Below are 57,671 nucleotides of genomic sequence, written 5' to 3' on the forward strand. Positions count from 1 at the left end.
AACGGACTTGCCTCGTCTCGACAGTCGTTCTATTGGACTGAATGTTAGCGTTCCGATCTTCTCCGGGTTCCGTACCTCATCGGAAGTTGCTCAGGCTCGTGACAACTATGTCGCCAGTAGCCAGCAAATGGTACAGACAAGACGCAATATTGAACGTGAAGTACGTAACTCTTATTACGAAGTTACAGCATCTATCGCCAGCATCAATGCATTTCAACAGTCTGTTGTTTCTGCTGAAAGTGCTTTAAAAGCGACTGAAGCAGGCTTCGAAGTCGGCACTCGTACCATAGTTGACGTATTGGACAGCACGCGTAACTTGTACAACGCAAAACGCAATTTGTCAGAAGCTCGCTACGGGTACATCCGCCAAATTCTTCGTTTGGAACAAGCGGCTGGTCAATTACAGGAACAAGACCTGTTAGCGATAAACAGCAGCCTTTCTGAAAACGTCGAAGGTACCGCGGCAGACTAACTGCGCCGACCAGGGCGCCGCTGCTTGCCGGCGGCGCCTTATTTTAAAAATTTTATGTTACTATCCGCGATAAATAACGAATAATAAGCGGCGTCTGTTGTGATCGAACCTCCCAAATTTAAATTCTACTTCCTTCACCCAAAGTTCTGGCTGACTTGGCTCGGCGTGTTCATACTATACAGCGTATCCTGGCTACCTTACCGATTACAGCTGACTTTGGGCCGCGGACTGGGCTTACTCTTTAAAAAAGTCATGCCTCGACGGGTTGGTATTGCGCGAACCAACTTAAAACTTTGTTTTCCTGAGTACAGCGACGAGAAAATTGAAGCTTTACTTACCGAGAACATGAAAAATACAGGAATCGCTTACTTTGAAGTTGGCATAGCCTGGTGGTGGCCCAATTGGCGAATAAAACGTAAATTACACGTTCACGGAGAAGAGAACCTCCGTCAGGCACAAGAAGATGGTAGTGGTATTCTATTGCTGCTGTTTCACTTTCTCAGCCTTGAAGTTCACGCGCGCCTGCACGGGCTCGTAGAACCCGCTGTTGGCCTATACCGACCGCATAACAATGCCGTTATGGAGTTTCTACAGACCCGGGGCCGCGGACGGTCAAATAAATACATGATTCAGCGACGTGATGTTAAAGCCATGATGGCTGCACTGACTCAAGGAGATATCGCAGGCTATCTACCCGACCAGGATTATGGCCGTCGTCGTGTCGAGTTCGTTAAATTTTTCCAGGTTCCAGATACTTCCACCACTCTGGGCACCATGCTATTTGCGCGGAACCCTAACTGCAAAGTGCTGGTCAGTCGTTGCGTCAGACGGGATGACGGTAGCGGATACGATCTCTATTATGAGCCACCACTTGAGAGCTTCCCAAGTGGCGACGACAAAACAGATGCAGAGCTGGTTAACCGTCTAGTTGAAGACGCCATACGCAAAGCGCCTGAACAATATCTATGGGTTCATCGCCGGTTCAAGACCCGACCCGATCCCGATATGCCCAGTTATTATCAGTGAGCACCCAGTAGATTGTCCCAGCAACTGGATACGGCCTGGCGCTCTGTATCCAGGTTATGCTCTTCCAGTAACTGTTCGCCTTGCAAAGCCAAAGCATGACTTTCGCAACGAAAAATCTGAAAGGCATTAATTAAATTTTGCGCATCAACATCGGATAAAAGATGGAGCTGCTGGGCTTCTGTTAAAAGCCTCACATTATCGCTGTATTTGCAAAGTTTAGGGTACTGGTGAGCATAACGCAGAACCAAGTATTGAGTCATAAACTCAATGTCTGCTATACCGCCAGTGTCTTGCTTTAAATCAAACATACGGCTGTTACTTTGCGTCAGATGCTCCCGCATTTTCTCACGCATATTAACGATACTCTGACGCAACTCTTGCTCATCTCTCGGTTGTGACAAGACACTCTGACGAATGTCCATCACCGTGTCTCGCAGTGCAGGTACACCAAACACGGGCCGTGCGCGAACAAGTGCCTGCAACTCCCAGGTCCAGGCATCTTCCTTCAAATAGCGGGCAAAAGAGCTCACTTGAGTCACCAGCAAACCGGCCTGTCCTGAGGGCCGCAAGCGTAAATCCACATCGTATAATATGCCAGCAACGGTGCGGGTCGTGAACAAATGCAGAATTCTCTGTGCCAGTCGCAAGTAAAATTGCTGAACCTCGATTGGCCGTTGCCCATCTGTCTGCCCCTGATACTCAGCATCAGTCACGAAAACTAAATCGAGATCAGAGCCATAACCAAGCTCCTGCCCACCCAACTTACCATAGCCCAGCACAGCGAAACCGGTGTTATCAATGCTGGTTCCAGCAGGCTTCCCATGTTTTTGAGTCAGATGATGCCAGGCAAGGCCAGCTACCTCAGCAATAATCGCTTCAGCAAGCGCGCTTAAATGATCACTGACATTCATCAACTCCAGCACACCACTGATATCCGCCGCTGCAATTTTTAACTGCAACGCCTGTTTGGCTTGCCGTAACGCATCCATCTGCGTTTCTAAGTCCTGCTCCGGTATACGTATCAAATATTCCCGAAGGACAGAGGCGTAGTCTTTTGACTCAGGCAAGCTGTAAAGCTGCTGAGGGTCAATTAACTCATCCAGAAGTATTGGGTGCAGTGCCAGTTGTTCGGATATCCATGGGCTTGCCATACATAACTTACAAAGTTGCTCACGTGCCCCGGGGTTTTCTGCCAACAGTTCAATATAAGCAGTACGGCTCATCACCGCTTTTATAATAGATAACAACCGTTCCAGCAGACGCTCCGGATGCTGATGTTGAATTGCATGGCGCAGCATCATTGGCATTAACCGAGCTAGTGCAGAGCGTCCCCGTGGGCCAGAGCTGCGACGCCGGCTTTCCTGACGGAAGTTTTTTATCTGCGTCCATAAAGCCTGAGATTCGTTGACGCCTTCACTTTCCAGAATTTCAATCGCCGCATCGTCGTCCAGCATGTCTTGCCATAAGACCTGCAAGCCTTGCTCATCTTCATCATCTTCCGACTCAGCCCCAACCACCTGTTGAAATTCGGCGTGAATGCGAGCCATACATTGATCAATCTTTTCTTGCAGATCTTGCCAGTCCGGTTCATCTAACATGGTGCATAAGCGCGCACGCCCCAGTTCATCTGACGGCAGTTGCTGAGTTTGTTGATCGTCGATTTGTTGCAGACGATGCTCAATAACACGCAAGTATTCGTAGTCTTTCAGCAACTGACTGGCTTGCGCCGGCTCAATCAAGTCCAACTCAATCAGTTCATGCATTGCCTTATAAACCGAGCGGGTCTGTAGAGATTTTTCCTGCCCGCCGCGAATAAGCTGGTGTGCCTGAACAATAAACTCAACCTCCCTGATACCGCCAGCACCCAGCTTTATGTTATTTTTAACACCTTGCCGCCGAGTTTCTTGTGTAATGAGTAGTTTCATCTTACGCAAGGCTTCAATCGCACCAAAATCAATGTAGCGGCGATAAACAAAAGGGCGAATCAACTGCTGAAAAGCCTGTTGGTATTGTTCGTCAGCCCCTATCATTCGGGCTTTAACCATGGCATAGCGCTCCCAGTCACGTCCTTGCTCCTGATAATAATGCTCCAGCGCATTCATACTGGTTACTAACGGTCCAGACTGTCCAAAAGGCCTTAAACGCATATCGACTCGAAATACCTGACCTTCAGCAGTGGTTTCATCGAGTAAAGCAATGAAAGACTGCGCCAGACGCTTGTAAAAAACGTCATGCTCCAGATTACGGCCCGGCCCTTGCGTTTTGCCTTGTTCCGGGAAGACAAATATGAGATCAATATCAGAAGAAAAGTTAAGTTCTTTACCGCCTAGCTTACCCATGCCGATAACCAGCAACGGCATCACTTCCCCTTCAGCATCAAGCGGCTTACCATGACGCCTGATAAAGCGTTCAAATAACCATTGGAGACTTTTGCTTAGTGCCGCATCAGCAAATTCACTGTAATGAGCCAAAGACTCCTTTAGCGAAACCTGCTTCAATATATCTGCTGCGGCCAGCTTTGCCATCCAGCAGTGACGCAATTGCCGCAGACGTTTTTTCGCGTCATCCTCACTATCGAGTTCAACCAGAGCTTTCGCAACGCAGATGCCATATTTATCCACTGCAGGTAGTTTCACGGTGATTGTATTGCCGACAAAGAAGTCACTGACCAAATATTCCGGGTAGCTTTCCGCAACCCGACCAATGAAAGGACTAACAGCAATTAAGGCCCGCAGTTGCTGTTCTTGTTCACTGGTCAGGGCTATGTCATCGGCAGCCTCTTGATAGCGTTGCCATGCAGCATCGCTCTCATCTAGTAATTTAGCCTTAGGAGTTAGCATAACCACCTTAATTAAACCAGTAGGGTTCCCGCTTTAGTGCAGCCTTACGTGAGTATTCCAGTGCTTTTAACAAGGATTCGCGCTGTACTTTTTGCCATTCCATCAATTTCTCATCAATTTCATCATCACGCTCACGAATACGTTCATGCAAGATATGTAATGCGGTAATTTCTCGAATCCCCCTGGCTAAGTCTTGCCAAGGCAGACGAAAGCTTTCCCTTAAGTCAGCATCAAACAAATGCCCGAAGCAAGTGCCCATCAGTAAGCTGTTTTGCAAAGGCGTCAACAATTTCAAATAGCCTTCTTCATTCAATCGCTCATGCTCAGAAAAAGCCGTTTGCACCAATTGCCAGTCACTTTTCAAAAGCTGACTACTCCAGGGCAACACCGGCTGCTCCAGTTCCTCTGTCATTTCTTCTCTTAAAAGAAACTCGGACAGTCCCAGCACCGTTTTTTGATAAGCGGCCGAATGAACCAGCTCTGTCACCTCGTTCAGTCTGATCACATCCTCCTGACTATCAACGAGTGAATCGTAAAGTTTGCTGTAGCGCTTAAGCGCGCGGTGATAGGCGCCATCTTCAGCCGTCAACTCATCCAGCCCTTCAAAACGTTTTAGCCACTGAAGCTTTGAGGTTATTTGCGAACTGCTTGTCAGCAACCGACGTTCGCCGACGCCATTTTCAATGAGCTGCTCCAGCACAACACGTACCATCTGGATGCCATCCGCCATTCCCTGCACCGCCCGCACACTAGGTTGAAAATCAAGGCAAGCTTCGTTGTGCTGCCAATGACGTAAACCCGACTCCAGTGATTGGTAAAGCGCCTGACCGACACTATACTCTGACCGTAACGGCACATAGTGCATTTGAGTAAAGGGTTCGAGAAGACTCTTCCCCGCCAGCAAGTACCCTCTAGCCGCTTTACTTAAAGAGCCGACTCTTGCCCCCGCTTTTTTGACCAGTTCATTTGCCAGACGATAAGCTTCCGATAAAGAGCCACCCTGCAACTCCAGTTCAATTTCAGCGATTGGTTCGCGTTGCTCACCGGCTTCGATGTGACCTTCATCAAACACCATTTCAATAACACCTTCACCACTAGGAAGCCGCCAGCGGGTGCGAGTAAAGTCTGTCACAAACAAAGTATCTAAATCACGCTGAATGTCGTAAACCGGAAAATCATCCGGCCATATTTCATTCTCAAATAAGGTTAAATCGGGTTTATCATTCTCAATCTCGATATTATACTCTGGCCTTTGATGCATGCCGCCCATAACTCGGCCGGCCAGTTTGATCGTTTGTTCTTTATGATCTTTATCAGTACGAATCCGTAATCCAATATCGAACTGACGTAAACGTAAATCGGACGTATCGAAGTAAGCGTTTTTGAGTTCAAACTGCTCTTTTCCGGGTTTTGCCTGGTTCGCATCTGCCAACGACTGGCAGACATCGAGCGCTTTGTCTCGCTGTTCTGGAGCAATCAATAATTTGAGCTCAACTTCTTGTGACATAAATCGATTCCGATGCGTTTAATAAGTTAGATTAAAGGTACTGGCTTGGCGGCTAGCGGTCAACAAACACGGGCATTTAGTTCACTTGACACTACCAGTGAAAAGTTGCACCGTGAGATCAGACCACAAAGGGTCTTTACCGGCGCGAGAATAAGCTTATACTTGCGCTGATTCCCAACGTTGGGGAAGCACGCCGAGCTTCGGCCTGGCTATACAGGAGATGCTATGTTCAAAGCGAGTGAGGTGCTATCCAAACAGCATCAGGCTGAGGATTTAAAGTCCTTACAGCAGGCAATTACTGACAATTATATTGTTGATGAAGATCAGTATATGCGTGAGTTACTGCCTCTGGTTCCTGCCGATGACGATACGGTTAGCGCAGTAACCGAGCGCGCAGCTAAGTTAGTTGAGCAAGTCAGGGAACAGGCAGATAACGGCGTCGTTGACTCGTTTCTGCAACAATACAGTCTGGATACCAAAGAAGGTATCATTTTAATGTGTCTTGCTGAGGCGCTCTTGCGAATACCCGATGGTTATACCGCAGACGCATTAATTCAGGACAAACTTTCCGGCGGTGACTGGCAAAAACATATGGGCCAGAGCGCATCATGGTTAGTCAACTCAGGCACCTGGGGACTGGCACTAACAAACAGTGTGACCAATCCAACCGGTAAAGCAATGGAAACACCACGCGGTGCTTTCCGTCGTCTTGTCCGCAAACTCGGAAAACCGATTATTCGCAAAGCGACCTATACCGCGATGCAAATTATGGGTAAGCAGTTTGTACTGGGACGTACCATTGAGGAAGCCTTAAAGGAAAGTCGCGACAACCGCGACAAAGGCTACACTCACGCTTACGACATGCTTGGTGAAGCCGCATTAACTATGAAAGATGCGAACTACTACAAGCAGCAGTACGTCAACTCAATCAAGACGATCACCAAAGAAGAATTTAATAATCCCGACGCGCCACGACCCACCATCTCAATTAAATTGTCGGCGCTACATCCTCGTTATGAATCAGCGAATCACGAGCGGGTGCTGACTGAGCTGGCAACCACACTGACCGACTTGGTCAAATTGGCAAAAGAAGCGGATGTCGGCGTAACCATTGATGCAGAAGAAGCCGATCGCCATGAATTATCGCTTGAGCTGTTTGAGAAGGTTTATCGCAGTGGCGTTTGTAAGGGGTGGCCGCGTTTTGGTCTGGTGGTTCAAGCTTATTCTAAGCGAGCACTCCCCACGCTATGCTGGATCACAGCATTAGCAAAAGAGTGTGGCGACGAAATCCCGGTGCGACTTGTTAAAGGCGCCTATTGGGATAACGAAATTAAGTGGACTCAAGAAAATGGGCTGCTTGGCTACCCGGTGTTTACTCGCAAGTCTCACAGTGACATTTCCTATCTAGCTTGCTCACGCTATTTATTAAGCGACGATACAGACGGTGCCATTTATCCGCAATTCGCTACTCATAACGCGCAAACCTTTATGGCCATTCAACAGATGAATGAGACCCATCAGCGCCGCATTGAGTATCAGCGTTTGCACGGCATGGGTGACAGCTTGTATGACACTATCATGGATCAAAACCCGGGCATGGTCGTACGAATTTACGCACCCGTAGGCCCGCATAAAGATTTGCTGCCGTATTTGGTTCGCCGGTTATTGGAAAATGGTGCTAACTCGTCATTTGTCCATAAGCTATTAGATTCCGACACGCCGGTCGATGAACTGGTCGAGCACCCAATGAAGACCGCGTCAGGTTTCGAGAAATACGCAAGCAGCAAAATTCCACTTCCCCCGCAAATGTATGGGGATCGCACAAATTCGTTAGGATTGAATATGAATATTCACTCACAAGCAGATGATTTTATTGCAGCGGTTCAACAGTACCGTGACAAACAATGGCAAGGCGGTCCCATCGTCGATGGGAAAACCGTTGAAACCGATCACCATGTCAGTATTACCAGCCCTCAGGAAACCTCTAAGAAGGCTGGCCTCATTTACTGGGGTGATAAGAAACTTTCTGAGCAAGCGCTGCAAAGCGCTAACGCCGCCTATAAATCCTGGCGCGACGTACCAACGGAAGAGCGCGCACAGTGCTTGGAAAAATTCGCTGACCTAATGGAAGCTAACCGCAACGAGCTGATCGCATTATGTTCGGTAGAAGCGGGCAAAGGGTTACAGGATGGCATCGATGAAGTCCGTGAAGCGGTTGACTTCTGTCGTTATTACGCCAACCAGGCTCGCGAACTCATGGGTAAGCCGATTCAGTTACCAGGGCCAACGGGTGAAGACAATGACTTATTCGTTGAAGGTCGTGGTACCTTTATCTGTATCAGCCCGTGGAACTTCCCGTTGGCAATCTTCGTAGGCCAGGTCGCCGCTGCGTTGGTTACCGGTAACTCAGTTATTGCCAAACCGGCAGAACAAACCGGACTGATTGCCTACCGCGCAGTGCAATTGGCTCTGGAAGCTGGTATTCCGGGCAACGTATTACACTTTATGCCGGGTAGTGGTGCTGAAGTCGGTAGTTATCTGACCAGCCAAGAAGATATTGCCGGCGTTTGCTTTACCGGTTCAACTTACACTGCTCAGGCAATTAACCGTGCATTAGCCGCACGCACCGGTCCAATCGTGCCTCTGGTTGCAGAAACCGGTGGGCAAAACGCCATGATGGTTGACTCTACCGCGCTGCCGGAACAAGTGGTCACCGATGTCGTTGCCAGTGCTTTCCAGAGCGCGGGACAACGGTGCTCAGCGCTTCGCGTGCTGTTTGTGCAGGATGACGTCGCCGATCGCATTATCGACCTACTGCGCGGCGCTATGGAAGAGCTCAAGGTTGGCGACCCATTACTGCATGAAACCGACGTCGGACCGGTTATCGACGGTATTGCAAAAACCAATCTGGAGCAGCACATATCTGATATCCAGCAAGCCGGCCGCCTGATCGCTCGTGCACCACTGCCAGATTACGCTATGGGCGGTACCTTTGTCGCACCAACAGCCATTGAAATTGACAGTATCAGCCAGTTGGTGAAAGAAAACTTCGGGCCGATACTTCACGTTATTCGCTTTAAAACCAGTGAAATTGATGACGTTATAGAAAGCATCAACAACACAGGCTTTGGTTTAACTTTCGGTATTCACAGCCGTAACGAAACCTTTGCTCATGACGTGGCAAGCCGTATTGATGTGGGTAACGTGTACATTAACCGTAACCAGATAGGTGCAATTGTTGGCGTACAACCATTTGGTGGTCGCGGCATGTCAGGCACCGGACCGAAAGCTGGTGGTCCACACTACCTGACTCGTTTTATTACCGAGAAAACACGTAGTGATAACATTACGGCGGTTGGTGGTAACGCCACCTTGCTGTCTTTAGACGATTAAAGCCGCAGTAAGAGATAAAAAGCCAGCGATTTTAGCTGGCTTTTTATTTTACTCATCGTAACTTTTCAACTCTATCTGATAATCATCCAGTCGCTGCTTTAGGCTATCATTTAAAATAACAATAATTTCCTGCCGGTGCCCCTTTTCATCAACAAAGTTCAAACCAGCTAAATCTTCTTCATATTGCTGTAGTGTCGGCGGACTCTTTAAGTGATAAGTTTTGGGAGGCAAAATCAGGCGCTTTTCCGTCAACTCAAGGTCACGATAAAACGTAGCCGGTTGCAATGGCCTGAATTTCACTACAATAGCCATAACAGTCGCCATGGTCAGCAGTGCGCCTGTGATGATAATCCACAGTGGAACGGCATCGCCAATATAGATTGCCATCCATATAGCCAAAAAGAAGCCGCCCCAGGCTTGAGGGCGGCGACTGTCACGATAGAACGTCAGTGTTGTGTCTTGTGATTTTTCGTTTTTAGAAGTCATCGTCACTATGTAAATAAAGGCTTTCGCTGCCGTCTTTTATCGCTAATGCCAGACCATGAATACGTGGCAAAATACGTGCAAAATAGAAGCGAGCCGTTTTTGCTTTAGTTGCTAAGTATGGTTTCTCTTTTACCAGAGGTTCAGCCGCTATTGCCATCTTCAACCACAAGTAAGCGTAAGAAACATAACCCACCAAATGCAGATACTCAACCGCTACGCTGTTAACCAGGTTCTCGTCACCAGCGGCTTTTTGTAGTACTTCTTCGCTGACACCATTCAGTATATTCAGCGCCTGTTGCAGCTGCTCACGCTGCGTAATCCAATTTCCACCGGTTGCGGTTTCGTCTAAAAAGGTCTGAACCTCTTCATTAAACGGCTGCAATAGTTTGCCTTGTGAACCAAACACTTTACGACCCAATAAATCCAGTGCCTGAATACCGTTTGTACCTTCATAAATTTGCGCTATACGAGTGTCACGAACCAACTGTTCCTGGCCCCACTCCCGCACGTAACCATGGCCACCAAAAACTTGTTGCCCGTGAATGGTAGACTCCAGCCCGGTGTCAGTCAAAAAGGCTTTAGCGACAGGTGTCAATAACGCAACCATCGCGTCTGCTTTTTCTCGAACCGGCTCATCTTCCGCGTATTTCGAACGGTCGAGTTGCTGACCCACCCAAGTTGAGAACGCGCGGCCGCCTTCAGTCAGCGACTTCATGGTCAGCAACATACGGCGCACATCACCATGCACTAAAATAGAGTCGGCTTCAGCTTTGTCGTTACGAGTTGCCTTAGCACCACGTCCCTGAATGCGATCTTTAGCGTATTCCAGAGCGTTCTGGTACGACCGTTCTGCAGCACCAAGTCCCTGGATACCAACGCCTAAGCGTTCATAGTTCATCATGGTGAACATAGCCGGCAGACCGCGATGCGGTTCACCGACCAACCAGCCTTTTGCACCGTCAAAGTTCATGACACAGGTGGCTGACCCATGAATACCCATCTTGTGTTCTATTGAGCCACAGCTAACAGCGTTACGCTCGGTCAGGTTGCCTTGTTCATCAGACAAAAACTTAGGCACCACAAACAACGAAATGCCTTTTGTACCTGCCGGAGCATCAGGTAATTTGGCCAACACTAAATGAACAATATTCTCCGCTAAATCGTGTTCGCCACCGGTGATGAATATCTTAGTACCGCTGATAGAAAAACTGCCGTCCTCAGCTGGTATCGCTTTACTGCGAATAATACCTAGATCTGTTCCGGCATGAGATTCTGTCAGGCACATAGTGCCGGTCCACTCACCTGATACCATGCGCGGTAGATAATGATTCTTTAGTTCGTCACTACCATGCGAGTTAATCGCCATAATAGCGCCGGAGGTTAACCCCGGGTAGAGCGAGAAAGCGATATCGGCGCTACAAAGCATTTCTTCGTATTGAGCAGACAAAGACTTAGGTAAACCCATGCCGCCAAAGTCCGGGTTAGCTGTTACGCCAACCCAGCCGCCTTCAGCCAACTGGCGAAAGTTTTCTTTGTAGCCTTTAGGGGTTGTTACTACTCCATCTGCAAATTTAACGCCTTCCTCGTCGGCTTCACGGGCCAGCGGCGCTACTAAGTTTTCAGCAACCTTGGCACCTTCATCCAAAATAGCACCGGCAGTTTCGACATCCATCATGTCAGCAAGCTCTGGGGTTTTCTGCCAGTCGTCAGCAACACGGAATACATCGTGCAGGACAAAATCCATATCGTCGCGGGGAGCTCTGTAGTCAGCCATATCATTACCTCTTGTATGAATCACACGGACATTCAAACAAATAATTCAAACGCCTGTTTAAACTTTATCGCACAAGAGTATGAATCCCTTTGCGGGATGTCAATAATTTCTAAGGTTGCCAGTCTTCTAAAGCGGCTTGTGAGAATGCTTGTGAATCCATCACCAACACCACTTTCTGCGGCTCTATTCTCAGAATAGTCAATTGATTCAGCGCATCGCCCTCGTATAGTCGCTGGCCATTGAGTTCAATCCATCGCTGGGACGCACTGGAACGATACATATGGCTATCGTAGCTAAAGGCAGGCACCTGTCGCTGAAATGAACGCGAAAGCTCACCTAATGGCGGAATAACGCTGGTATCGGCCTCATCATTATTGTTACTGCCGGTATCATTTACTGCGGCTTCAAAACGCTGTAACAAGTCGGGAGAGACGGCAGACAAGTCAAGAGCTTCGCGCTGTGGTTCTGTTTGTTCCGGTTGAGCCGCGTCCGTGGAAGTTGGCTCTGGCAAGTCTGAGCTCTTAGCAACCTCTACTGTTTCTTCTTGCGGTTCAGCATCCCAGCTTATCGCTTCAACGGTTTCGGTTTCCCCCCAACTAAAGCGCTCCGCCGCAACAGTTTCAGGCTCTGGTTCTTTCGCGAGCCACTGAGCGGCTCCTGCCCCCAGCACTCCTCCTACAACAATGATTGCGGGCCATATTAGCCACGCCCAACCTCGGGTACGGTTATCGGTGGCCATTAAAGAAGCGTCTAATATTGACCGTTGCTTTAATAGCGGCGACTGCTGTTGCTTTAATGCTTTTAATAAGGAGGACATGACTAACTCTCTTTACTCGCTCTTTTATTCAATCTGGGCCCAAAATCTGAAGCTCTTGAGGCCAGCCATGCCATCGTTGCTTCATCCAACTTGCCGGTCACACGAAGTCCCTGGCTCTTTTGCAACGCTTTAAACTGCTCCTCAGATGACTTTTTTTGCCATTCTGAACTTACATGTTCGCGCACTTGTTCACGTACCCACTGTTCTTTTTCATCTGGACTGTCGGTCTGTGGTGTCTGGTACAAAATTAAAAAGGCACCATTCCAGCCGTTGGTGTCTATTGCCGTACCATCGGTAACCAGATCCGCCATTTTATCGCGCTTATAAAGTAACGCCGGATAGTTGATACTGCGCAACTGTTGTAAGCTTTGACTCAACTCCAGACAAGCAAGATCATATTGCTTTACCCACTTGCAAAAGTCGGTGTCTAGCGGAGGCTCCGGTAAACCCCATACACTGGCCAGCTCTTGCGCTGCCTTATACTGCATGGTGGTTGTCGTGTCCGGCTCAGGGGCCGTTTCTCTGACCAGGCTATAGCTTCCTATAGCACTGGCCACTAATAAGATAAATGCACCGGCCCAACGCCAGAAGGGTGACGGGTGCTTAACACCGCTTCTTCTGTCGGCCGGACCATTGAGCTCGGCATGTGCTTGTTGTAGGTGTCTAGGTAAAACTTCTGCACTTGATTCCGTATAGGCCGACAGCAGTGCCCGGTCGCAATACAGGTTTAATAAACGGGGAATCCCCTGAGTCAGTTGATGTGCTTTACGCGCCGCAGCTGCACTGAAAAGTGGCCGATTCGCTCCTGCCACCTGAAGTCGATATGCGATATAACGTTGAGTATCGGCTTCTGTCAGCGGCAAAATATGATACCTGGCGGTAATGCGCTGTGCCAGCTGACGCAATTCCTGCCTGCGCAATAAATCCTGAAGCTCTGGCTGACCAATTAAAATCACTCGCAATAACTTTCGGTCATGAGTTTCTAAATTGGTGAGTAACCTTAGCTGTTCAAGAACCTGCGGGCGCAGATGCTGAGCCTCGTCAATAAGCACCACACACTGGCGGCCATCATCATTGGCTTTCAGAAAGAACTGGCTGAGTTTATCAGTCAAGGTTTTACGAGTAGCGGATCGTTTTTGATAACGGATACCAAATTCATCGCACAAACTGGCAAGCAGTTCGTCCTCATTCAGCATCGGATTCAAAATAAAGGCGGTTTCAGTCGACTCTGGTAATTGTTCCAGCAGCGCCCGCGACACCGTGGTTTTTCCCGTGCCCACTTCACCGGTCAGTAAAATAAAACCACCGCTGCCCTGTAGCCCTTGCGTGAGGTGCGCTAACGCTTCCTGGTGCCGTTCACTCAGGTAAAGGTAGTTTGGGTCCGGGGCAATAGAAAAAGGCTCTGCCTGAAGACCAAAATAGTTTTGATACATATCGGTCCGCTACTGTGCTGATGTTATTATTTGTCCAACAGTGTAACGACTTGCTTGCACATCGACCAGTGATTCGACATGATCATGCCAAACAAAGTTGAGGTGAACAGTGGAAGTCTATTTAGTCGGTGGCGCGGTACGCGACAAACTCCTTAAATTACCCGTGCATGAACGCGACTGGGTGGTCGTTGGCGCCCGATCTGAAGAGCTGCTGGACCAAGGTTTTCAGCAAGTAGGGAAAGACTTCCCGGTGTTTTTGCATCCGGACACGCATGAAGAATATGCGTTAGCCCGTAAAGAGCGAAAGTCAGGCAGAGGTCACACAGAGTTTACCGTTTATGCCTCGCCAGAGGTTACTCTTGAGCAGGACCTTGCTCGTCGTGACTTAACCATTAATGCCATTGCAGAAAGCGAAAACGGAACACTTATTGATCCTTACAAAGGTGTACAGGATCTTGAAGCCCGTAAACTGCGACATGTGTCAGAAGCTTTTACAGAGGATCCTCTAAGAGTTCTGAGAGTAGCAAGGTTTGCTGCTCGCTTTGCTCATTTCGGATTTACTGTCGCTTCAGAAACACAGCAGCTACTACAACAGATGTCAGATAGCGAAGAGCTCAGTCACTTAGTTCCCGAGAGAGTCTGGAAAGAATGGGAAAAAGCGCTGTTAAGCGAAACACCAACCGCGTTCCTGGAATTGCTCAAGAGCATTGACGCACTACCACAGGTTTTACCGGGTATCACGGCAACTGATCGCCAATTGCAAAGGCTACATAGAACCTCAGCTTTTTCTGGTGAAGCAGCACTGCGCTTTGCCTGTTTATTTGTAGAGCAAAAGACACCCGATGATATCAAGCAGTTTTGTCGCCGGTTGGCTATTCCAAACCACTATCGCGATGCCGCAACCCTTGCCAGGAATAATGAACACTTCATAACTCAGGCTAAGCTCCCTGAGGCAGAGTCGCTTTCGGCCACTTTAAAACAAATTGATTACTGGCGGCGTCCGGAAAAGCTCGAGCAGTTACTTCAGTTAAGAGCAGCCGAATTTAGTCAGTCAGAACAAAAGACAACTATTGATAAGCAGCACCAAAAACTGCGCTTAGCTGGCGAGAAAGCGTCAGCGCTTAGTTCTCAGGCTTTGCAGAAGCAGGGGTTCACCGGTAAAGCACTGGGCAATGCACTGCGTGAACAGCGCGAGAAAATACTTGCAGAGGCGCTGGTTTAACCCTCCAGCCAGCCAGTATTTTCAATAGGCTTTAAACGCTGCGGCGCCTGCTTGTTGGACGCCTGATGCTGTTCCCACAGTTGCTGATAACTGACTTCCAAAACAGGATGCAAAAGCCCGCTAGCAATTTCAGCTAGCGGCCAGAGGACAAATGCATTTTCGAGGATCTCAGCACGTGGTAATTGCGGCTGTTGCGCTCGTATGACATCGTCATACAGCAACACATCAATATCCAGCGTCCGAGGACTGTACTTGGCACTCTCAGGCACTCGTCCGTTTTGTTGCTCAATGCGCTTACACTCGGCTAAAACCTCGGTAACAGAGCGACTTGTTTCCACCTCTACCACCAGATTGTAAAAATCGCTGCCGGAAAAACCGACCGATTCACTGCGGAAAATTCGCGAACGTTGACGCCAGTCAAAGCTTTTGGCAATTGCTTCTAAGCCGGCACGAATGTGTTTTTCACGATCCGTATTAGAGCCTATTCCGAGAAAAACTTGCGCCACAACTTATCCTCTTAACCGAACGGACTGTCAAACACGCTTCGACGAACCGTAACCGCAACGTTTTTTGCATTAGGCACTGCTCCGGGCTTAGCTACGCGCACTTCAACATTCTGAACACCAAATTCATTCAGAATTAAGGTAGCCACCCCTTCAGCAACCGTTTCAATTAACTGTCGCGGTTTTTCTGCAACCCATGCCGAAACCCGTTCACTCACCAGAGCGTAGTCTAAAGCGTCGTCAATATCATCGGTGGTCGCTGCACGTTGGTTGTCCCAGCTCATTTGAATGTCCAGCACCAACTGCTGTTTTTTTTCTTTTTCCCAGTCGTAAACGCCAATAATGGTTTCTATGGTTAAACCCTCAATACTGACGACATCGATATCTGCTTGTTCCATTTGTGTTAACCCGTGGTAATTGCCCAAAAAACCGCTTATTCTAGGGACATTGACTTTTAATCGCAGTCTACCTTAACCAACGAGGGATTCGTACCCCATGACAGCGCTTACTTTACTGATGATACTTTCAGCCTACCTTCTGGGCTCTATCAGTAGCGCTGTGGTTATCTGCCGGCTTTGGGGGTTACCTGACCCCCGCAACGAAGGCTCTGGCAATCCGGGAACAACCAATGTTTACCGGGTGGGCGGAAAAATCCCCGCATTAATGACTCTATGGTTTGATGTTTTAAAAGGTATGGTGCCGGTGTGGGGCTCTTATTTTTTAGGCATTGAGCCATTTTTCCTCGGGCTAATTGCTGTCGCAGCCTGTCTTGGTCACATTTTCCCGCTTTACTTCCATTTTCGTGGCGGCAAAGCTGTAGCGACCGCCTTAGGTGCGATGTTTCCGGTTGCCTGGGAAATGGCCTTACTACTTATTGCGACCTGGTTACTGGTTTTTCGTATTAGCCGGGTATCCTCTTTGGCGGCTCTGGTGACGGTTTGTCTTGCACCGTTTTATGCTTATTGGATAAAACCTCAATACACGGTGCCGGTTATTATGATTTCGCTATTGATACTCTGGCGTCACCAGGCCAATATTCTGCGCTTGTCCTCGGGCGAAGAAAAAGCCTTTAAACGGCGTCGTTAATATTCACCATCGGTTTCAAATCCGTCATCGGCCATCTTGGGTAGGTTTTCACTGCCAGTGGCTCTCGCTCCCCCGCTTGTAAACGCAGAGCGCCTGCTAAGGCAATCATAGCACCATTATCCGTGCAGAATTCTGTACGGGGATAAAACACCTGACCGTTTTGCTTTTGTAATAAAGCTTCAAGTTTGGCGCGTAGATGTTTATTGGCACTGACTCCGCCGGCAACAACCAGGCGCTTGTAACCGGTTTCCTTTAACGCGCGGCGACATTTGATCACGAGCGTATCAACGACTGCATCTTCAAATGCCCGTGCTATGTCGGCCAAAGTTTGTTGATCACTCTCATTTGCTGCCAGCGTATTGGCTGCAAAGGTCTTAAGCCCACTGAATGAAAAATTAAGACCCGGTCTGTCTGTCATTGGTCTGGGGAACGTAAACCGGTCACCGTTACCCTGTTCTGCCAGCGCGGCCAGTCGTGGTCCTCCCGGATAATCCAGCCCCATCAACTTAGCGGTTTTATCAAAAGCCTCGCCCGCGGCGTCATCCACTGACTCACCAAGTAAGTGATAGTCGCCTATGCCTTTTACTTGTACCAGTTGAGTGTGACCGCCGGAAACCAGCAAGGCCACAAAAGGAAATTCTGGTTGGTTTTCTTCCAACATAGGCGCCAGCAAGTGGCCCTCCATATGGTGAACCCCAACGGCCGGTAAGTTCCAGCCAAAGGCCAGGCTACGACCGATGCAGGCTCCCACCAACAAAGCACCAACTAACCCCGGCCCCATGGTGTAAGCAACACCATCGAGCCGATGATGTGTTATCCCGGCTTCTTTCAACGCCGCTTTTATGAGAGGTAATGTTTTACGCACGTGGTCACGCGATGCCAACTCAGGCACTACCCCACCGTAGTCGGCATGCAGTTTTACCTGCGAGTACAACTGGTGTGCTAATAAACCTTTTTCGGTGTCATACACCGCAACGCCAGTTTCGTCACAAGACGTTTCAATACCCAATACCCGCATAATGCTAACCAATTCTGCTATTTACCGACAATTGAAGCTATTTTACCTGATTTTTATTCCCATGACTCGCCTTACGACCAAAGTTATGCCACTTTATGAAAACATAAAAACAACAAGGGCTATAGCATGAGACAACTCATTGCATTTCTGTTTATTCTGACCTTATCGGCATGTCAGACATCGCCTTCCGGGCACCCTGGATTCTCCTGGCAGGACGCTTCTGTTACTGAACTTCAACAAGCCATGATAGATGGCGAACTCAGCGCCGAACAACTGACACAGTACTACCTTCAACGTATCCGTACGCATAATCGTCAAGGCGCTAAATTGCACGCAGTAAACCGTGTTAACGAAAAGGCTCTGGCAGATGCCAGGCGACTTGATGTTGAGCGCCAGCAGGGCAAAATTCGCGGGCCACTACACGGCATTCCTGTTCTGCTAAAAGACAATATTGATACCGCAGACGGCATGGCGAATACTGGAGGATCATTATTATTTGCGGAAAACTACCCGGAAAATGATGCGTTTTTGGTGAAACAATTACGTGACGCCGGTGCCATTATTCTCGGCAAAGCCAACTTAAGCGAATGGGCTAACTTTCGTTCAACTCGTTCAAGCTCCGGCTGGAGCGCTATCGGTGGACAAGCCGTCAACCCTTATGACCAAACCCGCTCAACTTGCGGCTCCAGTGCAGGCTCAGCAACGGCTGTCGCTGCCGACTTAGTGACACTTTCTGTCGGTACCGAAACCGATGGTTCGTTAACCTGCCCGGCTGCAGTAAACGGTGTGGTGACAATCAAGCCCACCGTCGGGCTTGTCAGTCGTGACGGAATCATTCCTATCTCTCACAGCCAGGATACCGCCGGCCCAATGGCTCGCAGTGTAACCGGAGCGACTTTATTATTGGATGCCATGCAAGCTTATGATTCAGAAGACCCGGCAGGCTACCGCACTGAAACAACCTTCGCTTCTCATCTAAAAGCCGATGGGCTGGAGGGAAAACGTATTGGCGTGGTGCGCAACTTAATGGGTTACAACGAATTACTGGACGAACAGTTTGAGCAGCAAATCAGTATTCTGGAAGCTCAGGGGGCGGAAGTGGTTGATGTTCAGATGTCCACCTATGGAGAGTACGGCGGCGACGAATTCACGGTACTTTTGTACGAGTTTAAGCAGGATATGGCCGCCTATCTAAAAAGCGCAAATCTGCCCTATGACAACTTAGGGGACATGATAGCAGCCAATAAAGAATTAGCCGATAAGGAGTTATCATTGTTCGGTCAGGAGCTGTTTGAAATGGCCAATGCCCAGAATGATGAAGCAGCGTACCAACTGGCGCTAGCTAATAGCAAAAAGCTGGCTGGCGAAGAGGGTATTGATGCCATGCTGAGCAAAAATAATGTTGATGTGCTAATAGCTCCGACAATCAGCCCCGCCTGGAAAATCGACCATGTGAACGGCGACAACTTCTCAGGCTCTGCCAGCTCCCCTGCCGCTGTAGCGGGATACCCGCACATTTCAGTGCCTATGGGTCACATTCAAATAGGTGATGAGCCCACGTTACCTGTTGGGATCAGTTTTTTCGGTACGGCCCGTTCAGAAGCCATTCTCATAGAGGCGGCTTTCGCTTATGAGCAGGCAACCCAACACCGCAAGCCACCTACTCTGGTTGTAACTGACTAAGAGAGAGACGACGACTATCGAGCGGCCGGCCATCAACATCTCTGAGTGTTAATACCAGTTCCGGCTGCTCTTTCCATATCACCTCAATTTGGCCATAACGGCTTTCAGTAAAAGCTTCACCGTCGCGGTAAATGGATTGGTAGGCCGTGTCACCATCAAAGTTAATGGTCCCCGGGGTCACTTGCCAGAGTGGATAAGACAGGAATTCATCAGACTTTGCAAACTCACCAAAGAACCGGTCGCCGCTAGCCAGCAATAAACCGGAAGGTTTCAGCTTTGCGAGCAGTTCCTTTAAGCGTTTTTGTTCTCGTTGATAAAGCGCCCAGCTATCATAACCGTTAGCAGGAGCCAGCACCGGTGTCGCACTCATAATAATACGAACCTCAGCTGGCTTTTGTAACTGTTCAGCAAGCCATTGCCATTGTTCTTCTCCCAGTAAGGCACCGGTATTATTGGACTGATAAGGTCCTAAGTCAGCATTAAAACGACGAGTTTGACGCTCCATCCATCCCACCGTACTGAGTGGGTCTCTATTCCAGCGGCCATCTAACACAATAACTTGTACTCGCTGTGGCTTACTTCCAAAAATAACACTCTTGGCAATGCCATGCTTCTGAAAAAGTCGTTCCGAGGTTGCGGGCTCGCGCCAAAAGGTCAAAAAGTGGTTCCGGACTGCATAGCGATTCGGGTTATTCTTGCCACTGTTGCCGTCCAGGCTGTAGTCGTTGCGATTCCACACAGACATTACTGCAGAATTGCGGCGTAAAACCCTCGGCCCCCGGTAACGGTTAAAAACCTCGTAGGCTTCCAGTAAGTCATCCATATCATCGGCATTGACATCAACCGAGTCTCCCAGAAAGACAAAAACCTCCGGCTGAGCATGGTTAACGGCATCCCAGACTTCCTGCCGGCTGGTATGGTCCATGCAACAGCCAAAGGCCACTCGTGTTGATTGCTGCGCCGACACACTGAACGCAACGGTCAGCATTAAAAACAGCCAAACACTCCTTATTTGCATCAGAAATCCTCTTTATTCACCGCGCAGTGGCGTGCTTCATCTACCTCTATATCGCCACGAGCTACCAATTTCTTGAGTGCTTGATCTAATGTCTGCATTCCGCGCTCCGCCCCGGTCTGAATAGAGGAGTACATTTGCGCCACTTTATCTTCACGGATCAAATTCTTGATAGCGGGCGACGACAACATGATTTCATGCGCCGCCACACGCCCACCGCCAACACGTTTTAGCAGACTTTGCGAGATAACAGCACGCAAAGATTCCGACAGCATAGAGCGGATCATCGGTTTATCATCACCCGGAAATACATCGATGATACGGTCAATGGTTTTAGGTGCAGACGTTGTATGCAAAGTACCTAAAACCAGGTGTCCTGTTTCAGCTGCTGTCATGGCTAAACGAATGGTTTCTAAATCGCGCATTTCACCGACCAGAATCACGTCCGGGTCTTCGCGCAGTGCTGAACGAAGTGCCGCACTAAAACTACGCGTATCCCGGTGTACTTCGCGTTGGCTGACCAAACTTTTTTGGTTATCGTGAACAAATTCGATGGGGTCTTCGATGGTCAAAATATGCAACGACCGGGTTTGGTTTAAATAATTCACCATGGCGGCCAAGGTGGTTGATTTACCGGACCCGGTCGGCCCGGTCACCAACACCAAACCTCGGTTCGCACTGACTATATCTTTAAATATCTCCGGAGCATCCAGTTGCTCTAAGGTAGTGACTTCTGCAGGTATCATGCGAAAAGCCGCTGCGATGCCCTTACGTTGTGTGAACACATTCGCTCTGAAGCGCGCAACTCCCTCAAGTTCAAAAGAAAAGTCACACTCAAGCTTGTCTTCAAATTCCTGCCACTGACTTTTGCTCATCACCTCAAACAGCATCTCTTTTAACTCATCCGGCTGGTGCTCGGGTTGATTTAATGGCCGAATGTCCCCATCCACTCTAATCATAGGAACACTGCCGGAAGACAGATGTAAGTCCGAGGCATTTTGTTTCAGACTAAAGGCCAGTAATTCGTTAACATTCATATTTCTTATTCCTGAATCAGTGAGATGACGGTGGCAATGACAACTAAGGTATCAGAAAAGATAACAAATAATCTTGCGGAAATACGTCAGCAATTGCAGATTTTAGCCGAAGAATCGCAACATGGGCAGTCGGTCAAATTGCTTGCCGTGAGTAAAAAGCATCCCCCGGAAGCAATAAAAGCCGCCGTGGATGCCGGACAAATGCATTTCGGCGAAAACTACGTTCAGGAAGCGGTTGATAAAATCACCCAACTAAAAGAACAGGTACCCGACCCGGTCCAGTGGCACTTTATTGGCCCGGTTCAGTCCAATAAGACAAAAGATATTGCTCAGCACTTTGACTGGGTACAAAGCGTGGAGCGCGAGAAAATAGCCCGCCGCCTGAATGAACAGCGCCCAGACAGTCTCGAGCAACTCAACATTTTACTCCAGGTGAATATTGACGACGATGACAACAAGTCGGGTCTGGCGCCAGAGCAAGTTGAGGAATTAGCTGAGTATGTGATGAGCTGCTCAAAACTTAAATTACGCGGTTTAATGACCATACTCAAAGCAGGAACGACGGAAGAACAACGCAAGCAAAGCTTTCAGCATATGTTTCGCCTTTATGAGCAACTGCAACAAACCTATGGTGGGCAAGTTGATACCTTATCCATGGGGATGTCAGCTGATATGCGACAAGCAGTGCTTGAGGGTGCTAACATGGTACGTATTGGAACAGCAATTTTTGGAGAACGGGAGTCCTAATGAACGACATTCGCAATATTGCCTTTATCGGCGCAGGTAACATGACACAAAGCATTGTCGGTGGCATGTGCAAAAGCGGTTACCCCGCTGACAAAGTCTGGGTCAGTAACCCCAGCGATGCTAAATTAGAGAAAATGAAATCCGAGCTGGGTGTCAATACCAGCAATGACAACCTCGAAGTGGTAAACAACGCAGATGCCATCGTACTGTCGGTTAAGCCTCAGTTAATGGCAGAAGTTTGCGCTCACTTACGTGAAAACGTTGCCAATTTGAGTGATAAACTGATTATCACCATTGCTGCCGGTATTCGCATTTCTAAGTACCGTGAGTATTTAGGCGAAAACATCCGTATTATCCGGGTGATGCCGAACACACCGTCATTGGTTGGCCAGGGCATGTCGGGTTTAGTCACTGACGACTCCGTTGACGAAGCAGACAGAAGTTTTGTGACTGAAGCCTTCAATGGTGTTGGCGAAACCCTTTGGGTCAGTGACGAAGATCAGCTCGATATTCTCGGTGCCGTTGCCGGCAGCGGACCGGCTTACTTTTTCGAGTTCATGGACAGCCTCGCGAAAGCCGCAACCGAGCTTGGTTTTGATGCTGAGAAAGCCCGCGCGATGGTCCAGCAAACCTGTTTAGGTGCCGCACAAATGGCCAAAGAAAGTGAGCTATCACTGGAAGACTTGCGTAAACAAGTGACCAGTAAAGGCGGCTCGACAGCGAAGGGTGTTGAAGCGTATCAAAACTCTGATTTACACGGCATTTCGGAAAAAGCAGTGAAAGCCGCTGTTAACCGTAATCAGGAAATGGCGAAACTCTTTTAGGAGTCATTATGAATAACGCTCTTACATTTTTAGTCGCAACTCTCATTGATCTGTACCTGATTATTGTTCTGTTGCGACTCTGGATGCAGTTAACACAAGCCGACTTTTACAATCCGGTGAGTCAGTTTGTTTATAAAGCTACCCAGCCAGTTGTCGGGCCGCTTCGAAGTTTCATGCCTATGGTCGGCAAACTGGATACGGCCAGCTTAATATTTGCATTAGCATTAGGCATGCTAAAAGTAGCTGCTTTAGTTTGGCTTAATGGTTTAGCCGTTGGACCTTTGGTCATTGTCATTCAAGGTATATTGACCGCCGTCAGTAGCCTGCTGTCGATGTTATTCTGGGTATTGATCATCCGCGCCATACTCAGTTGGTTCTCACAGGGTTATAACCCAATAGAAGCTATGCTGCATCAAATTACAGAGCCTCTGCTGGCGCCTGTCCGTAAAGTTATTCCGCCAATTGGTGGGCTAGATTTATCGGTTCTGGTTGTCATTATTGCGCTGCAGTTTTTACGTATATTAATTGGTGTTTAAAACGACGGGTGGAGGTGAAAGCAATGAATAGAACATTCTTTATTAAAACAATACTGGCCGTGTCCATGCTATTCTCAGCCTCTGTTATGGCTGAACAAAAGCAAACCCTCGGCAAATGGGATGTTCATTACAGTGCTTTTAACTCCACCGTATTAGCACCATCCATTGCAACGCAGTATGGCCTGACCCGAAGCGCCTCAAAAGGTGTACTGAATATTGCCGTGCTTGATAAGAAAACCCAAAAGGCACAAAGCCCCGGCGTCAGCGGACAAGTGGTTAACCCACTGGGTCAAATACAGGAACTGGAGTTTCAGCAGGTAACAGAAGGTGATGCCAGTTACTATCTGGCGCAGTTTAATTACACCAATGCCGAAACATTGCGCTTTACGATTCAGATTGGTGACCAGCAAACACTTAAATTTAATCAGGAGTTTTGGTTAAACGACTAAGCTGTTACCGGCTTCACACCAATGGACTGTATCTCACCTTTATCACTGACTTGTCTTACGGTCAGAATAACATCACCTAAACGTATGGTGTCGCCAATAACCACTCGCCGATGGAACTTCAGTAAAAAGTAGTCGGATATGGTGGTACTCAATAAACCCTCATTGAGTTTCCCCACAGGATAGAAGCTACCAACATCGGCCAGGGTAAGATCCCCACGTAAGGTGAAGTCACCAAAGAAGTCTTTCTCCGATACTTTTAAGCCTTTACCACCTGATGCGAGAATTCGACTGACCTCATCAATATCTTTAACGGTTGCCGCTACCAATAAGCCGTCACCCTCTTCAACCATGGGTTGGGTTTCCGGTTGTAACCATTCACCATCGCGAATTAACCCCACGAAAGTTGCAGGAGCCGTCAATTTCAGTTCTTTCCAAGTATGGTCACAAGCGGGCGAGTTTTTATCAATGCGATATAGCCAGACCTCCAGCGCCTCTTTGCTGGCGACAGAAGATAATGGCATACGTTGCTGCGGCTTGGCTTTTAATGGAACTTCCAGCCCTAACCAGCGAGCTACCGGCGCAATACTCCAGCCCTGAATAATGAGCGAGATCATCACTACAACAAAGGCAATATCAAAATAAAGCTCCTGATTCGGTACACCGCTAAGCCAGGGAAATAACGCCAGGATAATAGGGACTGCGCCTCTTAAGCCCACCCAACTGATGAATAACTGCTCTCGCCAGGGGAAACTAAAGGGCAGCAAGCTCACCACCACGGCCAAAGGACGGGCGATAAAAATTAGGGTAAAGGCAATACCAATAGCCACCGGTGCGTTAGCCACTAAGTGAGAAGGAACAACAAGCAGCCCGAGGATAAGGAACATCGCTATCTGGCTTAACCAGGCCAATCCGTCCTGCACCTGCAGAATATGCACCAACTGAGGCAGTCGCGCATTACCGATAACAAAGCCCATTAAGTAAACAGCCAAAAAGCCACTGGCGTGGAGTTTCGCTGTTAACGCATAAATGGAAATGGCGCAGGCTACGGCTAATAAGGGAAAAAAGCTAAAGCTCAGAGGCAGCTTGCGAGCCGCAATAATGAACAATCTCCCACCTAACCAACCTATTGTCATGCCTCCAATAAGCTGCCAGATAATATCAAGACCGACCCAGTACCAATCAGGAAAACTGCCACTGGCTACAGCGCCGGTCATCGTTAAGGTCAGAATAACCGCCATCGGGTCGTTACTGCCGGACTCTATTTCAAGCGTGGAGGCAACCCGCTCTTTAATTTGCAGGCCTCGGGACTGAAATATACCAAATACCGCAGCGGCATCGGTTGAGCTTAGTATCGCCCCCATGAGCAAGGCTGCCGGCCAGGGCAAACCAAACCAGTAAACAGCCATAGAGGCGACTAAAGTACAGGTTAAGGCCACGCCGACGGTTGCCAGGCTAATGGCGGGCCAGAGGGCGACCCTGAACCGTTCCGGGTGCGTTCGCATGCCCCCGTCAAAAAGAATAATGACCAGGGCTGCAGAGCCAATAAAGAACGCAATATCCGGATTATTAAATTCGACACCCAACACACCTTGTTCACCGGCAAGCATGCCAATTAACAAAAAGGTCAGTAGCACCGGGGCTCCGAGTCGATTGGATGCGACAGCTGCTAAAATGCTGACAACCAACAATAAGCCACACAATAAAATCAAGGTGTTAGCCGAATCCAAATAGAATCTCCTTATATCTGTCTCTGCCTATTTATCATAACAGGTTTAAGTTAGACGCTAATGTAAGATTTCAAATCACGTCAAAACCCTTTATCCTGTGCCCCTTAATAAGGAGTGTACAGGTGCGTTTTATGAAGTTACAAAAAACTTTGGTACTGGCTACCGGCAATGCAGGTAAAGTCGCTGAACTACGCCATATGTTAAGCCAAACAGCCACTACAGCCGACTGGCAAGTTCGCCCACAGTCCGACTGGAACTTCACAGAAGCTGACGAAACTGGCACCACCTTTGTCGAAAACGCCATTATTAAAGCGCGCCATGCGTGTCAGCAAACCGGATTACCCACCATTGCAGACGACTCGGGCCTCGCCGTTGCGGCTTTAAACGGTGCGCCAGGTGTTTATTCAGCTCGCTACGCCGGCAGCAACGCAACAGACTCCGATAATATCAATAAGTTATTACAGGCTTTAGAAGGCGTTGAAGAAAGCCAGCGGCAAGCCAGTTTTTACTGCGTACTGGTCTATATGCAAAGTGCAGAAGATCCAACCCCCATTATCTGCCAAGGCCGCTGGGACGGACGCATTCTGACCAAGCCAGTCGGTGAACAGGGTTTCGGCTACGACCCTGTTTTTTGGGTTGAAGACAAAAGAGCTTCAGCCGCACAACTTAATAAAACAGAGAAGCAAGCGCTCAGTCATCGTGGTCAGGCTCTGAAGCAACTACTTAGGCAACTCACCGAATGAATCATACGCTGACTCTTCCACCGTTATCTCTCTATATACACATTCCATGGTGTATTCAGAAATGCCCTTATTGTGATTTCAATTCACACAAGCTGACCGGTGACGTGCCGGAAGCAAGCTATGTGGGCCGTCTGCTAGAAGATTTGCGAGCCGACCTTGAGTGGGTACAAGGGCGACCAATTCAATCCATCTTTATCGGCGGAGGCACCCCCAGCGTGCTCTCTGCAAACGCAATACAACAGTTAATGGATGGTGTTCGGGCAGCAGTGAAACTAAGCTCTGACTGTGAAGTGACCATGGAAGCCAACCCCGGTACTTTTGAAACCGAGAAGTTTTCCGCATTCGTTGCTGCAGGCATCAACCGATTGTCTATCGGTGTGCAGAGCTTACAAGAACATCAGTTACAGCGCCTTGGTCGTATTCATAACCCACAGCAGGCGAAAGATGCTGCTGCACACGCCAGCGAACTACCTCTGTCCAGCTTTAACTTGGATCTTATGCATGGATTACCGGACCAAACAGTAGCAATGGCACTGGACGATTTACGCCAGATTATTGCTTTAAACCCACCACATATTTCCTGGTATCAATTGACCATTGAGCCCAATACCTTGTTCGCAAGTCAACCGCCTGAACTCCCGGATGACGACACGCTGTGGGAGATTTACCAGCAGGGTCACCAATTGCTGGAAGCTGCGGGTTATGGTCAGTACGAAGTCAGTGCTTATGCTAAACCCGGTCATCAAAGCCGCCATAATCGTAACTACTGGCAATACGGCGACTACCTGGGAATTGGTTGCGGCGCCCACAGCAAAGTAACGCTTCCCCAGAAAAATACAATTCTGCGCTGCGAAAAAGTGAAACATCCTAAAGGTTATTTAGATTTAACCAAAGCCTTACGTTACCAGCTAAAAGAGGTACCCGTTGACGACCGTTTGTTTGAATTCTTTATGAATCAATTCCGACTGTTAGAACCAGTTAGTAAAAGCAATTTTGAACAAACAACGGGACTCTCTGCCAATTTAGCATCGGAGCAATTAAGCAAAGCTAAATCACTGGAGCTGGTGATTGAAGGAGAACGCGACTGGCAATTGACCCCACGAGGCCACCGGTTCTTAAACTCAGTTTTGGATACGCTTCTGGATTAGTCCAGAAGCGCTTCTCGTTATTTTATCTGAAACTGCAAATCCCAGACACCATGACCTTTTCCCTCGCCACGGCGTTCGAATTTTGTTTTAGGACGGCTATCAGGCCGCGGCACGTAGCTTCCGGAAGAGGAAAGGTTACTTAGATTAGCCGCACTGCTGAGTACCTCTAACATATGTTCGGCGTAATTTTCCCAATCTGTAGCCAAGTGAATAATGCCACCAGACTCTATTTTTTGCGTTAATAGCTGAACAAACTCGGGCTGTACGATACGACGCTTATGATGCCGCTTCTTATGCCATGGGTCAGGAAAGAAAATTTGAACACAGTTCAGACTTTCGTCGGAAATGCAGTGTTTAAGAACTTCAACAGCATCTTCATGAAATACTCGAAGGTTATCTACCCCGGCTTCCTCGACGGCCATGAGACATGTACCAACACCAGGTTCATGTACCTCTATACCAATAAAGTCACGCTCAGGAGCGTTAGCAGCCATTTCAACTAACGAATGGCCCATACCAAAACCAATTTCCAAAGTCACCGGAGCTTTTCGGCCAAAAACTGCGGTCAAATCCAGCAACCCCTTTTCCAGGGTTAACCCTATTGATGGCCAGAGGCGTTCAATAGCTGCAGCCTGTCCTTTGGTGAGTCGTCCTTCTCTTTTTACAAAACTTCGAACCGTTCTGACGTACTTACCCGCTGCTGCGGCTTCTTCGGCGCTCTTAAAGTGGCTCATGATCTACCTGCAAATTACAAATTAGCTGACACCAAAAAAACAGGCCTGAAAAATCAGGCCTGTTGACAATAGAGCTATTATCGCTATTTCAAGCAATCAATACAATTGCTATTAACGAGTTTTAGGTACTCTGTTCACTACTTTCAGTGTTGCTTCAATGCGACGGTTATCTTGACGATCGGCCGCACTGTTCTCACGAACTTTAGGTTGAGATTCGCCGTGTCCTTTAAAGTCCACACGATTTCTGGCAATGCCATGTTTCTCAACCAATGCATTCGCAACAGCCTCTGCACGACGCTCTGATAACCACTGGTTATACTCAGCTTCACCGGTGCTGTCCGTATGCCCATGAATGGTGATATCCAGTTGTGGATGCTCCTTCATAAACTCAGCCATGTCTTGAATATCAGACCGTTCGCCGCTGCGAATATTTGATGAGTTCAGGTCAAACTCAACCAGCAACTCCTCGGTAATCGTCTCGTTTTCGTAAAGAATGCAGCCGTTTTCGTCGACCGAATAGTTTTTCGGCGTATTCGCACATTGATCTTTTGAATCAACAACACCATCGCCATCAGAATCTACCTGCTTAGGTTCTGGCTGCGGCTCTGGCTGAGGTGCAGGCTGAGGTTCAGGACGCGTTCTTGGTTCTGGACTGGTATCACGACCACCAAAGAACCACTGCAAACCAATGTTAGCGAACATTTCGGTGTAGTCTTCTTCCCAGCCTTGCTGGACTCCACCTTCTACGCGCCAAGCCAAATTGTCGTTGATGAAGTTACGATGACCCAGCGTCAGGCGTGCAGCAATATCTGTTACATCGCCAATTTCAGTATTGTTTACACCTACACCAGCGTAAAAGCTGTTAGTAAAGTGATACAGCGCATCAACACCATAACTGTCGCCTGAGATGCCACCACCTGGACCATCTAATTCAGCGTCCATGTAGTCATAGTAAATACGTGCTTCCCATGCCTCGGTAAACATCATACCGGCTTCAATACCCGAGGTAGTGGTTTCCAGGCCATCTTTAACAGAGAATACTTGGCCATTTTTCACTGCAACGCGGTCACTATCAGCAGAGAATACGCCTAAACGTGCTCCCAGATAAAAGTCGTTTTGCTCAACCTCGGTCTGCTGCGCAAAAACCGGCGAGGTTAATCCAGCGGTAAGCAAAGATAGAGTAATTAGATTTAAGGTTTTCATTGCAAAGCTCCTTTTAATTGCAATAACAATCATGCTCGGAATATGAGACACTGTGTATGTCATAAAGAATAGTACATTCTTCACTTTAGTCATTTTAATTTGCAGAGATTTACAGTTGACTCATACATTCAGCTCTCAAGTCCTCCGTTGGTTTCAGCAGTATGGCCGTAAACATCTTCCCTGGCAGAAGAAGGTCACTCCTTACCGTGTCTGGGTATCAGAAATTATGCTACAACAAACCCAGGTCACCACCGTTATTCCGTACTTCGATCGTTTTATGACGACATTCCCAACAGTTCAGGTCCTCGCCGATGCTCCGCAAGACCAGGTTCTGAGCCTGTGGACAGGTCTAGGTTACTATGCCCGGGCCCGTAATCTTCATAAAACAGCAAAACTCATTTGCACACGCTTTAACGGTGAGTTTCCGGAAAAAGTTCATGATCTTGAGGAATTACCTGGAATTGGTCGCTCAACGGCTGGCGCTATTCGCTCTCTTGGGTACGGCAAATACGCCCCAATTTTGGATGGCAACGTAAAGCGAGTTTTAGCACGTCATTTTGCGATTGCTGGTTGGCCTGGCAAAGCCAGTGTATTAAAAGAGCTCTGGCAACTGACCGAGCAGCTCACCCCAGAAAAAGAGTCCGGCGCCTATAATCAAGCCATGATGGATATTGGAGCGATGATATGCACCCGAACTAAGCCACTCTGTGAGGAATGTCCGGTCAATAATACCTGCTCCGCCAAAGCAAACGAGACAATTGCACAGTATCCGGGGAAAAAGCCGAAAAAGACCAAACCGGTTAAAGCAACGCATATGCTAATTTTCCGTCACAATGGTCATTTCTTACTGGAAAAGAGACCACAAACCGGTATTTGGGGTGGGCTCTGGTGCTTTCCTCAAAGCGATGATGAGGCTCAAGTCACCTCTTTAGCACAACGCTACGGCCTGACTGAGCAAGGCCGTCAAAAACTGCCAGGTTTTCGGCACACCTTCAGTCACTTTCATCTGGACTGTTACCCACTGCTAATCGACGTTGTTTCTACTGACACTCAGCTCAACGAACATCAGTATCTGTGGGTCAAACCTGACACGAATAAGGGCTTGGGCTTTGCTGCCCCAACCGTTAAACTGATGGAACAGTTAACGATCAATAAGTGAGCACGCCATGAGCCGTACCGTATTTTGCGAACATTTTCAGAAAGACGCCGAAGGTCTGGATTTTCAGCTTTACCCGGGAGAGTTAGGCGAACGCATTTTTAACCATATCTCCAAAGAAGCCTGGTCGGAATGGCAGAAAAAGCAAACCATGCTGATAAACGAGAAGCGACTCAATATGATGGACCCAACGGATCGCGAGTTTCTTGAGCAACAAATGACAGGTTTCTTATTTGAGGGTAAAGATCCTCAAATTGAAGGCTATACTCCCCCAGAAAGTTAACGTATCAGTCTAACGATTTTCCAAAAACTAGCTTTTTTCTTGCACATCTAAATTATTGTCTAATATATTGACAATAGCTATGGCTTATGGGCCTCACTGGAGCTTAGAAAGTCAATCTGTTAGACTACTAACGAATTCAACAAAAGGGAGTCTCTATGAAAGCGCCATCCTGGCGAAGAGCCGTACTGAAAGTGGGGAGTGCGCTCATCGCGCCAGATGAAACTGGGGTTAGCACCAAATACCTTTTACCCATCGCTCGTTTTATTAACGAATGTCGAGAACGAGGACAAGAAGTTGTCATAGTCTCATCAGGCAGTGTCGCTGCTGGCCGTAAGCACATTCATTTTGAACATAAAAAAGTGCCGGTTGCTGTACGCAAAGCAATGTCAGCTGTTGGCCAAAATGAAATGATGGGCTACTGGTCGCGCTTTTTTGATTCCCCCTGCGCCCAGTTGTTAATGACACACAGTGACTTACGCGACAGAGCGCGCTACGTCAGCATTAAAAACACCCTAAACAGATTGTTAGAGCACAACATTTTACCCGTAGTTAATGAGAACGATGCCTTAGCTACTGATGAAATGAAGGTTGGTGATAACGATAACTTATCGGCCATGGTTGCCACATTAGTGGATGCCGACGCGCTGTTTATTTGTTCAGACATTGATGGTCTGTACGATTCCGATCCAAACCTGAATCCGGATGCGAAGAAAATTCCGGTAGTTGAACAAATTGACGAGAGCATTTACTCGTTGGCCGGCGGCTCTGTCAGTGACGTGGGTACCGGCGGTATGCGAACGAAGGTTGAAGCAGCAGAAAAAGCAACTTCACACGGTATCGATACCTACATTGTTAACGGTCGCAAAGGTGAAACCTTTGAATCGTTATTACAGGGTGACATCCCCGGCACATTATTCCGTCGCCAATCTGATCCAATCAGCAATAAAAAGCATTGGTTAAGACATACCTTGGTGGCTCAAGGTGAGATTTTGGTTGATGAAGGTGCTGAAAAAGCATTAATTGAGAACGGTGCCTCGCTATTAAGTTCAGGCATTGTTGATGTACAAGGTGATTTTGATCGCGGTGACGCCGTGCTGGTTCGCAGCGCCAACGATACTGACGCTATCGCAAAAGGTATTTGTCAGTACAGCGCACATGAACTAATGCACATTAAAGGGCAACAAACTGAAGATATAGCTGAAAAATTTGGCTATAGCCCGATTACGGAAGTCATTCACCGTGACGATCTAATGATTTTGGAGGACGCATGAGCCAGCAATTAGCAAAAGAAATTTCACAACGCGCTGCAAAAGCTGCACGCGCTGTAGCAACCTTATCAGAAGCAGAGAAAAATAGCGTATTACAGAAGATGGCAGACGCTATTCGAGCACGCCAGGATAAGATTATTGAAGTCAACAAGAAAGACTTAGTGGCAGGTAAAGAAAAAGGTCTCAGCGATGCAATGATGGATCGCCTTGAGCTAACGCCTGAGCGTATCGAAGGTATGGCATCAGCCATTGAAGAGATCATCGAGTTAAAAGATCCGGTGGGCGACAGTTACGTTCTGGACGAGCGTCCTAACGGAATGAAAATTGAAAAAATGCGCATTCCACTAGGCGTTATTTGTATGATTTACGAAGCTCGCCCTAATGTTACTGCGGATGCCGGTGCACTGTGCTTCAAGTCAGGTAACGCCGTAATCTTGCGTTGTGGCCGCGAAGCAATTGACAGCAGTAAAGCCATTGCTGAAGCGTTGCACGAGGCGTTAGAAGCCAGCAACTTGCCTAAAGACGTTATCACTGTGGTACCAACACCTGATCGCGAACTGATGACCGAGTTACTGCAACAGAAAGATTATATCGACCTGGTTATTCCTCGTGGCGGTGAAGGTCTGATTCACTTTGTCAGCGACACCAGTAAAATCCCGGTTATTCAGCACTACAAAGGTGTTTGCCACCTGTATGTTGATAAAGACGCCGATCTTGATAAAGCACTGGCTATTTTGCTTAACGGTAAAACACAGCGTACCGGTGTTTGCAACGCCCTTGAAGGCTTACTGGTTCATCAGGATGTTGCTGATAAATTCTTGCCTATGGCTGCTAAAGCTCTGGCTGAGAAAGACGTAACCATCCATGCCGATAAGCGCTCAGTGAGTTACTTTGACGGTGCTGATGAGATTGCAGATGATGCCTTTGGTGAAGAATATCTGGCTCTGGAAATTGCCGTCCGTACTGTTGATAACTACGAAGGTGCCATTGAGCATATTCAGGAGTTTGGTAGTGGTCACACCGAAGTTATCATTACCGAGAACGATGAAACTGCAAAGCGTTTTATTCGTGAAGTGGATTCAGCCGTTACTATGGCTAATGTCTCCTCTCGCTTCTCAGATGGCGGCCAGTTAGGCTTAGGTGCTGAAATTGGTATTTCTACCAGTAAACTGCACGCCTATGGTCCAATGGGTCTAGAAGCGCTAACAACTGAAAAGTTCGTGGTCACCGGTAACGGTCAAGTTCGCGACTAACTCAGTGTTTAACGTATAAAAAAGCCCCGGCTCATTGAGTCGGGGCTTTTTTTATGGCGTAAAACCTAGCGGCGATACCCCGTTAATAGCTCTGGCCAGTCACGAGACTCCTTCCAGTAAAAAGTCGCATTCTTTTCTTTCTCTTTGCGCAATGAACGCAGTAACCGCTGGATATTCGCTTCTTTCCAGTCACCGCTTTCACGGAAGTCACACTTATCAAAATCGACAATCCAGGCTTTGTCGTTGTCATCCAGCATGAGGTTGTGACAATTCAAGTCGGAATGATAAACCCCTGTATCATGCAACTGCTTAATAACCCCACCAAGTTTTTGCCAAAGCTCTGCCGACAACTGTTTTTCGCGCAATAGTCGATAGACATCAATCGCGCCGGGAATCACTTCAACCAGAATGTCAGCTTTATAGCTAAATACGGCTGTTTTTTCCATTCGAGCAGCTACCGGTCGCGGAACGGGCAGCCCCAGCTCTCTCAGCTTCGACAATAAATCAAACTCGTGAATCGCCCGACTTCTTTGTGCAGGCTCTCTTAAAAAGCGATCTTTATTTATTTTCCCGACTAAACCACCACGATAATAATGACGCAACAAAAGACCTAAATCGCCTTGCTGAATAAACCAAACCGTCGCGCGTCCCGTTGAATTCCCTGCTATTGCTTTCTGTTGCTGCCAGTATTGGGTGGTAAAATGTTTGTCTTCAATCTTCTCAATAATATCGCTGTCATAGCGAATAAGCCCTTGGGGACTCTGCTCTGTTTTTATCATACCGCTTCCTGTCAGAGTACATTCCAGTGCTCGCTTTATTATCCTTAACGTAGCACCCTGGTGCGTTTGTAAAACGCTTTTAGCAGCTTCATGTTGCGTTGTCATGACAGCTGTCTGCTGCAGTAAACTCACCGCTTGTTTAATTTCTTCCGCACTTTCTACCCACCGCACGGCGCCAACTTTTGATAATTCAGCGTAAACCTGTGGGAAATTAAATACGTGCAGCCCAGACATAACATTGGAGCCAGCAGCAATAACTTCAAGGGGGTTATGACCTCCCCGTTCAATTAGACTTCCGCCCACGAAGGTCACAGACGCTAATTGCCCCCACAGCATCATTTCGCCCATACTATTCGCAAGAAAGACATCACAGTCTTTTGGTATCGCATTATGCTCGCTACGGCGGGCTAACTTTAATCCCGACTGTTGAATGAGCTCTGCGACATTTTCAAACTGCTCAGGATGCCTTGGCGCAATAATAAGACAAGCATCCGGCTGTTCTTCCTGAATCAACTTATGTGCTTCAATAAGGACTTCATGTTCCCCGGGATGACTGCTGCTCGCCAACCAAACGCTTCGCTCCAGACAACTCTGTTTCCAGAGGCGCGCTTTATCGACATCATTGCCGGAAAGCTCAATATCGTACTTAAGATTGCCATCAACAAAGAGCCGGTTGCGTGGCACCCCCAATATTTTCATTCGGCGTGAGGTTTCTTTATTCTGAACGGAAACTAAAGCCAGTTGTTTCCATACAGGCTTCATAAGCCAATGAAAACGCCGGTAGCCCCTGCCAGAGCGCCCCGAAAGTCGCGCATTCAACAAACAAACGGGTATCTTAGCTCTGGAGAGGTGATTCAGCATCTGCGGCCAAAGCTCTGTTTCCATTATCCATACAGCTCTAGGTTTCAACTTACGCACGAAGCGCTTCACCGCACCCGGTGTGTCAATGGGCCAATAACGGCAACTGACAGAGTCGCCAAAATGCTGATGAATCAATGCCCTGGCAGTCGGCGTCATACAAGTAATAACCACCTTTTGCTCAGGCTTTTGATGCAGTAACTGTTCTATTAGGCGTTTTGCCGCTAAGGTTTCACCCACAGAAACACTGTGGATAACTAGACATCCCTGCAGCTTTTTATCAACAGAATTTAATGCAAGCCTTTCTGACCAGTTCTGACGATAGCGGGCATCCTTCTTACCACGCAGCCACAACCAGACAAAAACGGCTGGAGTGACCAGCCGCAATAGCATTCCATAGAGCCACAGTCTCATATTCTTTAACGCCAATACTCGGCAATCCACTTAGTCGGCAGGACTTTCCGGTACCACTTACCGCTTCGGCCTTCTAATGCATCATCCGGGTGTGGCTTGCCATGGAAAATAATAACTTTTGCTTCTTCAGGTATACGAGGTTCCTGGAAAAAGCTCAACGGGAACGGGCGCAGACAATGACGTTTGAAGCTACGACACCACTTTTCCGGCCAGTATTTAAGCTTATTCTGACGATCAACAAAGTGCGTAATGTACTCTTGTTCATTACGCACATCGGCAGTAGCTGCTTCCGGATCGTTCTTCAAATGCTCTAAGGCGTCTTCATGTGCACCGATATTGAATCGAAATACCGAGGTATTGCCCGTAGCGTCTGATTTGTCCCATTCTTTGATCACCATAAAATCACCTTCCGGCTCAAAGAACTCATCAAGACTGCCAACAATAATAATATCCAGATCCAGAAACAGTGTAGGCCCTTCCAGGTCATACAAAGGGTTTGCAAAACAAGTCAGTTTTAGCCAGCCGTGTCCTTTTGTCCAGGGAAGCTGTTCATCAAAGTCTTTAAAACCAATTTTAGGAATGGCTTTGACTTCAATGTCGTCATTAATGCCTTCAAAATCATCCGTAAAACAAACAAAGCGGAACGGCCTACTGAGATGACGGCTGACCATAGAGTGCAAGGTATTGACGTAGTCTGCGCCGTACTTTTTACCCCATTTAATACAAATGACATTCACTGTGTTTTGCTCTGAAGAGCTTCCGCGCTCTGTAACCTGACTCATAATCACTCCTGGATCTTAAACTACCGCGCATCATGCCATATTTTAGCCAATTTAGGTATGCCGATCTGAATCCTCAGGACCCGCGTATTCAACGGTAAGGTCTTTAAACAGAAGTGACTATGACAACGCATACCATTAGGTTAATACTCGGCGATCAACTCAATGCTAAGCACTCCTGGTTCAGGCGAAAAGATCCTGGTGTGCTTTATGTCATGATGGAGATGAAACAAGAAACTGACTATGTCGTTCATCATCGACAGAAAGTTTTAGCTTTCTTCGGCGCAATGCGAGCCTTTGCCAAGGCATTAGATTCGGCTGGCCACCGCATGCGTTACATTCAGCTAGATGACAGCGACAACCGACAAAGTCTGACGCAAAATCTAGAGTCTATTATAGAGCAAAACAATGGAGCGACCCTGGAGTGCCAGCAACCCGACGAATACCGACTGGACCACCAACTTAGAAGCTGGGCCGGGGCCAAAGACATCACTTTAACCTGGTATGATACCGAACATTTTATTACTGGCAGAAATTCATTAAAAACGTACTTTCCCGATAACAAAAACTACCTAATGGAGACCTTTTACAGAAAGGTGCGCCAGCAATACGATATTCTGATGGAGAATGGCAGCCCGGTCGGTGGTCGCTGGAACTACGACAAGGAAAACCAAAAAAAGCTTCCTGTCGGTCAGAACATAGAGCCGCCCCTGGTCTTTTCTAATGATGTTTCAGACATCGATACTCTACTAAACAAATACCATGTCAAAACAATGGGAAAAGCCTCCCCAGAGCAATTCATATGGCCTCTCAATCGTCAACAATCAAAACAGTTACTTGAACACTTTTGTCAGTTTGGGCTGCCTAATTTCGGACGTTATCAGGACACTATGGCAACAGCAGACACAGTTAATAATGCCCACTGGAGTTTATACCACTCCAGACTCTCATTCTCGTTAAACACGAAAATGCTGCACCCATTAGAGGTGGTAAAAGCAGCTATTGAGACTTGGTCCAACAATCAGGAACGTATTTCACTCGCTCAAATTGAGGGCTTCTGCCGACAAATTATCGGCTGGCGTGAGTTTGTCCGGGGTATCTACTGGGCGCATATGCCTGACTATAAAGACCTTAATGCCCTTAACCACAACCATCCCTTACCGAGTTTTTACTGGACCGGCGACACAAAGATGAACTGCCTGCATCATTCTATTAAGCAATCGTTAGATTATGCGTATGCACACCATATACAGCGCTTGATGGTAACCGGAAACTTTGCATTATTGGCGGGAGTTTCACCGGACGCTCTGGATGACTGGTATCTTGGTATTTATATTGATGCTATTGAATGGGTAGAGATGCCTAATACCAGAGGCATGAGTCAATACGCAGATGGCGGTTTAATCGCCACAAAACCCTACATTGCCAGTGCTAACTACATGCAGAAAATGGGGCACTATTGTAAAGGGTGCTATTATGATCCAAAGAAGAAAACGGGAGATAAAGCCTGCCCTTTTAACAGCCTGTACTGGCATTTTATTGAACGCCATAAAGAACAGTTTAAAGAAAATCATCGAATGCGCATGATGTATCAGGTCTGGAATAAGAAAACCGAAGAAGAACAGCAGGCATTAATAAAACAGGCCGAGGTTTATTTAGATAATATCAACCAGTTATAGAAGGACGAATAATGAACAAATGGATAATCCCACTACTTTTTACCGCGCTGCTGAGTGCCTGTAACTCACAGCCAACGCCAGTAGCCGACGTTGTCGAAGACTTTGAGGCAAAACGCTACTTAGGTAAATGGTATGAAATTGCCCGTATGCCGCACAGTTTTGAAGAAGGCCTGCACAGTGTAACAGCAGAATACCGCCTAAACGGTGATGGTACGTTAGAGGTGACAAACCGCGGTTATCATGCCGAAAATGAAGAGTGGCAAACCGCTATTGGCCGTGCTGAGCCAGTTGAAAATATGGAAGCCGCTTATCGGGTCACGTTCTTCTGGCCATTCTATGGAGGCTATTACGTCAGTTGGTTAGATGAAAATTATCAGCAGGCTATAGTCACCAGTGATTCGCACGAGTACTTCTGGTTTTTATCGAGAAGCCCTGATGTTTCTCAGGCAGATATCGATTACGCCTTAGCTAAGGCTCATGAATGGGGATATGACATCGACCAGATGATCACGGTTGATCATCCGGCCGAGTTAAGAGCCACTAATTAATTAAAGCGGCGCGCAGCACCTTTACCGGAGTTGCGCTTAGGCCCGCCACGAGCATCACGGTCACGCGGTGGGCGTGGCGCGCGTTTAACTTGCTCATCACTTAGCTCAAGACCCATTGGCTGCTGACGCACACGGGCTTTTTTCAGTACGTGCATAATATCTTTTGGCATACCTTTTGGTAGTTGCACTAAAGAGTGATTATCAAACAACTGAATTTGGCCAATGTACTTGCTGTCCATTGAGGCTTCGTTCGCAATAGCACCAACGATGTCACCCGGACGAGCACCATGCTCGCGGCCTACCTGAATTTTGTAGGTTTCAAAATCTACGTCTGCGGCGCGACTTGTTGTGCGCTCTGCACGAGGTTTGCGCTTATCACCACGCTCACTGCGTTCATTTCGACCAGGACGCTCGTTGCGAGCTTCACGTACGGGGCGATCTTCTTTCAGGAACAACGGACGCTGTTCATTGTGCTGAGCCAATAACGCTAATGCGATTTCTTCAGCACTCAACTCAGACTGCTCAAGCCACTGCCCTAACAACTTCTCAAGCTTAGGCTTATCAGCACTCGCAGTTTCTGGTACCAATGATGCCTGCAGCTTTTCTAATAACTGCTGCTGACGATACTTGCTCAGTTCGTTAGCGTTTGGCACATCAAAGAACTCAACCGGTGCATTGGTTAAACGCTCATAATGACGCAACAAATGACGCTCTTTTGCCCGGAAGAACAAAATCGCTTCACCTGAACGACCGGCGCGACCAGTACGACCAATACGGTGAACATAAGATTCAGTATCGCTGGGTAAGTCATAGTTAATAACGTGCGTAATTTCAGGAACGTCTAAGCCGCGAGCAACTACGTCAGTTCCTACCAGAATTTCAATGTGCCCACTACGTAACTGACTCACTGTTTGCTCACGCTGAGCCTGGTTCAAATCACCGCTTAATGGCGCCGCTTTAAAGCCATTACGTTGCAATAACTCAGCTACATCCATCGTATCCTGACGGGTACGTACGAAAATCAATGCGCGCTGATACGGAGTCACTTCTAACAACCGAGTCAAAGCCGTCATTTTCGTCATGCCCTGAACTTTCCATGCTTTTTGCTTAATCGTCGCCTTTTCGCGCGCAACAGCTTCAATCTGAATGTTCAGCGGATCTTTCAGGAAGGTTTTTGCCAGCTTGCGGATGGCATTCGGCATAGTTGCTGAAAATAAGGCACGTTGGGCTGTACTCGGCACCGCTTTCAAAATGGTTTCGATGTCTTCAATGAAACCCATGTTCAGCATTTCATCAGCTTCATCCAGAACACCGACTTTTAAACCGTCCAGTTGCAGAACGTTTTTATTTAATAAGTCGATAAGACGACCTGGGGTACCAACAACAATGGCGGTTCCCTGCTTCAGGGCTTTAACCTGAGGTCCAAATGGCGCACCACCGTATACCGTTGCGACACCAACACCACGCATTTTTGCAGCAAAGCCTTCAAGCGCTTCAGCAACCTGAATAGCCAGCTCACGAGTTGGCGTTACTACTAATACCTGAGTTTGCTTAACTGATGCGTCTATTTTTGCCAACGCTGGTAAACCAAAAGCGGCTGTTTTACCGGTACCTGTCTGGGCTTCACCCAATACATCCTGACCGTCAAGCAACGCAGGAATAGCCTGCAGCTGGATAGGAGTAGGTGTTAAAAACTGCATTGCGTTTAATTGTTCAAGCACAGCACTAGGTAAGGCCATGTCGTTAAACGACACGCCCGTTTGGGTATTTGACATATTTGTCTCACTTTATTCCCGTTTGCCCATTGGCAAACACAACAAAAAAGGGGTTATGGCCCGGCAACAGGAATCAGTATTCAGTCTCTGAACTGTCTGGACTGGAATCAGGCGCTGCAACCCCACGAATCAAGGGTGACCGCTGCCTCATCAGTTATGCGGTGTTCCTTGAGGAACGGCGGATTATACGTTTTTTTACCAGGAACGCAATGTATTTGCGCTTTTTTTCACCAAACACATCAATTTCTGTCAAAATCATCGAAAAAGTTGAACCATTTCTCTTTATATTGCCTACATTATTAGAGAGTTTTTCAAATTTGGAGGCATTATGTCAGCACATTCTATGTCATCGTTGACGAAGAAAGATTGCTTTATCGAAGGTCACTGGGTTCCTACAGACAAGCGTTTTTCAGTTACCAATCCGGCAACCGGCGAGGTATTAGCCGAAGTTGCTGACGCCGACGAGGAGCTAACGCAACGTGCTATCAATGTTGCTGAAACGGCTTTGAAAAGCTGGCGTAAGAAAACCGCCCGCGAACGCGCATTACTGCTGCGTAAATGGTACGAAGCCATGATGGAGAACAAGCAGGCGCTAGGCGAATTAATGAGTGCTGAGCAAGGTAAGCCCGTCGCAGAAGCGGTTGGTGAAGTAGAATACGGCGCCAGCTTTGTCGATTGGTTTGCCGGTGAAGCAGAACGCATCGACGGCGACATACTGCCTAACACCGACAGCAGTAAACGCGTCATGGTAACCAAAGAGCCCGTGGGTGTCTGTGCAGCCATTACTCCGTGGAACTTCCCCAACGCCATGATCACCCGCAAAATCGCACCGGCCTTAGCAGCAGGCTGTACTATCGTGGTCAAGCCGCCTCAGCTAACCCCTTTATCCAGCCTGGCACTGGCACAACTGGCCAGCGAAGTGGGTATTCCCGATGGGGTCATCAATATTATCCCCACCAGCGACGCGAAGTCGGTAGGTAAGCGCTTAGCGACCTCACCCACGGTTCGTAAGTTGTCATTCACGGGTTCAACCGGGGTTGGCAAAATTTTAATGCAACAGTGTGCAGAGCACATCACCAAGCTATCGTTAGAGCTTGGGGGCAATGCACCTTTCATCGTTTTTGATGATGCGGACATCGAACAAGCGGCGGAGCAGCTTATTGCCTGCAAATTCCGTAATGGCGGCCAAACTTGCGTTTCCGCGAACAGAATACTGGTGCAACAGTCTATAGCCGAAAAATTTACCGATGCCGTTGTCAGTAAGGTTAAAGCCTTGAAGGTGGGCCCCGGCACTGAAGACAATGTCGATTTAGGCCCTCTGATTGATCAGGATGCCGTTGATAAAATTCAACGTTTGGTTCTTTCCGCTAAATCGGACGGCGCTACCATAGAAACAGGCGGCTCGGTTATGACGGAACTGGGCGATTTGTTCTACGCTCCGACAGTATTGACTGGAGTCACTGAAGAAATGGATATCAGTGAAGAGGAAATTTTTGGACCGGTGGTAGCTATCAATACCTTTGAAAGCGAAGAAGAAGGTATAGAAAAAGCCAACAACACACCGTTCGGATTAGCCTCTTATTTCGCAGCCAAAGATACTGCACGCATTTTCCGCGTTAGTGAGGCGCTTGAATACGGCATGGTCGGTGTTAACACCGGTGGAATTTCACACGCCTACAATCCATTTGGCGGAATTAAAGAGTCCGGACTTGGTCGGGAAGGTTCTAAATATGGTATCGACGAATACCTTGAATTGAAAACTGTAACGCTTGGCGGACTTGGATGAATCCGTTTGAAAGTACACTTCAAGCGTTAAAAAGCCATTATGACAGCGGGCTCACTCGCCCGCTGTCATGGCGTTTAAATCAGCTTAAACAACTTCAGCGCTTTCTTACAGAAAACGAAAAGTCTTTACTGCAAGCTCTAAAGTCTGATCTCAACAAACACCCTAGCGAAGCGCGGTTAACTGAATTACAGTTCCTCCAAAGCGATATTAAACAAACAATTAAAGCTCTGCCAAAGTGGAGCAAACCTCGCAAAGTTGGTAATCCTTTACTGGCATGGCCGGCGAAAAGCCAGCTAGTGCCTGAGCCGTTGGGTATTGTGCTGATTTTAGGTGCGTGGAACTACCCTTTACAGTTACTTCTGGCCCCTTTAGTTGCCGCCATTGCAGCAGGCAACTGCGCTGTAATAAAACCTTCTGAACATGCAGCGGCAACAGCAGACTTACTATCACGCCAATTACCCGACTACCTGGATAATTCGGCAATAAAAATAGTGACAGGAGCCGTCACGGAATCTCAGCAGCTTACCGCACTCCCCTTCGACCATATTTTTTATACGGGCGGTGAAAAAGCGGCAAAAGCCATACTATCGGCTGCCGCTGAAAATTTGACACCGGTTACACTCGAACTGGGTGGTAAAAGTCCGGCAGTGGTTTTAGCCGACGCACCAATTCAGGTAGCTGCTCGCCGTATCGTCTGGGGTAAGTTTCTCAATGCCGGGCAGACCTGCATTGCTCCCGACTACGTTTTGGCAGAAGACAGTATTAAAGAGTCGTTGATTACGGCAATGAAGCAGGAATTAATCAACTTTTATGGGGACAATCCTCGGCACAGCGATTGTTATGGCAGGATCATTCACCAGGATCACTGGCAGCGCCTCACCCAAATGCTGGAGCAGGAAAACGTGGTTATTGGCGGCGACTCTGAAAAAGATGAGCACTATCTTGCACCCACAATCGTTGACGGAGTCAGCGACAATAGCGCACTGATGCAAGAAGAAATTTTTGGCCCGATACTTCCCGTTCTAACGATTAAATCCGCAGCAGATGCCATTGAGAAAATTCAGCATCATCCCAAACCACTTGCGCTGTATGTATTTAGCAACAATCAGCGGTTGCTTGATTTATTCACCCAGCAAGTGTCTGCAGGCAATGTGTGTTACAACGATACCTTGATGTTTATGCTCAATGACGAACTGCCTTTTGGCGGCGTCGGTCACAGCGGTATGGGTCGTTATCATGGTAAATGGGGCTTTGATACATTGAGCCATTTGAAACCGGTAATGAAACGTAGCTTCCGTTTCGATGTTGCCTTGCGCTACCCCCCTTACAGCAAGCTTAAAGACAAAATCTTATCGTGGTTTAGTCATTAGCCATTGAAATTCCCAACTCGTGTCTGCATATCCTTGGTAACGGCAATCAAAATAAATCAGCAATAACAGGAGCACACACAGCTAATGTCCGAATCCAATATCGTTAACGTTGACTTGCAAAACTTCCAACAGGTTTTGTTGGAAGGTTCAAAAGAAAAACTGGTTATTATCGATTTTTGGGCAGACTGGTGTGAGCCCTGCAAACAACTGATGCCTGTGCTTGAAAAACTGGCTTCGCAATACAGTAACCAAGTCATTCTGGCCAAAATCAACTGTGACGAGCAACAAGAGTTGGCTGCGCAGTTTGGTATTCGCAGTTTGCCTACCGTAGCCTTTTTCAAAGACGGTCAGCCCGTCGACAGTTTTGGCGGAGTTAAAACCGAAGGTGAAATTCGGGAAATTCTCGATAAACACCTGCCCAGCCCATCAGATGACCTGATTCAGCAAGCGCAAGTTGCAATGGGTGAAGGTGATGCCAATCAAGCCTATACTCTGGCTAAACAGGCCTATGATCTTGATAGCAACAATATGCAGGCTCTGAAGCTTTTAGCCGAAGCAGCAGTAGATGCAGGCCGACTCGATCAGGCCAGGGAGTTGGTCGCTAAAATTCCCATGGTGGAACACGATGGTGATTATCAACGCATCAAAGGAAAACTCGAATTAGCAGAAGATGCTGCTGATTCACCTGAACTAAGAGCATTACAGGAGCAGGTAGACAATCAACCTGACGATTTGGCTTTGAAACTGCAACTGGCGCTTAAATTTCACGAAGCGCACCGTGACGAAGAAGCATTGCAGTTGGTTTTCACCGTATTAAATAAAGACGTGAATTTTACCGATGCAAAAAAATACGCACTCGACATTATCAACTCTTTGCCTGACGGTGATCCTCTGGCAGCAACCTACCGTAGAAAGCTTTACAGTACTATGTATTAATGGCTGTTCACTAGCAACTTTGGCCGGCTTCCTCAGCCGGCTTTTTTTTATCATACCTTTTCGCGATAATTAACTCATGCAAGAAAGCTATAATCAACGGCTCCAATCCGGACAATTACAACCCGATGCGCACCAACTGCGTGCCGTTAAAGCTTTACAACAGCGGTTAGACTCGCTTGCCTCAGGCAACCGACCAGACAGCCTTTATCTCTTTGGTCCAGTCGGTCGAGGGAAAACCTTGTTAATGGACATTTTCTATCAACACCTGCCAAAAACTGGGGCGATACGGCTGCATTACCACCATTTTATGGCCAGGATCCATCAAGAACTTAATGAGCATCAAGGGGCAACCGACCCCATGCAGGCAATAGCTAACTCCTGGGCGCAACTCTATTCAGTTATCTGTCTTGATGAGTTTTTTGTTGAAGACATCGGCGATGCGATGATCTTAGCGCGACTTTGGGAAGGTTTATTTCAACGTGGTGTCAGCTTAGTAACAACCTCCAATGCACCACCCAGTGAACTCTATAAAGGCGGCCTGGCTCGTCATCGATTTGAACCCACGATAGACTTGCTGAACGAAGAGTGCGAGTGCCTGGACTTAGGTCTGGGTATCGACTATCGGCGTCTGAAAAATACGAACCTCCCCTATTATCTTAAGCAAGGTGACCGGAAACAGCTACGCTCGGCAGTCGAAAAGCAGTTTGGAGACACAGTCCCTGCATCTTCTACGACCGTTATGAATCGGCAGATTCATTGCTTATGGCGAAACGATAACGTTATCGGCTTTGACTTCATGGCACTTTGCTCTGGCCCAAGAAGCCAGCGCGACTACATGGAACTGGCAGATGAGTATTCCGCCATTGCAGTACACGGCATTCCTGCCTTCACTTATTTACCCGATAAAGAACTGCTGCACGGAGTTGAAGAAGCCTATCAGCGCGAACACCAAGACATTAGTGTCAGTAAGCTGGATAACGAAGCCCGCCGTTTTATTGCATTAGTCGATGAATGCTATGACCGTAAATGCCTCCTAATCATGACGGCAGAGACCGACATCGACAGACTTTATCAGGCCAAGCAACTTGCTTTTCCTTTCAGACGTTGTGTTTCGAGACTTTTTGAAATGCAGCAATGGGGGCGTTCAGTAAAGGGAAACACGCTGGTAAAAAGACGCCAATCTGTTCCAGAGAGCTAAATTCCCTGTATTTACCAGCGTGTTAAAACTGAGTTACAAAAAGGTTATCTGATTTCTAACAAATTCCAATATTACAATTGTAATGGATGTTAAAATAAATTTTGTGTTTAAACCGGATTTCCCGCATTCTGCCGCACAATCACTGATTCGCCGCTTGCCGTTAAATTGCGGCCTTGCTAGGATTGCTGGAATTTGCTGAACGGCAGCGCTTAAAAAGCGTTAAAACAATAACGAGAAAAGAAGGTTCAGAATGAGCGAACAACGCGATCAATTTAGCTCTAAGATTGGCTTTATATTAGCGGCAGCAGGTTCGGCTGTCGGCATTGGCAACCTGGTTGGCTTCCCGGTTGCGGCTACCAAAAACGGCGGCGGTGCGTTTTTGATTATCTACGCTTTGTTCGTTGCTTTTATCTGTATACCGGTCATGCTTGCCGAGATGGGCCTGGGCCGCCGCGCTCAAAAGAGTCCACTGGGCTCCTATAAAGCCTTATCGCCAAATAACAAAGGGTGGCACTTTGCCGGTTTACTGGCGGTTATTACACCGTTCATGATCGCCGTCTTCTACATGGTCATTACGGTCTGGATATTTGGTTACCTGTGGCATTCCATCATCGGTAACCTCGATATGCTTGCCAACCCGGAGTATTTTTCTCAGTTCGTTAACGATTACGGTTTTGTTGGCTTTCTTGTCGCCGTCACAATCATTATTAACGTGATTTTGATTGGTGGCGTTCGACAGGGCATAGAAAAAGCCGCTAAGTTCCTCATGCCAGCCTTATTTATCATGCTCATTCTGCTGGTTATTTTTGTCCTTTCTCTGGACAACGCCGTATTGGGACTTGAGTTTTATTTGGTTCCCGACTTTTCAAAAATTGATGGCTCAGTCATCAACGGTGCATTAGCACAAGCCTTCTTCTCGCTTTCTCTGGGTATGGGTATTTTGATTACTTATGGCTCTTACTTTAGCCGCCGTGACGACATTGTCACTTCGGGTAAACTGGTAGCATTAACGGACACCGCAGTGGCCTTTACTGCAGGTTTAATGACGCTGCCGGCAATATTCGCCATTAACCCGAATACTGACCCCGACGCATTAAGTGATTCCTCCGTAAGTATGATCTTCTCGTTTTTCCCGCAAATTTTCATCGCGCTTGAGGGCGTTGTCGGTTATGTAGGAGCGAGTATTGCTGCGACGGTCTTCTTTCTTCTGACCTTTATTGCAGCCATTACTTCATTGGTTTCAATTCTTGAAGTGCCGACCGCAGCGGTTATTGAGCAAGCCAAGATCAGCCGTAAAAAAGCGCTGCTGATTATGGGAATAGCGGTCACTGTCTTAACACTTATTGCCGCCACTTCTTTTGGCTTTGTTCCCGCATTTACTGAGTTTACTTTCTACGCAGACACATCTAAGTCAGTTTTCGACGTTATTTATGACGTTTTCTACGATACTATTTTGCCACTGAATGGCTTGCTAATTTGCTTATTTGTCAGCTTCCACTGGCGCCGTAAAAACCTGGATGCTGAGCTTGCCGAGGGCAACCCGGGATATCCGGATACACTATTGGCTAAGTATGTGCGTTTATCCATTTGCACCTTTATTCCACTGATATTGGCAGCAGTATTTATTAATACGGTGCTCACGAAATTCTTCGCAATCTCTATTTTCTAGCATGTCACAACGCAGCGGTTACAGAAAACTTGAACTGCTGCATGACGCGAGCCTTTGGCAGCAACACTGCCAGGCTCGCCCCAGCCTTTCTATCTATTTGTCAGATAAAGATAAACACGCTGATGCAGCGCTTTCACGTTACCGCGATTACCTGGGACACGAATTTGAACAAGTTTTTATAGATTGCAGTGACGGTTTGCACGCAGACGCCATTGCCGCGCTCTGCGGAACCGTAACAGCAAGTGGTCTGTTGTCCATCTTACTTCCTGTTGAAGACAATCCGATGAGCCAGCGTATGACGCGTTGTGCGGCTAAGTTTTATCGCGATAATGCCAACAACAGCTCTGCGACAATGCTGATAGAGACAGCGGCATCGGCTCGAACACGGTATCTTACCGATGATCAACAGACCATTTTACAGATACTGGATGAGACCGCGCAGGATACGACGACAGAACCGACAACACACATCATCACAGCTGAACGCGGCCGGGGGAAAAGCACCTTGCTGGGCCGGGCGCTTGCCAAGGCTAAAGAGCAACGTTCTATCATTGTAACGGCACCACGAAAGGCCAACGCCAAGGTTTTGCTACAACAAGCGCCACAGGCCAGATTCGTTGCCTGGGACAAACTATTAGAGCAGCCGGATAACCCAGATACTCAATTAATTATTGATGAAGCGGCGGGCTTACCGCTATGGGCAACCGAAAAGCTATGCCAAAAGTTTACTCCCTGGCTACTTGCGACAACCGTTGCCGGCTATGAAGGATGTGGCCGTGGTTTTGCTGTTCACTTTACCGACTGGGCCAGAAGTACCCTACCCGAGGTACATATTCACCAACTAACACAGCCGTTACGCTGGCCGGTCAATGATCCACTAGAGCAATGGTTAGCGAAAACGTTTCTATTAGATGAGCGAGCAGTCACTGTCTCTTCAAATTGCGTAACCGGTACTTTTATTCAACACGCCTCTGAACTTGAAGAGAGCTTGCTACAACAATGTTTCCAACTGTTGCTCAATGCACACTATCAAAGCAGCCCGAACGATCTTAACCTGCTACTCACTGAACCAGCACATAAACTCGCCTACCGATGTGAGCGTGGCAAAGTTATTGCGGTTGCCTGGCTCATGAGCGAAGGTCCTGTCAATTCACCACTAAAACAAGAAATTAAATTGGGCCGACGACGACCAAAGGGCAATTTATTACCGCAGGCTATTGGCTATTTCCTGCAGCAGGACTGGGCTATGGATTTGTGTTGGCTTAGAGTCGCGCGTATTGCCGTATCAACAGATAAACGACGCCGCGGAACAGGCTCACAACTACTGACTGATATTTTGCAATGGGCCAAAAACCACCATTACCAAATGCTTGGAACCAGCTTTGCCTGGTCACCTCAGTTGGATCAGTTTTGGCAAAAAAACAGTTACTTTCCCTGGCGTTTCAGCAGTCGTATCGATAGCGTATCAGCCCGCTCGGCTGCTATCTATGTTTGCTCCTGTATCCCGTCAACTAATAGCCGATACCAGCAATTTAATGCATGGGGCGAGCTACAATTGCAATGGTTGTCGAAAGGTAAAGAGGCGCTAAACTTAACTGAAGAGCTCGCCGATATCAGGGCTGATATCATTAAAGCGTATTGCGCTAAAATTGTTCCTTTCGATGCCGCACATTTTGCCCTGGCACAATGGTTTTACTGGCAGCACAACGACCACCCTCTCACTGCCATACTTTGTCGGCCGGACATCAAACTTAAGCAACTCGGCCAATACTGGGGTGGACTATCGAAGCAGCAGGCAAATGAAAATCTCTGTAAAGAAGTGGACTCGCTGCGCTAATGTCGCTTGTTGTTTTATCAGCAAGTTCTTATGATCAACACAGAACTTAAACAGGAAAACCTATCATGACTCGTTATTCAGCTTTTATTGCTTGTTCAGCTGTGTTGGTGTTGAGCGCCTGTAGCTCATTTGAAAAAGAAGAAGAACAACCGGACGGTCCTTATCCAGAAACAAAAACTGTCGATCAACAAGATAACTATCACGGCACTCAAGTTGACGACCCTTACCGTTGGTTAGAGCAGGATAACGAAGAAGTCGGGAAGTGGGTAGATGCACAAAATCAGTTGTCAACGCCGTCATTACAGAAGCTTCCGGCGTTTACCGACATTAAAGATCGCATGACCGCGCTTTGGAATTATGAAAAAGTCAGCACACCCTTTCGTTACGCTGACCGCTACTTTTACTTCTCTAACGACGGCTTACAAAACCAGTCCATTCTTTACACCATGAAGGACTTAAACAGCGCACCCGATGTGCTGATTAACCCCAATACCTTCAGTGATGACGGAACGGTTTCGTTAGCCCGAATTAATGTATCCCCCAAGGCTCAGTACGTTGCCTACGCCACCTCGGACGCCGGTAGCGACTGGACGGAAATAAAAGTCCGTCACATTCAGTCGGGAACAGACACCAGCGACGTAATTGAAGGGGTTAAATTTACCGAAGTCGCTTGGTTACCTAATGAACGCGGCTTTTATTACAGCCGCTATCCTCAGAATGAAGACGGAACGTTCAATGACTCAAAACCGGTCAGCGTCTACTTCCACAAACTTGGTACAGAGCAAAGTGACGACGAGCTCGTCTTCGCCTTTGATAATAAGCCAGACTGGAACCCCTACGCGCAAATATCAGACGATGGCCAATACCTGTTAATTGATGTGTTCAAAGGCTATGACGCCAATGCCGTCTATATTCGTCCGTTAGCACAAGAAAAAGCAGCGTTTAAAGGTTTGTTCACGGGTTGGGACGCTCATTATGAATATGTCACCAGCCACAAAGACCTGCTGTATTTTAAGACAACCAATGACGCCTCAACCGGTCGTGTTATTGCTGTTGATCCCAAACAGCCGGCAGCTGATAACTGGCAAGAAGTCATCGCTGCTAAAACCCACACGTTAAAAGAGGTGAACGCCGTAGACGGACAGCTGTTTGCTCATTACTTGCAATCAGCCCGCTCTCGAGTGGCAATATTTGATATTGAGGGCACCATGCTGCAGGAGCTTGCGCTACCAGGTATTGGCTCTATCGATGGCTTTAACGGAAGCAGCAAGGCACCCGATACATTCTTTACCTTTAAAGGCTTTACCGAGCCAGGCAAAGTGTACCGTTATCAACCCGAACAACAACGTACAACCCTATGGTATGAAACCAGAGTCCCCGCCAATTTAGACCAGTACACCACTGAGCAAGTGGTGTATAACAGCGCCGATGGCACCGAGGTTCCTATGTTTTTAGTGCATCACAAAGACATTGAGCTTAACGGTCAAAATCCAACGCTGTTGTACGGCTACGGTGGCTTCAATATTTCTATTACCCCAGACTACGATACAACTCGTGTTATCTGGCTGGAAATGGGCGGCGTTCTCGCTATTCCCAACCTGCGAGGTGGTGGTGAGTTTGGCGAGCAATGGCATCAGCAAGGTACGAAAGAGAACAAGCAAAACGTCTTTGATGACTTTATTGCCGCAGCCGAGTGGCTAATAAACAACAATTACACCAATAAAGACAAACTGGCTATTCAGGGACGCAGTAACGGCGGGTTGCTTGTTGGCGCCACCATGACACAGCGGCCGGAACTTTTTGCCGCCGCGCTCCCGGCGGTCGGCGTACTGGATATGCTTCGTTATCACCTGCCAAGTGCCAACGCGCGCGGCTGGAGCAGTGAGTTTGGCCTGAGCGAAAATAAAGAAGACTTTAAAACCTTGTATGCATACTCGCCAGTTCACAATACCGAAAGCGGTACCTGCTATCCGCCCACCCTTATCACTACCGGTGATCATGACAATCGTGTGGTTCCATGGCACAGCTATAAGTTTGCAGCCGCATTACAACGAGACCAAAGTTGTGACCAGCCCATATTGTTAAACGTAGAAACTCGTGCCGGGCATGGCGCAGGCACACCAACCTGGATGCGCATTGAAGAGCATGCCGAAAACTGGGCTTTCTTACACCAGCATTTAGGTATGAATTCAGAGGCTGCACAAAGCAACGCTTCTGAATGATGATTTCGTAAAAATATGCTATCTTTCGCAGCAACTTTATTGGTTTAAAGATTTCTGTGAAGGATAGCATTCATGTCTAAAGTTTTAATTATAGGTGCCGGCGGTGTTGCTGGCGTAGTCGTACAAAAATGCGCAGGCTTACCTGAAGTATTTTCTGAAATTCACCTGGCCAGCCGCACCCTGTCCAAGTGCCAGGCGCTGCAGGAAAAGGCCGGTAAAGACCGCGTTGTCGGCGTTTATCAAGTGGATGCCGATGACTCAGCCGAAGTCGCTGAACTCATCCGTGGCATTAACCCCTCGTTGGTTATTAACGTCGCACTTCCGTATCAGGACTTACCTATCATGGACGCTTGCCTGGAAACCGGCGTGCATTATCTGGATACCGCAAACTACGAACCAAAAGACGAAGCCAAATTTGAATACTCGTGGCAGTGGGCTTATCAGGAACGCTTTAAAGAAAAAGGTTTAATGGCGTTGTTGGGAGCCGGTTTCGACCCGGGTGTAACCAACGTCTTTACCGCCTATGCCGCTAAGCATTATTTTGACGAAGTGCATTACCTGGACATTGTTGACTGCAACGGCGGTGACCACGGTCAGGCATTTGCGACGAACTTCAATCCGGAAATTAACATTCGCGAAATTACCCAAAAAGGAAAGTACTGGGAAAACGGCGAATGGCACGAAACGGATCCTATCAGTGTTCGCAAGGATCTGGACTACCCTAACGTCGGCGTGCGTCCATCTTACTTGTTGTTCCACGAAGAGCTTGAGTCGCTGGTTAAGCATTTCCCGACCATTAAACGCGCACGCTTCTGGATGACTTTTGGCGACGAGTACCTGACTCACTTACGTGTACTTGAAAACGTTGGAATGACCTCTATTCAGCCCGTTGAGTTTGACGGTAAAAAGATTGTACCGCTGGAGTTTTTGAAAGCCGTACTACCTAACCCGGGTTCTTTGGCAGAAGGTTACACCGGAAAAACCTGTATCGGTACTTATGTCACTGGTGTAAAAGACGGTCAGGAAAAAACCATCTTCGTTTACAACAACACTGACCACGCCGAAACCAACAAAGAAGTGGGTGCTCAAGCGGTATCCTATACCACCGGCGTGCCGGCAATGATTGGTGCGTCTTTGATGTTGCAAGGTAAATGGATGAAGCCCGGCGTTTGGAATATGGAACAGTTTGACCCGGATGAATTCATGGAGTGCCTGAACAAGTATGGCCTGCCATGGCAGGTTCAGGAATGCGATAAGCCATTCGAGAAGTAACAGAGAATACAACGCATGAGTCACTATACATCGCCGGACATTCCGTCTCCCTGCTACGTGCTGGATGAAAAACTGCTGCGAAACAACCTCGAGCTGATGCAAGAGGTGCAAGAGCAAAGTGGAGCTGACATTATTCTGGCACTGAAAGGCTACGCCATGTGGTCTGCCTTTCCGCTAATTCGTCAGTATCTGAAAGGCTGCACAGCCAGCTCTGTCTGGGAGGCAAAGCTGGCAGCAAAGGAGTTCTCGCGCGAGGTTCATGCGTATGCCCCAGCTTATAAACAAGAAGACATCGACGAGTTACTGCCGTTAGTCAATCACTTGTCCTTCAACAGCGTTTCACAATGGCACAAGTATCGTGAACAGGTAGCCGCTGCTGGGGTTTCCATTGGCCTGCGTATTAACCCAGAGCATCAGGAAGCTGAAACCGAGCTTTATGATCCCAGCGCACCGGGCTCTCGCCTGGGTATTCGCGCCAGCGAGCTTAAGCAGCAGGACTTAACCGGCGTTGAAGGTTTGCATGTGCACAATCTCTGCGAGTGCGACTCGTTTGCGCTTGAACGCACACTTGATGCTGTTGAAAGTCGTTTTGGCGAACAGCTAAAACAAATGAAATGGCTGAACCTGGGCGGTGGGCATCTCATGACCCGCAAAGGTTACGACGTTGCTCACCTCATAAAGCAGCTGAAGCGCTTGCGCGAAACTTATGACCTGCAAGTGATACTGGAACCTGGTTCCGCGGTTGCCTGGCAAACCGGTCCGCTGGTCTGCGAAGTGGTCGATATTGTAGAGAATCAGGGAAAAATTGCTCTATTAGACATTTCAGCCACCGCGCACATGCCGGATGTACTGGAAATGCCTTATCGCCCGGTCATTACTGGCGCAGGCTTACCAGCCGAAAGAGCTTTCAGTTACCGCTTAGGTGGCAACAGTTGCTTAGCCGGGGATGTTATCGGTGAGTACAGTTTTGATCAGCCTCTGGCTGTTGGTGACCGTTTAGTTTTTGAAGACATGATGCACTACACCATGGTGAAGACATCCTTCTTTAACGGCGTGCAGCATCCGGCTATTGGTATTTTACGGGAAAGTGGTCAGTTTGACTGTGTACGGCAATTTAGTTACGAAGATTTCCGTAATCGATTGTCCTGACGTTTTGTTAAGCTAGACCTGAAGAAAAGGCCACTTCAATCGAGTGGCCTTTTTGCTTTTTCAACTACCGAAGGTGGCATTCTCTCAGCCAGCTTTGCCAGTTTTTGCTCAATATCCTGATAGGTGCCCTGGTTTGCTGTTATCGCATTATGTAACCAATGATAGGCCTTTTCATAGTCATACGGGCTGCCTTTATCCGCCAACAAGATCTCAGCAAAGCGTCGTTGCGCCGGCAAATTCCCTAACGAAGCAGCTTCACGAAGATACAAAATGGCGCGGTCAATATCCTTTTGAACCAGAACCCCTTCATGATAATAGCGTCCTAACTGCTCCAGAGCTTCCAGTAAGCCATGCTGAGCCGCTTTTTCCATATACAGCAGGCCAAGTTCAGGGTCACGGTCATAACATACACCCCAGGCCATCATGTCGCCATATAAAAACTGATACGTTGGGCGGCGCTCAAGTTCTGCCTGAGCCTCGATATCCTGCGCTAACTGGCAGCGATCGGTATCACGCACTCGTTTAAGGTGTGCATTGGTTGCAAACATCTCAACGAGCTCCGCGTCTGAGTACAGTTGCACCGCTTCAACATCCTGCGCCTGCGCGTTGTGCACTGTGGTCAGTCCGGCTACAGCAATCAGCATTGGAATGACTATTTTCATAAGTTTGCCCGTGGTGTCTCTGAATAGGTCTGAACGATTAACTATTTAAGTTATCGGCACAGAGTCGCAATCCCTTAAATAACAAATCGTCATAACGACGAAATTTACCGGATAAAGTGCGCATTAAATGTTCGCCGTCACCTCCGGTCACAACCACCTCAAAAGGCTCTTGTGAAAAGCAACTCTCAGACAAATGAATGGCTTGTGCGATAGCTCCGGTCAACGCCGCTTCGGTTCCCTGAGCAATACCGTCAAACGTATTTGTTCCCGCTGCAAGCCCGTCACGCTCAATATCATCTATTGTAATACCTTTTAAGTTCGCGGTTCCCTGGCCCAGCGCATTAAGCATTAACTGCCGTCCCGGCACTATCCAGCCACCAAGGTGCTGGCCTTTTGCAGACAGCCAATCAAGAGTTAATGCTGTACCGGCATCCACTATCAATGCGTTCGTTTTTACCTGCTCATGACACCCCAATAGCGCCATCCAACGATCCGATCCCAAACGTTCCGGTTGGGTCCTGTAGCCATTCACTACACCCAATTGCTCTGCTTGTGTTTTTTGCCAGGCAACTTTTATGCCCAATTCAGCCAATGAACTGTTCAATGTATCCATCACCTGTACCGCCGCAACACTGCAACCAATAGCCTGTTGTTCACGTTCTATTTGCCGGCCACTAACGACTTCCAGTAATAAATCTTTTAATGGCTGGCTCAAGTCATTCAGCCAGCTCTGATGAGAAATCGCTCCCAGTATTTCAATCTCGTCTGTGCTCGTATTCCACCAGGCAAACTTACTGCGGGTATTCCCTGCATCAATTAATAACATCTTGAGCCCTTAATGAAACTTCACCACCAAAATAACGGCGTACGCCTTGTTCATCCTCAACCAGCAACGCACCATTTTCGTCAATTCCCCGACAGGTTCCTACACAAACTCGTTGCCCCATAATAAGCTTTACCGGCTTATCTAAAAAGCAGTCATACTGCCGCCAGCTTTGCTGAAACGCGGACAGTCCATGCTGCGCGTATTGTTCCAAAGCCGACAAGACAGAGGTTCGAACCTGCGCCGCAATATAATTACGTGATACCGGCCGCGGCAATTCTGAATTAAGATCTGTCCAGGCTTGGTCAATGCTGGCACCGACGTATTCCGGCATGGCTAAATTAATACCAATACCGATAATACTGTGTGCAGCGCCCTCGGGGGCAGTTTCAAGGTCGACCAGAATACCGGCCACTTTTTTGCCACCAATATAGATATCGTTAGGCCACTTTACACTCACCTCTTCAATACCCAGATCAGTAAAGCAGGCGGCTAAAGCAACCCCGGCTGCCAGACTTAACCCCATAGCGCCATGAATGCCATCTTCCAGCGGCCAGTAAACACTAAAGTAGAGATTGTTACCAAAAGGCGAGATCCACTTTTTTCCCCGGCGGCCGCGGCCTGCTGTCTGCGCTTCTGCAAAAATGGAGAAACCGGCTTCTAAAGGCCCTTTTTTTGCTAACTCTTTCACCTGATCGTTACTGGAGTCAACCACCGACTTTACTTCAAACTCTGGCGATTTGCGCCACCTTGCTGGGGTTTCCTTCTCAATAACCGCAGCCTGTAACAGCTCGATTGGCCCGGCAAGCTTATAGCCCCGCCCGGTTACTGAAAACAGCTCTAGTCCCAGTTCTTCCAGCTTATGAATATGCTGATTAACTGCAGCACGGGATATCGCCAGTGACTCGCCAATTGCCTGCCCGGAGTGAAACTCACCATTGGCAAGTAAGGTGATCAACTGGTCAAGACGTTCCGCCTGCTTCATTTTTCCACCAACAACTGGATAAGACCGTGCTGACCCACCAGACGAACCTCGGGCTCCAGAATAATTCCACTGACATCAGCAACTTGTTTCATAATTTTTTGCGCCAGTTGAGTCACATCATGACCACTGGCCTGCCCTCGATTAATCAATACCAGAGCCTGATAGGGGTTAATCGCTGCTTCTCCAACGAACTCAGACTTTAAGCCCAACTGTTCAATTAGCCAGCCTGCAGCAACTTTAACCTGATTGTCAGCAACCGGAAAGTAGACCATATCCGGCCATTTTTTTAGTAGTTCATCAAGCTGATCTTTGGCAACAATCGGGTTTTTAAAAAAACTCCCGGCATTGGGGATCACTTTGGGATCGGGCAGCTTTCGTTGGCGTACCTCAATCACTTTGTCGAAAATATTCTGTGCAGTCACACGTCCACTTAACTCATTGAGAGGCGAGTAATGCGTTACTGGCTGCCAGTTTTTCGGTAACCGAAAAACTACCGATGTAATAAGCCAGCGCCCCGGATGTTGCTTGAAAACGCTATCGCGATACGCAAACTCACAATCGCCGCGAGTCATTTCAACCCAACGCTTTGCTCTAATGTCCCATGCGGTAACCTGCTCAATAAAGGTCGAAACTTCGACCCCATAAGCACCAATGTTTTGCACTGGCGCAGCACCAATTGAACCGGGTATCAGTGCCAGGTTTTCCAATCCGTCAATGTTGCGCGTTCGCAAGTCCGTCACAAAATTATGCCAGTTTTCACCGGCAGCTGCTGTCACCAAATAGTCAGTTTTGCGCTCTTCTATACAGACTCCAAGTAACTGGTTACAAATAACCGTTCCCTGGAAGTCATCGACAAACAAGGTATTGCTGCCCTCACCAAGCAAATAATAAGGCTCTTCAAATGACAATTGTTCTACAGCATCGCTGCTATTCAGCTCAACTAACGAGCGACTTTTCGCCGGCAGCTTAAATGTGTGTCGCTCAGCAAGGTCAATCAACTTCGTGCTCCTTAAGGCTTTCGGGTGCTGATATATTTTAAAAAAGCTTTTAGTGCGGCGGGCTTAGCCGGCTTTGGCAAAAACTGCAGGCCACTTTTGCGCGCCGCTTGCTTAACCACATCGTCACGCATTGCAGTGACCAACGCGGCTGGTATCTGTTGCTGCCAAATGTCGCGTAACTCTTGCGCTAATTTTAAACCGTCTCCGTCGCCTAACTGATAGTCTAGCAGGAGTCCCTGAGGCGCCTTATCCCGACTGTGCTCTTTCGCATAGGCCAATGCCTTTTTGTAGCTATTAAAGGTCAGTGCCTCGCATTCCCATTTCGTCAATAAGGCACTAAGAGCGCTTAAGTTTTCATTGTCATCATCGACAACCAAAAGCTGTAATCGCGCAGAAGGGGCATCTTCAAGCTTCGTTGCCAACTTGCTGACTACTTGAGCGGCGTTACCTAAGGGTACCCTTACCGAAAAACACGAGCCTTTGCCTTCAACCGACTCAACCTGCACATCACAACTTAACTGCTCACCCATACGTTGCGCGACGCTCAAT

General features: G+C 47.9%; 49 protein-coding genes and 1 pseudogene (2 of these 50 running past the window's edge). 28 read left to right on the top strand and 22 right to left on the bottom strand.

Going from position 1 to position 57,671, the window contains the following annotated elements; genetic code table 11:
• Positions 1-472 carry the end of an outer membrane channel protein TolC gene (gene tolC / locus CWI78_RS11770; RefSeq protein ID WP_126782989.1) on the top strand. Its footprint begins 911 nt before the window's first position, so 472 of the gene's 1,383 nt are visible here — the last part of the coding sequence; its start codon lies off the left edge, out of view; the stop codon is at positions 470-472.
• 99 nt (positions 473-571) lie between these two features.
• On the top strand, positions 572-1,498 hold the full coding sequence (gene lpxL, locus CWI78_RS11775) for an LpxL/LpxP family Kdo(2)-lipid IV(A) lauroyl/palmitoleoyl acyltransferase (RefSeq protein ID WP_126782990.1): 927 nt from the start codon (positions 572-574) through the stop codon (positions 1,496-1,498).
• Here lpxL and glnE read toward each other — a convergent pair.
• On the bottom strand, positions 1,492-4,338 hold the full coding sequence (glnE, locus tag CWI78_RS11780) for a bifunctional [glutamate--ammonia ligase]-adenylyl-L-tyrosine phosphorylase/[glutamate--ammonia-ligase] adenylyltransferase (RefSeq protein ID WP_126782991.1): 2,847 nt from the start codon (positions 4,336-4,338) through the stop codon (positions 1,492-1,494). The genes lpxL and glnE overlap by 7 nt on opposite strands.
• 7 nt (positions 4,339-4,345) lie before the next feature.
• Positions 4,346-5,845, bottom strand: a complete 1,500-nt coding sequence (locus tag CWI78_RS11785) for a CYTH domain-containing protein (RefSeq protein ID WP_126782992.1) — start codon at positions 5,843-5,845, stop codon at positions 4,346-4,348.
• 225 nt (positions 5,846-6,070) lie between these two features.
• Here CWI78_RS11785 and putA point away from each other — a divergent pair, with 225 nt between their 5' ends.
• Positions 6,071-9,238, top strand: a complete 3,168-nt coding sequence (putA, locus tag CWI78_RS11790) for a bifunctional proline dehydrogenase/L-glutamate gamma-semialdehyde dehydrogenase PutA (RefSeq protein WP_126782993.1) — start codon at positions 6,071-6,073, stop codon at positions 9,236-9,238.
• A gap of 48 nt (positions 9,239-9,286) precedes the next feature.
• Here putA and CWI78_RS11795 read toward each other — a convergent pair whose 3' ends face one another.
• The 4 genes from CWI78_RS11795 to CWI78_RS11810 form a co-directional block, all read right to left on the bottom strand.
• Entirely contained in the window at positions 9,287-9,724 is a 438-nt protein-coding gene (locus CWI78_RS11795; protein WP_126782994.1) for a hypothetical protein, read from the bottom strand.
• Complete coding sequence (locus tag CWI78_RS11800) at positions 9,714-11,498, bottom strand: acyl-CoA dehydrogenase C-terminal domain-containing protein (RefSeq protein ID WP_126782995.1); 1,785 nt, start codon at positions 11,496-11,498, stop codon at positions 9,714-9,716. Before CWI78_RS11800 ends, CWI78_RS11795 begins: the two co-directional genes overlap by 11 nt.
• Positions 11,499-11,607: 109 nt before the next feature.
• Complete coding sequence (locus CWI78_RS11805; protein ID WP_126782996.1) at positions 11,608-12,315, bottom strand: general secretion pathway protein GspB; 708 nt, start codon at positions 12,313-12,315, stop codon at positions 11,608-11,610.
• 2 nt (positions 12,316-12,317) lie between these two features.
• Positions 12,318-13,748: an ExeA family protein gene (locus CWI78_RS11810; RefSeq protein WP_126782997.1), complete on the bottom strand. Its 1,431-nt coding sequence runs from the start codon at positions 13,746-13,748 to the stop codon at positions 12,318-12,320.
• 109 nt (positions 13,749-13,857) lie between these two features.
• Here CWI78_RS11810 and CWI78_RS11815 point away from each other — a divergent pair, with 109 nt between their 5' ends.
• Complete coding sequence (locus CWI78_RS11815) at positions 13,858-14,970, top strand: tRNA nucleotidyltransferase/poly(A) polymerase-related protein (protein WP_126782998.1); 1,113 nt, start codon at positions 13,858-13,860, stop codon at positions 14,968-14,970.
• On the opposite strand, the gene folK is transcribed toward CWI78_RS11815, so the two are convergent.
• Both folK and folB read right to left on the bottom strand, forming a co-directional pair.
• The gene (gene folK, locus CWI78_RS11820; RefSeq protein WP_126782999.1) at positions 14,967-15,476 is read right to left on the bottom strand and encodes a 2-amino-4-hydroxy-6-hydroxymethyldihydropteridine diphosphokinase; all 510 of its coding nucleotides are present in this window, start codon (positions 15,474-15,476) and stop codon (positions 14,967-14,969) included. The two genes, CWI78_RS11815 and folK, sit on opposite strands and share 4 nt — an antisense overlap.
• 11 nt (positions 15,477-15,487) lie before the next feature.
• Positions 15,488-15,871: a dihydroneopterin aldolase gene (folB, locus tag CWI78_RS11825; protein ID WP_126783000.1), complete on the bottom strand. Its 384-nt coding sequence runs from the start codon at positions 15,869-15,871 to the stop codon at positions 15,488-15,490.
• A gap of 97 nt (positions 15,872-15,968) precedes the next feature.
• On the opposite strand from folB, the gene plsY reads away from it, so the two are divergent.
• The gene (plsY, locus tag CWI78_RS11830) at positions 15,969-16,559 is read left to right on the top strand and encodes a glycerol-3-phosphate 1-O-acyltransferase PlsY (RefSeq protein ID WP_126783001.1); all 591 of its coding nucleotides are present in this window, start codon (positions 15,969-15,971) and stop codon (positions 16,557-16,559) included.
• Here the strand turns inward: plsY and tsaD are convergent.
• On the bottom strand, positions 16,543-17,577 hold the full coding sequence (gene tsaD / locus CWI78_RS11835) for a tRNA (adenosine(37)-N6)-threonylcarbamoyltransferase complex transferase subunit TsaD (protein WP_126783002.1): 1,035 nt from the start codon (positions 17,575-17,577) through the stop codon (positions 16,543-16,545). The two genes, plsY and tsaD, sit on opposite strands and share 17 nt — an antisense overlap.
• Before the next feature lie 126 nt (positions 17,578-17,703).
• On the opposite strand from tsaD, the gene CWI78_RS11840 reads away from it, so the two are divergent.
• Positions 17,704-19,260: an amidase gene (locus CWI78_RS11840; RefSeq protein WP_126783003.1), complete on the top strand. Its 1,557-nt coding sequence runs from the start codon at positions 17,704-17,706 to the stop codon at positions 19,258-19,260.
• Here CWI78_RS11840 and CWI78_RS11845 read toward each other — a convergent pair.
• Both CWI78_RS11845 and CWI78_RS11850 read right to left on the bottom strand, forming a co-directional pair.
• The gene (locus CWI78_RS11845; RefSeq protein ID WP_126783004.1) at positions 19,238-20,278 is read right to left on the bottom strand and encodes a metallophosphoesterase family protein; all 1,041 of its coding nucleotides are present in this window, start codon (positions 20,276-20,278) and stop codon (positions 19,238-19,240) included. The genes CWI78_RS11840 and CWI78_RS11845 overlap by 23 nt on opposite strands.
• Positions 20,278-21,312: a type IV pilus twitching motility protein PilT gene (locus CWI78_RS11850; RefSeq protein ID WP_126783005.1), complete on the bottom strand. Its 1,035-nt coding sequence runs from the start codon at positions 21,310-21,312 to the stop codon at positions 20,278-20,280. Before CWI78_RS11850 ends, CWI78_RS11845 begins: the two co-directional genes overlap by 1 nt.
• 36 nt (positions 21,313-21,348) lie before the next feature.
• On the opposite strand from CWI78_RS11850, the gene CWI78_RS11855 reads away from it, so the two are divergent.
• Genes CWI78_RS11855 through CWI78_RS11870 form a run of 4 tightly spaced genes read left to right on the top strand, consistent with a single transcriptional unit; the run spans position 21,349 to position 23,868 of the window.
• Positions 21,349-22,059, top strand: coding sequence for a YggS family pyridoxal phosphate-dependent enzyme (locus CWI78_RS11855; protein WP_126783006.1), 711 nt, complete (start codon positions 21,349-21,351; stop codon positions 22,057-22,059).
• Positions 22,059-22,883 (top strand): pyrroline-5-carboxylate reductase, encoded by an 825-nt coding sequence (gene proC, locus CWI78_RS11860; protein WP_126783007.1) that lies wholly within the window; start codon positions 22,059-22,061, stop codon positions 22,881-22,883. Before CWI78_RS11855 ends, proC begins: the two co-directional genes overlap by 1 nt.
• A gap of 8 nt (positions 22,884-22,891) precedes the next feature.
• Complete coding sequence (locus tag CWI78_RS11865; protein ID WP_126783008.1) at positions 22,892-23,419, top strand: YggT family protein; 528 nt, start codon at positions 22,892-22,894, stop codon at positions 23,417-23,419.
• A gap of 23 nt (positions 23,420-23,442) precedes the next feature.
• Positions 23,443-23,868 (top strand): DUF4426 domain-containing protein, encoded by a 426-nt coding sequence (locus tag CWI78_RS11870; protein WP_126783009.1) that lies wholly within the window; start codon positions 23,443-23,445, stop codon positions 23,866-23,868.
• On the opposite strand, the gene CWI78_RS11875 is transcribed toward CWI78_RS11870, so the two are convergent.
• Positions 23,865-25,595: a potassium/proton antiporter gene (locus CWI78_RS11875; protein WP_126783010.1), complete on the bottom strand. Its 1,731-nt coding sequence runs from the start codon at positions 25,593-25,595 to the stop codon at positions 23,865-23,867. The two genes, CWI78_RS11870 and CWI78_RS11875, sit on opposite strands and share 4 nt — an antisense overlap.
• 131 nt (positions 25,596-25,726) lie before the next feature.
• On the opposite strand from CWI78_RS11875, the gene rdgB reads away from it, so the two are divergent.
• Both rdgB and hemW read left to right on the top strand, forming a co-directional pair.
• Positions 25,727-26,338: an RdgB/HAM1 family non-canonical purine NTP pyrophosphatase gene (gene rdgB / locus CWI78_RS11880; RefSeq protein WP_126783011.1), complete on the top strand. Its 612-nt coding sequence runs from the start codon at positions 25,727-25,729 to the stop codon at positions 26,336-26,338.
• The gene (gene hemW, locus CWI78_RS11885) at positions 26,335-27,486 is read left to right on the top strand and encodes a radical SAM family heme chaperone HemW (protein WP_126783012.1); all 1,152 of its coding nucleotides are present in this window, start codon (positions 26,335-26,337) and stop codon (positions 27,484-27,486) included. Before rdgB ends, hemW begins: the two co-directional genes overlap by 4 nt.
• 17 nt (positions 27,487-27,503) lie before the next feature.
• Here the strand turns inward: hemW and trmB are convergent, their stop codons facing one another.
• Together trmB and CWI78_RS11895 are read right to left on the bottom strand one after the other, a co-directional pair.
• Positions 27,504-28,220: a tRNA (guanosine(46)-N7)-methyltransferase TrmB gene (gene trmB / locus CWI78_RS11890; RefSeq protein WP_126783013.1), complete on the bottom strand. Its 717-nt coding sequence runs from the start codon at positions 28,218-28,220 to the stop codon at positions 27,504-27,506.
• A gap of 111 nt (positions 28,221-28,331) precedes the next feature.
• Positions 28,332-29,423 (bottom strand): OmpA family protein, encoded by a 1,092-nt coding sequence (locus tag CWI78_RS11895; protein ID WP_126783014.1) that lies wholly within the window; start codon positions 29,421-29,423, stop codon positions 28,332-28,334.
• Positions 29,424-29,538: 115 nt separating this feature from the next.
• On the opposite strand from CWI78_RS11895, the gene mutY reads away from it, so the two are divergent.
• The 4 genes from mutY to CWI78_RS11915 all read left to right on the top strand — a co-directional run bounded on the left by mutY (position 29,539) and on the right by CWI78_RS11915 (position 33,383).
• A complete protein-coding gene (gene mutY / locus CWI78_RS11900; RefSeq protein WP_126783015.1) occupies positions 29,539-30,582 on the top strand; it encodes an A/G-specific adenine glycosylase in 1,044 nt (347 codons plus the stop codon).
• A gap of 7 nt (positions 30,583-30,589) precedes the next feature.
• Entirely contained in the window at positions 30,590-30,862 is a 273-nt protein-coding gene (locus CWI78_RS11905) for an oxidative damage protection protein (protein ID WP_126783016.1), read from the top strand.
• A 155-nt stretch (positions 30,863-31,017) separates the two neighbouring features.
• Positions 31,018-32,133, top strand: a complete 1,116-nt coding sequence (proB, locus tag CWI78_RS11910; RefSeq protein WP_126783017.1) for a glutamate 5-kinase — start codon at positions 31,018-31,020, stop codon at positions 32,131-32,133.
• Positions 32,130-33,383, top strand: coding sequence for a glutamate-5-semialdehyde dehydrogenase (locus CWI78_RS11915; RefSeq protein ID WP_126783018.1), 1,254 nt, complete (start codon positions 32,130-32,132; stop codon positions 33,381-33,383). Before proB ends, CWI78_RS11915 begins: the two co-directional genes overlap by 4 nt.
• Before the next feature lie 65 nt (positions 33,384-33,448).
• Here the strand turns inward: CWI78_RS11915 and CWI78_RS11920 are convergent, their stop codons facing one another.
• Both CWI78_RS11920 and CWI78_RS11925 read right to left on the bottom strand, forming a co-directional pair.
• Complete coding sequence (locus tag CWI78_RS11920; RefSeq protein WP_126783019.1) at positions 33,449-35,434, bottom strand: 3-deoxy-D-manno-octulosonic acid kinase; 1,986 nt, start codon at positions 35,432-35,434, stop codon at positions 33,449-33,451.
• Between the two features lie 5 nt (positions 35,435-35,439).
• The gene (locus tag CWI78_RS11925; RefSeq protein WP_126783020.1) at positions 35,440-36,216 is read right to left on the bottom strand and encodes a glycosyltransferase; all 777 of its coding nucleotides are present in this window, start codon (positions 36,214-36,216) and stop codon (positions 35,440-35,442) included.
• A gap of 119 nt (positions 36,217-36,335) precedes the next feature.
• Here CWI78_RS11925 and CWI78_RS11930 point away from each other — a divergent pair, with 119 nt between their 5' ends.
• Together CWI78_RS11930 and CWI78_RS11935 are read left to right on the top strand one after the other, a co-directional pair.
• Positions 36,336-37,892: a cryptochrome/photolyase family protein gene (locus tag CWI78_RS11930; RefSeq protein WP_126783021.1), complete on the top strand. Its 1,557-nt coding sequence runs from the start codon at positions 36,336-36,338 to the stop codon at positions 37,890-37,892.
• Positions 37,893-37,903: 11 nt separating this feature from the next.
• Positions 37,904-38,440, top strand: a complete 537-nt coding sequence (locus CWI78_RS11935; RefSeq protein WP_126783022.1) for a lipocalin family protein — start codon at positions 37,904-37,906, stop codon at positions 38,438-38,440.
• Here CWI78_RS11935 and CWI78_RS11940 read toward each other — a convergent pair.
• Complete coding sequence (locus CWI78_RS11940; RefSeq protein ID WP_126783023.1) at positions 38,437-40,215, bottom strand: DEAD/DEAH box helicase; 1,779 nt, start codon at positions 40,213-40,215, stop codon at positions 38,437-38,439. The genes CWI78_RS11935 and CWI78_RS11940 overlap by 4 nt on opposite strands.
• A gap of 343 nt (positions 40,216-40,558) precedes the next feature.
• Here CWI78_RS11940 and CWI78_RS11945 point away from each other — a divergent pair, with 343 nt between their 5' ends.
• From CWI78_RS11945 to nspC, 10 genes and pseudogenes are all read left to right on the top strand, one after another.
• Positions 40,559-42,001, top strand: a complete 1,443-nt coding sequence (locus tag CWI78_RS11945; protein WP_126783062.1) for an NAD-dependent succinate-semialdehyde dehydrogenase — start codon at positions 40,559-40,561, stop codon at positions 41,999-42,001.
• On the top strand, positions 41,998-43,371 hold the full coding sequence (locus CWI78_RS11950; RefSeq protein ID WP_126783024.1) for an aldehyde dehydrogenase family protein: 1,374 nt from the start codon (positions 41,998-42,000) through the stop codon (positions 43,369-43,371). Before CWI78_RS11945 ends, CWI78_RS11950 begins: the two co-directional genes overlap by 4 nt.
• An 81-nt stretch (positions 43,372-43,452) precedes the next feature.
• Positions 43,453-43,773 (top strand): annotated as a pseudogene (gene trxA / locus CWI78_RS13010) (thioredoxin); the annotation flags it as partial.
• Between the two features lie 12 nt (positions 43,774-43,785).
• On the top strand, positions 43,786-44,307 hold the full coding sequence (locus tag CWI78_RS13015) for a tetratricopeptide repeat protein (RefSeq protein ID WP_338067622.1): 522 nt from the start codon (positions 43,786-43,788) through the stop codon (positions 44,305-44,307).
• A gap of 76 nt (positions 44,308-44,383) precedes the next feature.
• Entirely contained in the window at positions 44,384-45,505 is a 1,122-nt protein-coding gene (gene zapE, locus CWI78_RS11960) for a cell division protein ZapE (protein WP_126783026.1), read from the top strand.
• Positions 45,506-45,755: 250 nt separating this feature from the next.
• A complete protein-coding gene (locus tag CWI78_RS11965; protein ID WP_126783027.1) occupies positions 45,756-47,174 on the top strand; it encodes a sodium-dependent transporter in 1,419 nt (472 codons plus the stop codon).
• 1 nt (position 47,175) lies between these two features.
• Entirely contained in the window at positions 47,176-49,011 is a 1,836-nt protein-coding gene (locus CWI78_RS11970; protein WP_126783028.1) for a tRNA(Met) cytidine acetyltransferase TmcA domain-containing protein, read from the top strand.
• A 65-nt stretch (positions 49,012-49,076) separates the two neighbouring features.
• A complete protein-coding gene (locus CWI78_RS11975) occupies positions 49,077-51,233 on the top strand; it encodes a prolyl oligopeptidase family serine peptidase (RefSeq protein WP_126783029.1) in 2,157 nt (718 codons plus the stop codon).
• 72 nt (positions 51,234-51,305) lie between these two features.
• Positions 51,306-52,505, top strand: a complete 1,200-nt coding sequence (locus CWI78_RS11980) for a saccharopine dehydrogenase family protein (RefSeq protein ID WP_126783030.1) — start codon at positions 51,306-51,308, stop codon at positions 52,503-52,505.
• Between the two features lie 15 nt (positions 52,506-52,520).
• Positions 52,521-53,654 (top strand): carboxynorspermidine decarboxylase, encoded by a 1,134-nt coding sequence (nspC, locus tag CWI78_RS11985; RefSeq protein WP_126783031.1) that lies wholly within the window; start codon positions 52,521-52,523, stop codon positions 53,652-53,654.
• Positions 53,655-53,689: 35 nt separating this feature from the next.
• Here the strand turns inward: nspC and CWI78_RS11990 are convergent, their stop codons facing one another.
• The 5 genes in view from CWI78_RS11990 to CWI78_RS12010 are tightly spaced (at most 37 nt apart) and all read right to left on the bottom strand, a layout consistent with a single transcriptional unit that may run on beyond the window.
• Entirely contained in the window at positions 53,690-54,316 is a 627-nt protein-coding gene (locus CWI78_RS11990) for a tetratricopeptide repeat protein (protein ID WP_126783032.1), read from the bottom strand.
• A 37-nt stretch (positions 54,317-54,353) separates the two neighbouring features.
• Positions 54,354-55,142, bottom strand: coding sequence for a type III pantothenate kinase (locus tag CWI78_RS11995; protein ID WP_126783033.1), 789 nt, complete (start codon positions 55,140-55,142; stop codon positions 54,354-54,356).
• Entirely contained in the window at positions 55,129-56,124 is a 996-nt protein-coding gene (gene birA / locus CWI78_RS12000) for a bifunctional biotin--[acetyl-CoA-carboxylase] ligase/biotin operon repressor BirA (protein ID WP_126783034.1), read from the bottom strand. Before birA ends, CWI78_RS11995 begins: the two co-directional genes overlap by 14 nt.
• Positions 56,121-57,122: a UDP-N-acetylmuramate dehydrogenase gene (gene murB / locus CWI78_RS12005; protein ID WP_126783035.1), complete on the bottom strand. Its 1,002-nt coding sequence runs from the start codon at positions 57,120-57,122 to the stop codon at positions 56,121-56,123. Before murB ends, birA begins: the two co-directional genes overlap by 4 nt.
• An 11-nt stretch (positions 57,123-57,133) precedes the next feature.
• Positions 57,134-57,671: the final stretch of a hybrid sensor histidine kinase/response regulator gene (locus tag CWI78_RS12010; RefSeq protein WP_126783036.1), read on the bottom strand. It continues 2,921 nt past the right edge of the window; only the last 538 of its 3,459 coding nucleotides appear in the window; its start codon lies beyond the right edge, outside the window; it ends in the stop codon at positions 57,134-57,136.

It is taken from the genome of Idiomarina ramblicola, from assembly GCF_003987255.1.
Taxonomy (GTDB): Bacteria; Pseudomonadota; Gammaproteobacteria; order Enterobacterales; family Alteromonadaceae; genus Idiomarina; species Idiomarina ramblicola.

What these genes read in the sequence shown, in the direction of transcription:
- CWI78_RS11995 (WP_126783033.1), bottom strand. Translation starts at nt 55,142, where the DNA reads ATGTTATTAATTGATGCAGGGAATACCCGCAGTAAGTTTGCCTGGTGG.
- CWI78_RS11930 (WP_126783021.1), top strand. Translation starts at nt 36,336, where the DNA reads ATGACAACGCATACCATTAGGTTAATACTCGGCGATCAACTCAATGCT.
- proB (WP_126783017.1), top strand. Translation starts at nt 31,018, where the DNA reads ATGAAAGCGCCATCCTGGCGAAGAGCCGTACTGAAAGTGGGGAGTGCG.
- CWI78_RS11805 (WP_126782996.1), bottom strand. Translation starts at nt 12,315, where the DNA reads ATGTCCTCCTTATTAAAAGCATTAAAGCAACAGCAGTCGCCGCTATTA.
- CWI78_RS11850 (WP_126783005.1), bottom strand. Translation starts at nt 21,312, where the DNA reads ATGAATGTTAACGAATTACTGGCCTTTAGTCTGAAACAAAATGCCTCG.
- CWI78_RS11935 (WP_126783022.1), top strand. Translation starts at nt 37,904, where the DNA reads ATGAACAAATGGATAATCCCACTACTTTTTACCGCGCTGCTGAGTGCC.
- putA (WP_126782993.1), top strand. Translation starts at nt 6,071, where the DNA reads ATGTTCAAAGCGAGTGAGGTGCTATCCAAACAGCATCAGGCTGAGGAT.
- hemW (WP_126783012.1), top strand. Translation starts at nt 26,335, where the DNA reads ATGAATCATACGCTGACTCTTCCACCGTTATCTCTCTATATACACATT.
- CWI78_RS11980 (WP_126783030.1), top strand. Translation starts at nt 51,306, where the DNA reads ATGTCTAAAGTTTTAATTATAGGTGCCGGCGGTGTTGCTGGCGTAGTC.
- CWI78_RS11975 (WP_126783029.1), top strand. Translation starts at nt 49,077, where the DNA reads ATGACTCGTTATTCAGCTTTTATTGCTTGTTCAGCTGTGTTGGTGTTG.
- proC (WP_126783007.1), top strand. Translation starts at nt 22,059, where the DNA reads ATGAACGACATTCGCAATATTGCCTTTATCGGCGCAGGTAACATGACA.
- CWI78_RS11800 (WP_126782995.1), bottom strand. Translation starts at nt 11,498, where the DNA reads ATGGCTGACTACAGAGCTCCCCGCGACGATATGGATTTTGTCCTGCAC.
- CWI78_RS11940 (WP_126783023.1), bottom strand. Translation starts at nt 40,215, where the DNA reads ATGTCAAATACCCAAACGGGCGTGTCGTTTAACGACATGGCCTTACCT.
- glnE (WP_126782991.1), bottom strand. Translation starts at nt 4,338, where the DNA reads ATGCTAACTCCTAAGGCTAAATTACTAGATGAGAGCGATGCTGCATGG.
- CWI78_RS11895 (WP_126783014.1), bottom strand. Translation starts at nt 29,423, where the DNA reads ATGAAAACCTTAAATCTAATTACTCTATCTTTGCTTACCGCTGGATTA.
- CWI78_RS11990 (WP_126783032.1), bottom strand. Translation starts at nt 54,316, where the DNA reads ATGAAAATAGTCATTCCAATGCTGATTGCTGTAGCCGGACTGACCACA.
- CWI78_RS11785 (WP_126782992.1), bottom strand. Translation starts at nt 5,845, where the DNA reads ATGTCACAAGAAGTTGAGCTCAAATTATTGATTGCTCCAGAACAGCGA.
- folB (WP_126783000.1), bottom strand. Translation starts at nt 15,871, where the DNA reads ATGGAACAAGCAGATATCGATGTCGTCAGTATTGAGGGTTTAACCATA.
- CWI78_RS11925 (WP_126783020.1), bottom strand. Translation starts at nt 36,216, where the DNA reads ATGAGTCAGGTTACAGAGCGCGGAAGCTCTTCAGAGCAAAACACAGTG.
- CWI78_RS11845 (WP_126783004.1), bottom strand. Translation starts at nt 20,278, where the DNA reads ATGCAAATAAGGAGTGTTTGGCTGTTTTTAATGCTGACCGTTGCGTTC.
- CWI78_RS11920 (WP_126783019.1), bottom strand. Translation starts at nt 35,434, where the DNA reads ATGAGACTGTGGCTCTATGGAATGCTATTGCGGCTGGTCACTCCAGCC.
- trmB (WP_126783013.1), bottom strand. Translation starts at nt 28,220, where the DNA reads ATGAGCCACTTTAAGAGCGCCGAAGAAGCCGCAGCAGCGGGTAAGTAC.
- CWI78_RS11840 (WP_126783003.1), top strand. Translation starts at nt 17,704, where the DNA reads ATGAGACAACTCATTGCATTTCTGTTTATTCTGACCTTATCGGCATGT.
- CWI78_RS11970 (WP_126783028.1), top strand. Translation starts at nt 47,176, where the DNA reads ATGTCACAACGCAGCGGTTACAGAAAACTTGAACTGCTGCATGACGCG.
- CWI78_RS11795 (WP_126782994.1), bottom strand. Translation starts at nt 9,724, where the DNA reads ATGACTTCTAAAAACGAAAAATCACAAGACACAACACTGACGTTCTAT.
- nspC (WP_126783031.1), top strand. Translation starts at nt 52,521, where the DNA reads ATGAGTCACTATACATCGCCGGACATTCCGTCTCCCTGCTACGTGCTG.
- tsaD (WP_126783002.1), bottom strand. Translation starts at nt 17,577, where the DNA reads ATGCGGGTATTGGGTATTGAAACGTCTTGTGACGAAACTGGCGTTGCG.
- CWI78_RS11950 (WP_126783024.1), top strand. Translation starts at nt 41,998, where the DNA reads ATGAATCCGTTTGAAAGTACACTTCAAGCGTTAAAAAGCCATTATGAC.
- CWI78_RS11905 (WP_126783016.1), top strand. Translation starts at nt 30,590, where the DNA reads ATGAGCCGTACCGTATTTTGCGAACATTTTCAGAAAGACGCCGAAGGT.
- CWI78_RS11870 (WP_126783009.1), top strand. Translation starts at nt 23,443, where the DNA reads ATGAATAGAACATTCTTTATTAAAACAATACTGGCCGTGTCCATGCTA.
- birA (WP_126783034.1), bottom strand. Translation starts at nt 56,124, where the DNA reads ATGAAGCAGGCGGAACGTCTTGACCAGTTGATCACCTTACTTGCCAAT.
- CWI78_RS11915 (WP_126783018.1), top strand. Translation starts at nt 32,130, where the DNA reads ATGAGCCAGCAATTAGCAAAAGAAATTTCACAACGCGCTGCAAAAGCT.
- CWI78_RS11865 (WP_126783008.1), top strand. Translation starts at nt 22,892, where the DNA reads ATGAATAACGCTCTTACATTTTTAGTCGCAACTCTCATTGATCTGTAC.
- plsY (WP_126783001.1), top strand. Translation starts at nt 15,969, where the DNA reads ATGACAGCGCTTACTTTACTGATGATACTTTCAGCCTACCTTCTGGGC.
- CWI78_RS11810 (WP_126782997.1), bottom strand. Translation starts at nt 13,748, where the DNA reads ATGTATCAAAACTATTTTGGTCTTCAGGCAGAGCCTTTTTCTATTGCC.
- CWI78_RS11855 (WP_126783006.1), top strand. Translation starts at nt 21,349, where the DNA reads ATGACAACTAAGGTATCAGAAAAGATAACAAATAATCTTGCGGAAATA.
- rdgB (WP_126783011.1), top strand. Translation starts at nt 25,727, where the DNA reads ATGAAGTTACAAAAAACTTTGGTACTGGCTACCGGCAATGCAGGTAAA.
- CWI78_RS11965 (WP_126783027.1), top strand. Translation starts at nt 45,756, where the DNA reads ATGAGCGAACAACGCGATCAATTTAGCTCTAAGATTGGCTTTATATTA.
- zapE (WP_126783026.1), top strand. Translation starts at nt 44,384, where the DNA reads ATGCAAGAAAGCTATAATCAACGGCTCCAATCCGGACAATTACAACCC.
- CWI78_RS11945 (WP_126783062.1), top strand. Translation starts at nt 40,559, where the DNA reads ATGTCATCGTTGACGAAGAAAGATTGCTTTATCGAAGGTCACTGGGTT.